Origin of the sequence: Cryobacterium sp. PH31-O1 (assembly GCF_030063455.1) — a bacterium.
Lineage (GTDB): Bacteria > Actinomycetota > Actinomycetes > Actinomycetales > Microbacteriaceae > Cryobacterium.
In genome coordinates this window covers 341,720-397,999 of the sequence record NZ_JASITB010000004.1, presented here as the reverse complement: position 1 = coordinate 397,999, position 56,280 = coordinate 341,720, and the positions used below count along the sequence as shown (strand labels likewise).

Genomic DNA, 56,280 nt, shown 5'->3' with positions numbered 1-56,280 from the left:
TCAGCCTGGTTCTCAGCGGAATTATCAACGACCCGCTCTGGGTCGGTATCGGCCTGCTCGTCATGTTCGTGGCGGCCGTCGGCACCGTCACCCGTCGCGTCGGCTTCAGCCGAGCGCACCTGGTGCGCGTGGCCGCAGCCATGGCGCTCGGCGTGATCGTGACGCTCAGCATCGTTTTTGCCACCGGCGCAATCGAGTTCTCGCCGCGCTACGTGCTCGCGATCGGCGGCATCATCATCGGCAATGCCATGTCGATCGCCACGCTCAGCGGGCGCCGCTTTTCTGAGGCTGTCGGTGACCACTGGCCCGAGGTCGAGGGCTGGCTCGCGCTCGGGGCCACGCCGCGGCAATCCACCAGGGATTTGGCTCGGCAGGCCGTCTACTTTGCCATCATCCCCTCCACCGACCAGACCAAGACCACGGGGCTGGTTACGCTGCCGGGAGCGTTCGTCGGTGCGATTTTCGGCGGGGCCTCGCCGCTGGAGGCCGGCCGGTTTCAGATTGTCGTGCTCGCCGGCATCCTCTGTGCCGGGTCTGTTGCCGCGGTCACCCTGCTGCACCTGATCTCGCCGGTACGCCAGAAACCGGTGCCGGCGAACTAACGGTTATTCAATCGAGCGGTGGATCAGTCGGGACAAGACAATTGCGCTGCGGGTGTGGTCCACGTTGGGAGCCAGGCGCACCTTCTCAAGCGCCGCCTCCAATCCCGGAATATCCCGCGCACGAATATGCACCATGGCGTCGGCGCTGCCGGTGACGGTTCCCGCATCGACGACCTCGGGCACGCCGGAGAGAATGCGCAGCAATTCGTCGGGCGCAACGGTGCCCCGGCAGAACAGCTCGACGTAAGCCTCTGTGCTCATGCCGTCGACGGCAGGGTCAACCTGAATGGTGAAGCTGCGAATGACCTTATCGGCCACCAGCCGGTCAACGCGCCGTTTCACAGCGGATGCCGACAGCCCCACCACCGAGCCGATGTCACCATAGCCGGCGCGCGCGTTCTGGCGCAGCAGATCGAGAATGCTGTGATCGAGGTTGTCCATGGGCCGAGTCTAGGGGGCCGCTCTACGTAAAATTGCGTTCGTACCGCACATCTCGAAGATTTCTTGCGCAGATCAGCGTGAAACGTTGAATCATGCTGTGTGAGACTGAGGGTGGCGTCCCGGAACGATCAAGGTTGGTTGTGCCGGGCTCTCGTGAGCGACCTGGTCCGCCATCCACCCCGCGTTTCGCCGGTCGAAAGGCCCGCGGATCCCCGAAGGAGCCTCATGTCGATCGACTCAGCCACCCCCGTTCTGAAAGAAGAAGGCGCCGTTCCCGTGCGCACCGCCACCAAGCGCACCGTGCTCATGTGCAAGCCGCAGTTTTTCACCGTGGTGTACCGCATTAACCCCTGGATGGACCCGGCGCTGCCCACCGACACCTCGCTCGCTGTCGCTCAATGGCAGACCCTCTACGACACCTACGTCGGCCTCGGCTTCGACGTGCACCTGATCGATCCCATCGATGGTCTGCCCGACATGGTCTACGCGGCTAATGGCGGTTTCGTCATCGACAATCAGGCCTATGGGGCCAAATTCACCCACGTGCAGCGCCAGCCTGAGGGCCCCGCCTACATGGATTGGTTCGGTGCCAACGGCTTCGACGTGCGCGTGCCCGTCGAGACCAATGAGGGCGAGGGCGACTTTCTGCTGGTCGGCGACGTTATCCTGGCCGGCACCGGCTTTCGCAGCGACTCGAACAGCCACGCCGAGCTCTCAGCCATCGCCGGTCGCCCGGTCATTACGCTGCGCCTGGTCAACCCGAGTTTCTACCACCTCGACACCGCCGTCGCCGTGCTCGATGACACGAACATCGCCTACCTGCCGAGCGCCTTCGACGCGCCGAGCCTCGCCATTCTGCAGGAACGTTACCCCGACGCCGTCATCGTCACCGAAGAGAATGCCGCCATTCTCGGCCTCAACTCCTACTCCGACGGCTACAACGTCGTCATCGCGGCCCGCGCCAGGGACTTTGAACGCCAGCTGCGTGCGCGCGGCTACAACCCGATCGGCGTCGACCTGTCCGAGCTGCTCCTCGGCGGTGGTGGAGTGAAGTGCTGCACGCTTGAGCTGCGCCGATGACCGCGCCAACCAGCACCGCGAACACGATTCTGAAGGAGCACGACATGACCACGAACTTGACCGACGCGCAGGCCGTAGCCGCAGCATCCGTTTCGCCGGCTGCCGCGGCCCTGATCTCCCAGGAGAGCGCACACGCGGCACACAATTACCACCCGCTCGAGGTGGTCGTGGCGTCCGGCGACGGTGCGTGGGTGACGGATGTCGCGGGTCACCGCTACCTGGACTGTCTCGCCGCGTACTCCGCCGTCAACTTCGGTCACTCCAACCCGGTGCTGCTGGACGCAGCCCGGGCGCAGCTGGGCCGCATCACCCTGACCAGCCGGGCGTTCTACAACGATCAGCTCGGCCCGTTCGTGACCGCCCTCGCCGAACTCGCCGGAAAAGACATGGTGCTTCCGATGAACACCGGCGCGGAAGCGGTCGAATCCGGCATCAAGGTGGCCCGCGCCTGGGGCTACCGGGTCAAGGGCGTTGCGCCCGACCAGGCCAACATCATCGTCGCCGCTGGCAACTTTCACGGCCGCACGACCACTATCATCAGCTTCTCCGACGACGAATCGGCCCGCGCCGATTTCGGCCCGTTCACCCCTGGTTTTCGCACCGTGCCCTACGGTGATGCTGCGGCGCTCGAAGCCGCGATCGATGAGAACACCGTGGCCGTGCTGCTCGAACCGATCCAGGGCGAGGCCGGAATCGTCGTGCCGCCGGCAGCGTATCTGCCGGCCGTACGCGACATCACCGCGCGTCACAACGTGCTGTTCATCGCCGATGAGATCCAGTCGGGGCTCGGCCGCACCGGCTCGACCTTCGCCTGCGACCTGGTAGACGTCGTGCCCGACCTCTACCTGCTCGGTAAGGCGCTCGGCGGCGGCATCGTTCCCGTCTCGGCGGTGGTCGGCAACGCCGACATCCTCGGGGTGCTGCACCCGGGCGAGCACGGCTCGACCTTCGGTGGTAACCCGCTGGCCGCGGCCGTGGGTCTCGCGGTGGTGAAGATGCTGGCCACCGGCGACTATCAACAGCGCGCGACCGAGCTCGGCGCCCGACTGCACGCCGGGCTCTTGGCACTGGTCGGCCACGGCGTGATCGCCGTGCGCGGTGTGGGGCTCTGGGCCGGAATCGACATCGACCCCGCGCTCGCGCCCGGCCGGGTCGTCTGCGAGGCACTCCTGGCCCGCGGAGTGCTCGCCAAGGACACCCACGGCTCGACCATCCGCCTCGCGCCGCCGATCGTGGTCTCGGCGGAGGACGTGGACTGGGCCGTCGAGCAGCTGCGCCTCGTACTCGCCGACCTCGGCGAAGTAAGCTCCGTCCCGCTGGACCGGTAGCGGTAGCTCATGACCTCCGATCCGTCGATATCGCTGTGATTCTTCGTCGGCACCGGGTCTCAGCCTCGGACTGATCCGGTCGCTACTGGGCCGGCGTCGCCTTCTTCGGTGCGCGCTTCACCGGCGTGCCCGCCACGGCAGCGGATGCGCCGACGCTGGTTTTCGAGGCGATTTTACGCACCGGCGCCCGACGCGCCGGAACCGCCTCGGCCGCGGCGACCAGCGGGGCGGCGACGGGCTGCAGCCGGGAGAGCTGGGTCACGTGGCTGGGGTTCAGTTCCTCGAGCGCGTTGACGCCGAGCAGGCGCATGGTGCGGGCCGCCTGCTCCGACAGAATCGCGATCGTGCGATCGACTCCGGCCTCGCCGCCGGCCATCAGGCCGTAGAGGTAGGCGCGGCCGATCATCGTGAAGCGGGCGCCGAGAGCGATCGAGGCCACCACGTCGGCCCCCGACATAATGCCCGTGTCGAGGTGCACCTCGGTGTGGGCGCCGACCTCGCGGGCCACCTGCGGCAGCAGGTGGAAGGGAATCGGTGCGCGGTCAAGCTGGCGACCGCCGTGATTCGACAGGGTGATGCCGTCCACGCCGAGATCAACGAGACGCTTGGCATCGTCGAGGTTCTGCACGCCCTTGACGACGACCTTGCCCGGCCATTGCGCCTTGATCCAGGCGAGGTCCTCGAAGTCGACCGTCGGGTCGAACATGGTGTCGAGCAGGTCGGCGACGGTTCCGCTCCAGCGGTCGAGGCTCGCGAACGAGAGCGGTTCGGTGGTTAGAAAGTTGATCCACCATTCCGGGCGAGGCAGCGCGTTGACGACGGTGCCAAGGGTGAGCGCCGGCGGAATCGAGAAGCCGTTGCGCTTATCGCGCAGGCGGGCTCCGGCGACGGGTACGTCCACGGTCACGAGCAGGGTGTCGTATCCGGCCTTGGCAGCCCGGTCGACGAGCGCCATCGAGCGGTCGCGATCCTTCCACATGTACAGCTGGAACCAGTTGCGGCCGTTCGGGTTGGCCGCCTTGACGTCTTCGATCGAGGTCGTGCCCATGGTCGACAGCGCGAAGGGAATGCCGGCGCGGGCTGCGGCGTGCGCCCCGGCGATCTCGCCCTCGGTCTGCATCATGCGGGTGAAGCCGGTGGGCGCGATGCCGAAGGGCTGCGCCACCGGCGCACCGAGCACGTCCCAGCCGGTCGACACGGTCGACACGTCGCGCAGAATCGCCGGGTGAAACTCGATGTCTTCGAAGGCCTGGCGGGCCCGGCCCAGCGAGATTTCCGCCTCGGCGGCGCCCTCGGTGTAGTCGAACGCGGCCTTCGGCGTGCGCTTCTTGGCGATGGCGCGCAGGTCGGCGATCGTCAGGGCGCCGTCGAGGCGGCGCTTCTTCGCGTTAAGCTCCGGCGTCTTGAACTTCATCAGCGGGGCGAGGTCTTTGATCCTGGGGATGCGTCGTTGAATCATGATCGTCCTATCGTGTCGTGGGGCTGGCAGTCGTGGTTGAAGCGGAAGCGAGGTGGGTCTCGGCGTAATACCCCGAGATGTGGGCGTGCACGGCGAGGCGGGCGGCATCCGCTTGACCGGCCAGAATGGCCGTGAGAATGCCGCGATGCTCGAGCATGAGACGAGCGGATGTCGCCGGCCAGCTCGCTAGGTGCGCCGCGCCCGCCCGCGCGTACCCCTCGATGGCGCTGCGGAGGCCGGCCATGGTGGCGGTGATGACCTGGTTACCGCTCGCTTGGGCGAGGGAGAGATGGAATTGGGTGTCCAGGGCGAGGAATTCGGCTTCGGTGAGGGGCTGAGACTCCATCGCGGTGAGGATCTGTTCAGACGCCGTCAGATCGATGACGCCGGTACCCGACGCCAGTTCGGCGACGATCGACCCTTCCAGCACGAGGCGGGTCTTGACGACGTCGGCCACGGCGAATCCCTGCGCCGCAACCTGCAGCCGCATGAGCGCCGACATGCCGCCGCCGGGGCGGGCGACAATAATCGCGCCGGCCGATGGCCCGGAGCCGACGGCGGTGCGGATGAGCCCCAAAACCTCCAGCACCCGCAGCGCTTCGCGCACGCTCGATCGACCGACGCCGAGGTCGGCGGCGAGGGTGCGCTCGGGCGGCAGGTGATCGCCCGGGCTGAGTCGCCCGTCGAGGAGGTCGCGTTCGACGGCGTCGAGCACAACCTGCCAGGCGCGCGCGGGGATGGCGGTCATGGGTCCCTTTCTTGTGTGGTCTGACCACAGGTTACACGATCTTTTGGCTGAAGCGAGATACAGTTTCAGCCAACCCGGGAGAGACCATGACCGCGACACCCCAGCTCATCGACCTGAAATTGCCGGACGGACCGGGGGGCAGCGCCGGGTTGAAAGCCGTTCTGGCCATCCCGGCCGGTGACGGTCCCTGGCCCGGCGTCGTGCTCATGCACGAAGCGTTCGGGCTCACCGACGTCATGCGCCGCCAGGCCGTGCGCCTGGCTGAGGCCGGCTATCTGGCGCTCATGCCCGACCTCTTCACCGAGGGCGGAACCCGAAAATGCCTCATAGCCACCTTTCGTGCCCTGTCGGCCGGCGCCGGCCGGGCCTTCGTCGACATCGAATCGGCCCGCACCTTCCTCGCCGAACGCACCGACTGCACCGGTAGCATCGGCGTGCTCGGCTTCTGCATGGGCGGCGGCTTCGCGCTCGCCACGGCCACGCGCGGCTTCGACGCCTCCTCGGTCAACTACGGCCGGCTGCCCAAGAACCTGGACGAGCACCTGCTCGGCGCCTGCCCGATCGTCGGCAGCTTCGGCGGTGCCGACCGCTCCCTCAGCGGGGCCGCGGCCACGCTCGGCGCCTCCCTCGACCGGCTGAAGATCGCGCACGATGTCAAGGAATATCCCGGTGCCGGGCATTCCTTTCTCAACGATGCCGAGACCGGGCCGCGAGTGTTGCGTCCGGTTCTCAAGCGCATTCTCGGTGCCGGCCCCGACCCGGTAGCCGCGGCCGATGCCTGGAGGCGCATCGAGGCATTTTTCGGCGAGCATCTCGGGGCGTCACAGTAGCGTTCGGTGCGATCAGAGGCTGGTAGCCTCCAACAAGAAAAAGGGGACACCATCGCTAAACGCTCAACCATAATTGCCATCGTCACCGTCGCATCCGTTGTCGCTATCGGCGGCGTGGCTGCCGCGCTCGCGCTTACTCCGCCGACCAACTCGGAGACGACCGTCACCGTGCGCGTCTGGGACGAACAGGTGGCGCAGTCATACGAGACATCGTTCGCGGCGTTCGAAAAGGCCAACCCGGGTATTGAGGTGGCGGTCAACGTCGTGCCGTGGGCTGACTACTTCACCAAGTTGCGGGTCGACGTTGCCGGTGAAACCGCCGACGACGTGTTCTGGGTGAATGCGGGCAATTTCGCCGACTATGCCGCCAACGGCAATCTCGTGAATATTACGGATGCGCTCGGTTCCGCCGCGCAGGCCGGCTGGCAACCCAGCGTCGTCGGCCAGTACACCGTCGATGGCGCGCTTTGGGGGGTTCCCCAGCTCGCCGATCCCGGAATCGGGCTGTATTTCAACGAAGAACTTCTCGCGGCCGCTGGCATCGACCCGGCCACCGTCGGCGATCTGCACTGGGATCCGTCCGCCGGCGAAGACACCCTGCTTCCGGTGCTGCAGAAACTCACCATCGACGTCAACGGCAATACCGCCGACAGCGCCGCCTTCGACCCATCGCAGATCGTGCAGTACGGCTACAACGCGGCCAACGATCTCAACGCGATCTACCTCAACTACCTCGGCTCGAACGGCGCAGCCCTGCAGGACGGTGACGAGTTCGTGTTCGACACGGCCGAGGGCGTCGCGGCATTTTCTTACGTGATCGACCTGATGAACAAGTACCACGTGGCCCCGTCGGCAGCCGACACCAACCTCAACGGCGACTTCGCACTCGACCAGTTTCTGCAGGGCAAGATGGCCCTGTTCCAGAGCGGCGTCTACAACCTCAGCAACGTGAACGAGGGAGTCGGCTTCGACTGGGGCGTAGCCGCGATTCCGTCCGGCCCGGTCGGCGCGATCAGCGTGACCAACGGCGTGGTCGCCGCCGGTAACGCCGACTCGAAGCATCCGGAGCAGACGCGGAAACTGCTGGAGTGGCTCGGCAGCAGCGCGGGCAGCGCGGCCATTGGCGCCGACGGGTCGGCTTCACCGGCTGTGATCGGTGCGCAGGCCAGCTATGTCGCGTCGTGGCAGAAGCAGGGCATCGACGTGAACGCCTTCATCGACGTGCTCGCCAACGGCACAGTGCAGGCGCCGCAGGGCGCGAAGTGGGCCGAGGCCTCCGACGCGTTCGAGTCAACCTTCGCCGAGATGTTCCTCGGACGCATCCCGGTCGATGAGGCGCTGCGCACCGCGCAGGATGCCGCGAACGCCGCCATCGCAGGTTGAGTGGTTTCGCGCTCGCGCGGCGGGCGGCCGGCTAACTCGTCAACACGACGTTCAGCGGGGGGTCGCCGCGCAGCATCCGCTCGATTTGTTCGCGCACCAGCCGGGCCATGCGCGGCAGCATGGCGCTCGAGGCACCGCCGACGTGCGGTGAGATGAGCACGTTCGGCAGCGCGAAGAGCGGATGCCCCGCCGGCAGCGGTTCCGGATCGGTCACGTCGAGTGCGAGCCTGATGCGGCCGCTCGCCGCGTGCGCGAGCAGGGCATCCGTGTCGGCCACCGGGCCCCTGGCGATGTTCACGAGCAGGCTTCCGTCACGCATGCGGGCGAGGAACGCATCGTCGACGAGGTGCGTCGTCTCGGCCGTGAGCGGAACGCCGACGACCACGATGTCGGCCCCGGGCAGCAGTTCTGGCAGGGATTCGAAGCCGTGGATCGCGCCGCGCTCATCGCTGCGAGCCGTGCGGGCGACACGGATGACCGTGGTCTCGAACGCGAGCAGCCGAGTCTCGATCGCCTGACCGACGCCACCGTAACCGAGCAACAGCACGGTGCGGTCAGCGAGGCTGGCGTGGTGCGCCGGTGCCCATACGCCGGCTTCAGCGGCACGCACGAAATCGTCAATTCCGCGCTGGGAAGCGAGGATCAGAGCGAGAGTGAGCTCAGCGGTGGAGGTCTCGTGCACGCTCGCCGCGTTGGCGAATACGTGCCCGGCGGGCAATACTTGGTCGACGCCGTCGTAGCCGATGGACTGGCTCTGCACGAGCCCGGTCTCAACGCCGGCGAGGTGGGCGAGGCGATCGGTCTTGCCCATGTATGGGGTGACAACGAGGTCGAAGCGAGGCCGGGGAGCCGGCCCGTCGAGCGCCCACTCGATCACTTCGACTCCGGCGGGTAGGTCGCCGACCGCGTCGCGCAGTACGGAGTCGGGCAGGCTGACCAGCAATTCACTCATCCCCCGAGCCTACTTTGCCTCGTCTCCACCCCGCGTCTCGCGCCGATCTCCGGACGGGGCCCGGGCCCCGTCCCCGGGCCCAGTTTATAAACTGGGCCCACGTTCCGGGCCCGGGCCCCGTCCGGTTAGCGCCCGCGGGTCGCTTTATCGAGCACCGGCTGGGGCGTCAGCGGGCGCGCCGGGCGCAGCGTGCTGAGCGCCACCCCGGCGAACACGATCACGCCGCCGACGAGCTGCGGTGCGGTCAGCTGGGCGCCGAGCACGACGGCGATGATCACCGTGAACACCGTGATCAGGTTCAGGAACAGGCCGGCCCGGCCTGGCGGAATGCTCTTCAGCGCCGCGTTCCACAACACGTACGAGCCGATCGAGGGGAAGATCGCGATGAAGATCACGGCCCAGCCAATGGCTGCATGCGCTGGCCAGCTCACCCCGCTGGCAAGCGCGACGGGCGCCAGCAGTACGGCCACGAACGTGCCCTGCACCGCCGTGGCCGTGATCGGCGGCACCGGCAGCCCGCGACCGACGATCGTGTACAGACTCCAGACCACGATCGCGCCGATCATGAGCACATCGCCCGCGTTGGGCGTGCGCGTCAAAATGGATGCGAGCGCACCATCCGTGACGATCAGCACCACTCCCACAAGCCCCAGCGCCAGGCCCACGATGCCCCGCCATCCGATTCGTTCGCGCAGCAACATCGCCGCGAGCACCACCATCACGGCCGGATTCGCGGCGTTGATGAGCGACGCGGACTGCGGCGTCGTGTACTGCAAGGCGGTGTAGAGCAAGAGGTTGTAGCCACCGACGCCGAGCGCGGCGAGCAGCAGCAACCTGGGCCAGTGACGCAGCACCAGAGCCCAGTTCGGCCGTTCGACCACCTGGGCGAGAATCAGCAGCGGAATGCAGGCGAGCAGCCAGCGCAGCCAGGTGAGCTCGACGGGGGAGAGGGTCTGCACGGCGATGCCGCCGACGATGTAGTTGCCCGCCCACATCAGGGTGGCGAGAACCAGCGCGATCGTCGACTTCATTCCGGCCCCGTCGAGAGGTCGACCACCCCGATGCGGGGAATGGCGATCGGGCCGCGGACGGCTGGCATGGAGTGAATTGGGGTGCCCCTGGCGTTCGGTGAACGGTATCCCTTGACCCTAGACCGCGCGCCGACCGCACATTCATTGCGGGTCGGCCTCAGGCCTTGGTCGTGTGAGCGGATACGAGTTCCTGCGCGAGGGCGGAGGCTTCGCTGATCATGCCGTCGTCGCGGCCCATCTTGGCGGCCGTAATGGCCGCGTCATAGAGCAGGACCAGCCGGGAGGCCAGGGAGGAGGCGGCATCCGCTCCGGAGATCTCGGCCAGATGAGCACGGAGCATCGTGCGATATCGGTCCGCGACCACACGCACGGCGGCGCAGTCCGGCAGCTCGATCACCGCATTGGTGAACGGACACCCGAAAAAGGTATGCGATTCGACCGCGCGCGCGATGTCCTCGAAAACGGTCGCTATCCGGTCGGAGCGCTGCGCGAGCGGGTCGTCCTGGCCGTGAACTTTTCGCACCCAGCCGTCCAGCTCCTGTTCCAGGTACGCGACCACGAGGGCTTCCTTGCTGGCGAAGTTGTTGTACAGGCTGGCCTTCGCGACGCCCGCCTGTCGAACGATGAGGTCGATTCCCGTTGGGTTGATCCCGCGTTCGTGGAACAGAACACGCGCAGAGGCGAGCAATCGCTCCTTGGCGCTCGGTGTCGGAGCGGTCGTTACGGATTCCATATTTGGACTTTACCAGACCGATCGGTATAGTTGCATATGGCCAGATCGGTCTACCTAGGAGGTACGTTTCCATGTCTGAACTTAAAATCGCCGTCGTCATCTACGAGCCCCTCAAATCCGACTCCGCCCGCGTGTATCGCGGCCTCAAAACCGCGCTGGAGTTTAAACAGGCCGGCGATGACGTCGTTGTGGTCTTTGACGGGTCGGGCGTTGAGTCGTTGGCTGCCATTTCTGACGCCGCGCACCAGATGAACCCCCTCACGGTGGCGTTGCAGGAAAATATCCTCGGTGCGTGTGGTTTCTGCGCCAAGTCCCACGGGGTCGCCGAGCCCATTGAGACCGGCGGATGGCCGCTGCTCACAGAAAACAAGGGGGAAGCCAGCATTCGTAACCTGGTTGTTGACGGTTACCAGATCCTCAACTTTTAGCCTCACCACCTCGCACAAATCAATGGAAAGAAGATCGCTCATGAACCTCAATACCCTAGATCTCACTCATCGACGTGGAATCATCACCGGCGCCGGTCAGGGCATCGGCCGGGCGCTCGCCCTCGAATTCGGTCGACGCGGCGGTCACCTGCTCCTGGTCGGCCGTCAACTCGCCACCCTCACCGAAACCGCGCAACTGGTCGCGGCCGAGGGCGGAACAACCGAGATCCTGGTCGAAGATCTGACCACCCCGGGCGCCGTTGACCGAATCCTTGATGCCGTAGCGTCCTGGAGTGTCGTTGATCTCCTCGTCAACAACGCCGGTAACGTGCGCGCGGGGCGGCTTGATCACACCAGCGACGCCGATGTGCACGCGATGATTGACCTCAATCTCACCGCGCCGATCCTCCTCACCAAAAGCCTGCTTCCCGCCCTTCGGCAGAGCGGGCAGGGCCGTGGCAGCATCCTCCTCAACATTTCCAGCGGGATCGCCCTCGTCGGGATGCCGTTCTACTCCGTTTACGCGGCAACAAAGTCCGGCATCGCGCAGTTCGGCGAGTCGCTCCGCCGGGAACTGATTGGAACGGGCGTGCACGTCGCTACCGTGTATCCTGGCGCCACCGATACGGCCATGATGACCTCACAGAACGCCGGCGCCGACCTCGGTTGGGAGCGACGTGCGCTCGCCGACGTCATTACCGACCTGATCGCGGCGTTGGCGGCGGGTGAGCACGACATCAACACGGCACCGGCGGGTCGTCGTTCGATGCAAGAACTCAACGTCACCGACCCCCTGGCCGTGGATGCCGCCATGGCACCGGGCCTTGCGGCCCTCGAACTCGCGGTGAGTGACCACCGCAGCATCTAGAAGATGCGCTCAGGCGTGAGGGTCGTACGGTTTCGGCGCGAACGCGAGAGCTACGAGCGCGCGAAGGCTTTCCAGGCTGCCGGTAACCAGGCCTTGCGCTCGGGCCTGCACCAGCACGTTCCCAATCGCTGTCGCCTCGACCGGCCCGGCCAACACGCGCAATCCGGTATGGTTCGCGGTGAGCTGGCAGAGCAATTCGTTTTGCGAGCCGCCGCCGACGATGTGAACGACACTCACTCGGGTGCCCGACAGCGAGGCAGCGAGCTGCAACGTCTGGGCGTAGGCCGCTGCGAGGCTCTCGATAATGCTGCGAACCAGCTCGACGTTCGTGCGGGGCGGTTGCAGATCATGTTCGGCGCAATACTCGCGAATTCGGCTTGGCATGTCGCCGGGTGGTAGAAATCGTGGGTCATCGACGTCGAAAATTGTGACGGGGTCGGTGACCGCCCCGGCCTGAACGATGAGTGCGGGCAGGTCGTACGACGAGCCGGCCTGTTCCCAAGTGCGGATCGATTCGCTCAGCAGCCAGAGGCCCATAACATTGCGCAGGTAGCGAAAACGCCCGTCGACGCCACCCTCGTTGGTGAAGTTGGCCGCCCGACTCGCGTCGCTCAAAACGGGCGAGGCGAGCTCAACGCCGGCCAGCGACCAGGTTCCCGACGAGATATACGCGGCGGTATCGCTCTGCATGGGAACCGCCACCACAGCGGATGCCGTGTCGTGCGACCCGACCGTCAATACAGTGAGAGGCCGGGTGGTCCCGATTTCGGCCAGAATTCTCGGCGTAACGTTGCCCACCCGGTTGCCAGCATCCACTAGCGGAGAAAACAGGGCGCGTGGCAGGCCAAGGCGGGCGATAAGGTCGTCGTCCCACTGCGAGTCGGCAACGTTCACGAGCCCTGTCGTTGACGCATTGCTGCGTTCGGCGACTTTCTCGCCGGTGAGCCAAAACGTAATCAAGTCGGGAATGAGCAGCATTCCATCGGCGCCGTCGAGGTTGCCGGCGAGGCGGTCGGCGGCCAGTTGGTACAGCGTATTGAACGGCAAAAATTGCAGGCCATTGCGGTCGTAAAGCTCGGCCGGGGAGATTTTTGCGTGCACCGCGTCGACGCCCGCCGCCGTGCGCTCATCGCGATAGTGCACCGGGTTGCCGAGCATTCGCTCGCCGCGCAGCAGGGCATAGTCGACGGCCCAGGAGTCGACGGCCACGCTGCGAAGCGCTGGGTCCTCGCGCACGGCGGCGCGCAGGCCGCCGAGGGCGCCCCGGTATAAATCCAGGATGTTCCAGTGCAGACCATCGATAATGCGCACTGGAGTATTGGCGAAGCGTGCCACCCCGCGGATGCTCAGCTCATTGGGACCAACGTGGCCGAGGATGACCCGGCCGCTGGACGCGCCGAAGTCGACCGCCGCGACTGTTCCGGACGTACTCATGCGCAGTCCGTTCGGCGCGCGGCGGCCGTCGTCATCGCAGGAACGCGGCGGCGACGCCGGCGTCGACGGGAATATGCAGCCCGGTGGTGTGGCTGAGATCGCTCGTGCACAGCACAAATACCGCATTCGCGACGTTCTCGGGCAGTACTTCACGCTTGAGCAGGGTGCGCTGGGCATAGTACTTGCCGAGGTCCTGCTCATCGACGCCGTAGACGGCGGCGCGTTTGGCACCCCAGCCGCCGGCGAAGATGCCGGAGCCGCGCACGACGCCGTCGGGGTTGATGCCATTCACCTTCACGCCGTACTCGCCGAGCTCGGCCGCGAGCAGTCGAACCTGGTGGGCCTGGTCGGCCTTCGTGGCCGAGTAGGCAATGTTGTTCGGGCCGGCGAAGACCGAGTTCTTTGAGGAGATGTAGATGATGTCGCCGCCGAGCTTCTGGTCGATGAGCACCCGCGCGGCGGCACGCGAGACCAGAAAGGAGCCCTTGGCCATCACATTGTGCTGCAGGTCCCAGTCGGCCACCGTGGTTTCCAGCAGCGACTTCGACAGCGACAGACCGGCGTTGTTCACGACCAGGTCGAGCCCGCCGAAGGCGAGCACTGCGGCATCGACGCTGGCCTGCACCTGCGCCTCGTCGGTGACGTTGGCCTGCACTCCGATCGCAACGTCCGTCCCGCCGATCTCGGCGGCCGCGGCCTGCGCCTTGGCCAGTTCGAGGTCGGCGATGACGACGCAGGCGCCCTCAGCGGCGAGCCGGGTGGCGATGGCTTTGCCGATGCCGGAGGCGGCACCGGTCACGAGTGCGACGCGGGTGGCGAGCGGTTTGGCGGCGGGCATCCGCTGCAATTTGGCTTCTTCGAGCGCCCAATACTCGATGCGAAACTTCTCGGCCTCGTTGATCGGCGCGTAGGTCGAAAGTCCCTCGGCGCCGCGCATCACGTTGATGGCGTTGATGTAGAACTCGCTCGCGACGCGGGCGGTCTGCTTGTTCGCGCCGTAGCTGAACATGCCAACGCCGGGAACCAGCACGACGAGGGGATCGGCGCCGCGAATCGCGGGTGATTCCGGGGTCGCATTGCGGTCGTAGTAGGCCTGGTAGTCGGCGCGGTATTCCTCGTGCAGAGTCACGAGGCGGGCGAGCGACTCTTCAACGGATGCCCCGCTCGGCAAATCCAGCAGCATCGGCTTCACCTTGGTGCGCAGAAAGTGGTCGGGGCAGCTGGTACCGAGCGCGGCCAGTCGCGGATGCTCGGCACGGGAGAGAAAATCGAGCACCTCTGGGGCATCGGTGAAATGACCGACCTTGGGTGCGTCGGTCGAGACGAGCCCTCTGATCGTGGGTGCGAGGGCGGCGGCGCGCGAGCGCCGCTCGGCAGCATCCGCCGGGGCATACCCCTCCAGCAGCGGCCCGAACGGCTCCGCTTTCGAGTGCGCCTCGATATAGGTACTCGCCGTGTCAATGATCCAGAGCGAGTTGGCCTCGGTGGTCTCGCTCGTGTCGCCCCAGGCCGTGATGCCGTGCCCGCCGAGAATGCAGCCGATGGACCGCGGGTTGGCTTCCTTGATGGCGGCGATGTCGAGACCGAGCTGAAAACCGGGGCGACGCCAATCCACCCAGGCCACCTTGTCACCGAAGATCGTCTGGGTGAGCGCTGCGCCGTCGGCCGCGGTCGCGATGGCAATGCCGGAGTCGGGGTGCAGGTGGTCGACGTGCGGCGCGTCGACGAGAGCGTGCATGGCCGTGTCGATAGACGGCGCGGCGCCGCCCTTGCCGTGCAGCGTGTAATCGAAGGCGGCGACCATCTCGTCTTCCCGGTCGACCCCCGGGTAGACGTTCTTCAGCGCCAGCAGCCGATCCAGGCGCAGCACCGCGAGTCCCTTTTCGGTGAGCGTGCCAAGGTCTCCGCCTGACCCCTTCACCCACAGCAGAACAACGGCCTCGCCGGTGACCGGATCGGTTTCGCTGCCCTTGGCTGAGGTATTGCCGCCGGCGTAATTCGTGTTCCTGGGGTCGGCGCCGAGCCGATTCGACCGGGCGATCAGTGCTGCTGCTTGAGTCATGAGGTTCCTTGCCGGGTGAGAGCGGATATCTGATGTTGGGTCGAGCGGGACGGCCAGGAATTGCCCACAACTCCTGCAATTTCCCGCCGTCCAGGAACGCACCCGCGTGATTCAGGGCAACTTCTTGCGACCCCGAATGAATTGCAGGAGTTATGCACGTGGAGGGGCTTACGCGCCCCAGCCGGCCTGGCTGCCGCCGACCCGCTCGGCAGCGATGCGCTCCTGGTAGCCAGAGGTGGCGTAGGCCGTCATCGGGTCGCCGGCGAGCCCGCGTGACGTGCGCCACGCGGCGAGGGCGGGGCGCACATCGGTATAGAAGGCATCCATCAGAATGCCGTTGGCGCCGAGCACATCGCCAGCATTCTGCGCGAGGGTCAGGGCGGCGCGGTCGACAAGCAGTGCGCGGGCGGTCATCTCCTGCACGTTAAGCACCGAGCGAATTTGCCCGGGGATCTTGTCCTCCACGTTGTGGCACTGGTCGAGCATGAACGCCACGGTTGAATCGGGCCCGTAACCGCCGCCGCGGATGACCTCGTAGAGGATGCGAAATAGCTGGAAAGGGTCAGCCGCGCCGACGATGAGGTCGTCGTCGGCGTAGAAACGCGAATTAAAGTCGAAGGAGCCGAGCTTGCCGAGGCGCAGCAGCTGAGCCACGATGAATTCAATGTTGGTGCCGGGAGCATGGTGGCCGGTATCGAGGCAGACGCCGGCCTTCTCACCGAGGGCAACCACCTGCGCGTAGCTGGTGCCCCAGTCGGGAACGTCGGTGTGGTAAAAAGCCGGCTCGAAGAATTTGTACTCGAGCACGAGCCGGTGGTCATCGCCCAGGCGGGCGTAGATGACCGCGAGCGACTCTGCGAGGCGGTCCTGACGTCCGCGAATATCACCCTGCCCGGGATAGTTGGTGCCGTCGGCGAGCCAGATCTTGAGGTCATTCGATCCGGTCTGATGCATGATCTCGATGCACTCAAAGTGATGGTCGATGGCCTTCTGCCGCGTTGCCGCGTTGGTGTGGGTCAGGCTGCCGAACTTGTAAGCGTCGTCCTGAAAGGTATTTGAGTTGACGGTGCCCAGCGTGAGGCCCTTGTCGGCCGCAAACCTACGCAGCGCCTGGTAATCGTCGACCTTGTCCCAGGGGATGTGCAGGGCCACTTTCGGAGCCAGGCCGGTGTACCGGTTGACCTGCGCAGCATCGGAGATCTTCTCCTGAATGGTGCGCGGAGTCCCCGGGGTTCCAAAGACCTTGAACCGGGTTCCGGAATTGCCGAACGCCCAAGAGGGCAGCTCGATGGCCTGCGCTTCGAGTTGGGTGAGCACGGCGGCACTGATCGTCACGAGGTACTTCTTTCTGTAGCGGTGGAAATGGCGTCGAGCTGGTCTTCGAGGTGAAAAACTTCGGTCAGTTGTAGAAACCCGGTGTCGGGGGCGCCGTCGAGAGCCACGAAGAATGCGTTCATCTCGGCCTGCCAGCGCGCGTTGACGGCAGTGGCGGCCATTCCGGCCTGGGCCGATGCGAGATCTGCCGTTTCGAAATAGCCGATCAGCAGTCCGTCGGGCCGAAGGAACAGGGAGTAGTTGTTCCAGTCGCTGGCTTTGAGCGCCCGGAGCATTTCAGGCCAGACCGCGGCATGGCGCCGACGATATTCGTCGATGCGCTCCGGCTTGACCTGCAGCTGAAAGCAGACGCGGTGTCTTTCGGTGCCGTGGAACAACCGCGAGTTGTGGCGGATACTCCGTGCCGCCCCGCTAGGCCAGCGCCACATGGCGATGTTCGATTCCAAGCAGGTTGGCAGCGGCCTTGATGTCGGCGGCGCGGTGCCCGAGACTCAGAGCCCAATGGTGGCCGATGCCGGTCTGGCTCCACTCATCCACCCAGACACCGGGATCGCCGCCGAAATCAACGCGGGACGTCGTGTTTCCAATTGCGAGCAGCGGACCGGGCACGACCGTGCCCTCCGAGGTTACGAACACGAAACTGCCATCCGGGTCCTGCCCGACACCGAAGGTGGTCACCGGCCCTGGTCGCACGTCGAACTCCACCGAAACACCCCAGCCGCGTTTTCCGTGATAGACACCAAGGCCGCGCAGCAAGGGTTCTCGTGCACTGACAGCGAGGTGGGCAGGGCCGTCATGGCCCATTTCAACGACACCGTCGAAGAAATTCAGCGCTTGGATTTCGGTGAAGGATCCGCCAGCACCGATTGCCTGGCTGGTCAGCATCGCGATCGAGGTGCGCAACTCGTATTCGCCGGCCATCGGAATACCGCGGGCGGTGAGCAGTGACGAGCCAAGAATCATGCCGGCGCCGAGGCGTTCATGCTGTTCGCCGGCGAGACCGCGATGATAGTAGGCCACGGAATCAAGATCGAAGTCTGCCACCAAGCGGTCTAGCCCGACCGAGACTTTCGCACCCCAAGCGAAGTCCTCCTGATTGACCGAATCGTCAATCTGAAACAGCTGGGACGCGAGGTGCATGCGGTCGCGCACTTCGGCATCCGTTACCGCGTCGACCCGCACGCGCAGGTCATCGAATTCGAGCACCTCCACGTGGGAACCGAACGTCGTTGAGACGCTGGTGAGGTCGGTCGAGACATCGAGCATGCCCGGGTAGACGTGGCCCATGAGTCCGTGACGAGCGGTTCGGAGCGTGGCTCGAGCGCCAGCTGCGTGCACCCACTGAATGATGCGTTTCCAAGCGCTTTCCTGCCGCAGGTAGCCGGATACTGACCGAAACGGGATGCCCGCGCGGCGGAAGACATTGGCGACTTCGGGAACGGGGCACTGGCCGCAGTAGGCGAGCCATTGACCGGTATCAAAATTGGCATGGTCCATTGCCTCAGTCGGCTGGAGGTCAATGACGAGCACGGGGGTTTTGGACTTCTGCGCGATCGGTAGCACCATCGATGAGGTGAGATAGGTGGCTAGAAACACCACGATTAGGTCGCAGTCTGCGACACGCAGTTTTTCGGCAGCCACCTGGGCATCTTGGGCGTCGGAAATAAAGCCGGCATCAACCACGTCAGCGTCCAGAGCGTTAAAGCGTTCGGTGACATACCGCGCTGAATTTTGCACAAGGGGCATCAGATCGGGAAACTGGGGCCAGTAGGCACCGAGTCCGCCGGAAACCAGTCCAATGCGGGTTGGACGGCGAGTCTTTGGTTTGAGAAGTCCGGTGGGCAGGCTGTGGGTGTTGTCGTCTATGTTCGTCATTGCATACTCCTGCACCGGCACGAATCCGGATTTCTGGGAGGTGGATAGATGGCGGGATTGCGGGGGACGGACGCCGTAGCACCCGTCCCACCGCACTGCGACCTAGAAGTCGTAGTCGTCGATATTGTCCGCGTTGAAGGTGGTCGGCGGGCCAACAATGACGAGGCCGTCCGCGCCGACCTCGCGCTCACCCATGTCGCCGGCATCGAACTTGTCGCCTTTGGCTCCGGTGATGGTGCCGTCGGCGAGTGCCTTGCCGGCGAACGCGGCAACGTAACCGAGTTGTGCAGGGTCCCACAAGGCGAAGGCCGTGACTGTGCCGTCCTTGACGAACGGGCGCATTTCGTTCGGCAGTCCCAGACCGGTCAGGGCAACCTTGCCCTTGTAATCCGAGGTCGAAAGATAGCGCGCCGTAGCCGCAATGCCAACCGTCGTGGGCGAGATGATTCCCTTGAGGTTCGGGTAGGCCTGAAGCAAACCCTGAGCTTCCTGGAACGACTTCGTGTCGTCATCATCGCCATACACCTTTGCAACCAGGGTGATGTCTGTGTAGTCGGGGTTGGAGGCGAGTTCCTCCTCGATGAACTTGATCCACTCGTTCTGGTTAGTCGCGTTGGCCGTGGCCGAAAGAATGGCAATTTCTCCCGATCCGCCAATCTGCTCGGCAATCAGTTTTACCTGAATTAGGGCGACGTCCTTGGCCACAACCTGGCTGATGAAAACGTCACGATACTTCGGGTTGGTGTCGGAGTCGAAAGCCACGATCTTTGCACCGGCGGCGCGGGCCTCCTCGAGGGCCGGACCGACCGCGTCGGGATCGTTCGCGGCGATGACGATGACGCTGGTCCCGGCTTGCGTCTCGGCGTTAATGAACGAAACCTGGCTAGAGGCGCTCGCTTCGAGCGGGCCGACAACCTCGATGCCAGTGAAACCAGCCGCCGTTGCACCGTCCTGCCCTCCGCCGAGAACGACGTCGGTGTAAGGGTTGTTAAGCTGCTTCGGGATGAAGGTGACGCTGAGGTCTCCCTCAGCCCCGGCGCCTGTGCCGACATCACTGCCAGAGGCACAACCGCTGGCCACGAGGGCAACGGATGCGGCAACAGCCGCGAAGGCGAATAGACGGCGAGTGCGCCTCCCCGTTGTGGGGCGAATGAACTCCATTGTCATTTCCTTTCCTGAACGCCGGATGCTGTGGCGCGGGTTGCTCCCAAGGCTGATGCCGGGGGAAGAATGCGGCGGTTTCGCCGGGTATGACGCCACTTCGAGATGCCCTCGAAAATGCTGGGGGCGACCACGGAGGCGATGAGCAGGGTGCCAGTCACAATTATGAGAACGACATCAGAAATGCGGTTTAGCCGCAGGGTGAAGTTGATGGTTCCGATCAGCAGAACTCCGGCTACAGCGCCAGGTATTGACCCTTTTCCGCCAAAAATTGAGACGCCACCGAGCAGCACGGCCGCGATAACAGTCAGCTCGAGGCCACTCGCGTTGTCACTTCGAGCACTGGAATATCTCAGTGTCCAGTAGATGCCGGCCAGGGCTGAGACAGAGCCGGATGCGACGTAGAGCCAAAATTTGGACCTCATGACGTGAATGCCAACGAACGTAGCGGCCTCCTTGCTATAGCCGAGGGCGAACAGGCCGCGGCCGAAGGGTGTGAAATGCAGGAGCACTCCAAAGAAAATGGCGACAACGATCACGCCGATCATCACCGTGGGAATGCCGGTCCCCCCGATCTTCGACGTGAAGAAGCTCGTCAGCTCAGGCGGAAAGTTTGCGACTGCGTTGTCGCCGATGACGACAAGGGCCAGACCGCGAAAAAGGGCCAAAGTACCGATGGTTACGGCGAGAGAAGGCAGGCCGAGCACCGCCACCAGCAGCCCATTGAATGCGCCGGCGAGAACGCCAGCCAGCAAGCTGATGAGCAGAACAGCTCCAATATCCAACCCCGCGGCCCAAAGAACGCCCATAAGAGCGCTTGTCAGTCCAGCGATGCTCGCAACGGAGAGGTCGATCTCACCGGTGATGATAACAAGGGTCATGGGCAGCGCGATGAGGAGGGCCGGAATCACGTCCAGAAGCAGAAAGCCGGTAGAAACTGGACTAGCGAAGCGTGGAATAAACAGCGCAGCGTAGATCACGAAAAACACGAGGGTGTAGATCATAACCGTGTCGCGGCTGAGTAATATGCGCGCTATTCCGGTTCGTCCACCGGTCGAAGGGACCTCGGAAGCTCGCACACCAGACTTGTTGGTTGCGGTCCCGAGCAGTTCGGTGGGGGGATTAGACATCGCGTGCCTCACTGAGTCGGAGCTTCTTCTGAGTTCTAATTCGAGCGACCCGATCGATGATGATCGCGGCCAGAATAAGGAGCCCGACAATAGCCTGTTGCCAGAATTTATCGACGCGAATGGCGGTGAGCGCGCTCGTGATCGTGGTCAACAAGAGCGCGCCGATTGCTGCACCGGCAACGGTTCCGCTGCCCCCGAAGATCGCAACGCCCCCGACGACGGCTGCGGCAACGATGTCGAATTCGAGCCCAGTGCCGGTCGTCGCCCCGACCGAATTGAATCTACTGGCGTACAACACGCCGGCCAGGCCAGCCAGAATCCCGTTGCTGAGAAAGGCGAGGAGCACTCGGCGGGTGACCGGAATGCCAAACAATTTGGCCGCTTCCGGGTCTGAACCGATGGCGTACAGGTCACGGCCAGGACGAGTTGAGGCCATAAAGATGGCGACGATGACGACGACGACAATCGCGATCAGTGTGATCAAGGGAAACCCGGCGATGGTATCGACAGATAAAGCTCCGAAATTGTCGGGTCGATCACCGGCGAAGTACTGCGTGCCGCCAGCCCAAGCGTTGTTGAGCCCCCGGTAGATGTAGAGCGTACCCAGGGTGATGACCAGAGACGGTACCTTTGCGATGGTTACGAGTAGCCCATTGACGGCACCGAGCAGCGCGCCGAGGGCCATACCAGTGAGAAAGACGAGAACTATTGGGATTCCTGGGACGGCCACGAAGAGGGTGCCCGTGCTGAAAGCAACGATTCCCAGAATTGAGCCGATGGACAGGTCGACGTTGCGGGTAATAATCACCATCGCTTGACCGACCGCAAGAATAATCACGATGGTGGCGTTCAACAGCAGGTCTTTTACCCCTTGTTGGCTGAGAAAGAGCGGGTTCGCGAGGTAGGTGAGGCCCACGAGAACGATCAATGCGATGGTGACCGGAATCTCGCGCCACCGCAGAACGGATGCGAAATCACGTGTGGCGCGGCGAGCGGTTTTCGGTGGCGTTTCCTGTGATGGGGCAGGCGATGTAAGTGTCATAGTCAATGCTCCAGTTGTGCGGTAGCCGCGTGCATAACCGATTCGGCTGTGGCATCTGCTCGGTCTAGTTGCGCGGTGATGCGGCCTTCGTGCATCACAAGCACTCTGTCTGCCATGCCGAGAACTTCGGGCAGCTCGCTCGAGATCATGAGAATGGCGATTCCACGACCGGCCAGGTCGGACAGGAGACGATGAACTTCGCTTTTCGTACCTACGTCGATACCCCGAGTAGGTTCGTCGACGATAAGAAGTATCGGCTCGGTAGCGAGCCACTTGGCTAGAACGACCTTCTGCTGGTTGCCGCCAGACAGAGTCGACACTTTGTATTCTTGTGAGGCAGTTTTAACTTGCAGCCGCGAGGTCCATTCCTCGGCTGCACGGCGTTCAGTCGTTCCATTGATCAGACCAAAGCGCGATAGGCGATTGCGCAGGGTCAGCGCTGCATTCCGGGCCACGGACAGGTCCATAACGAGTCCCTGCTTGCGACGGTCTTCGGGAACAAACCCGATCCCCGCATCGATTGCGGCCTGTGGGTTGTTTCTCTTTAGGCGGGTACCGTTCAACTCCACGAAACCTTGATCGTAGGTATCGATGCCGAAAACTGCCCGAGCCACCTCGGTGCGGCCAGCGCCAACCAGGCCTGCCAGGGCAACGATCTCGCCGGCCTTGACCTCGAAACTGATATCAGAAAAGACGCCGACCCGGGAGAGCTTTGAAACATTCAGAATGGTGTCGCCAACCTTGGCGGCGACTTTTGGAAATAGCTCTCCGATGTCTCGACCAACCATCTCGTGGACGATTTCCGGAACGGTAACGCTCTCGGTCGAATGGGTAGATATGTATTCGCCATCGCGCATAACCGTGATCCGGTCGCAGAGCGCGAATACCTCGTCGAAGCGATGCGATATGAAAAGGATGCCAGCACCACTGGCTCGCAGAGCGCGGGCGACCTGAAACAGGCGCTCAACTTCAATGCCCGACAGTGCTGCCGTTGGTTCGTCCATGATGAGTACGCTCGCATCGAGCGAGATGGCTTTGGCGATCTCGATGATCTGTTGATCGGCGATTGACAAGCCTTCGGCGATGCGGTCCGGGTCTATCCGCACGCCGAGACGGTCGAACAGTGCTCGGGCCTGAGCCCGCATGGCGGAGCGGTTGATCAGGCCGAGAGCATTCTTCGGCTGTCGTCCGATGAAGATGTTCTCGGCCACCGTGAGATCAGGAAAGAGCGTCGGCTCCTGGTAGATGACTGAAATGCCTTCGGCCTTGCTATCAGCAACCGTGCGAAAAGCCACAGGCTTGCCCTTCACGAGGAACTCGCCGGCATCGAGGTTGTAAAGCCCCGCAAGGATCTTGACCAAGGTGGACTTGCCGGCACCGTTTTCGCCGACCAGCGCATGGATCTCACCGGGAAGAATCTCGACCACGCCGTCCGCGAGGGCGACGACCGGGCCGAAGGCCTTGGCCGCACCTCGGATCGACAGAAGTGGTGTCTTCGACCGTTCGGCGGCCATCTCTGGGCTGTTGATCATAACGAGGTTGTGCCTCCACATTGAGGAATAGCTTAAAATGAATCGTTTCATTTTGACTGCTTAGTGAATACTACGGTTGCTGCCACCCAGTCGTCAACAATCATTTCCAGGATCGTTTCCGAATTGAAACGGAACGCGAAGTCGGCGCTCTGATTCGTTTAATCGTGGTCGGTACTGGCCAATAGGCTGGGGACTCGCGGCTCGTCCAGCAAAGGAGACATCGTGGCATCGATCAGCGTGAACGACGTCGCCGCCGCCGCCGGGGTATCGGTGGGGACGGTGTCGAATGTGTTGAACCGGCCGGACAAGGTGTCGCCGGGTACGGTCGCCCGGGTGCAGGCGGTGATTGCCGAGCTGGGTTTTGTGCGCAACGACGCTGCCCGCCAGCTGCGCGCCGGGCGCAGCCGGAGCCTCGGGCTCATCGTGCTCGACGTGGCCAACCCGTTCTTCACCGACCTGGCCCGTGGTGCCGAAGATCGCGCGGCAGAAGACGGTCTTGCGGTCCTTCTTGGCAATACCGACGACAACGTGGCTCGCGAGGCCGCCTACCTCGATCTGTTCGAAGAGCAGCGGGTGCACGGGGTGCTGATCTCCCCGCTCGGTGACATCGGCGAGCGACTCAACCGATTGCGGGCGCGCGGAACCCCGACCGTGTTGGTCGATCGCCAAACGGAGGACCGCAGTTTTTCGTCCGTGGCCGTCGACGACATTGCCGGTGGGCGCCTCGCCGCGCAACACCTGATCTCACTTGGAAGAACTCGCCTCGCCTTCGTCGGCGGGCCGAACAGCATCCGTCAGGTGGTCGATCGGCTAAGCGGCGCCCGCCTGGCCGTCGCGGAGCATTCGTCTGTCTCTCTCGAGGTCGTCGACACCGACGCGCTGTCGGTGCTGGCTGGACGCGCTGCGGGGCAACAGATGCTGGTGCGTGCGCCCGGCGACCGTCCCGACGCCATTTTCGCCGCTAACGACCTGCTCGCCATCGGCGTTCTGCAGGCGCTCAACATGCGCGGCGACCTGCACGTGCCTCGCGACATCGCCCTGATCGGCTACGACGACATCGCCTTTGCGGCCGCTGCCGTGGTGCCGTTGTCGTCGATCCGCCAGCCGAGCGTGCTGATCGGCTATACCGCCGTCGACCTGCTGCTGCGCGAGGCGCAGGGTGGCGACGAGTTTGAGCACGAGCAGATCGTGTTTCAGCCCGAACTCGTCATTCGCGAGTCCACCGCTTCCTAGCGGCGAGTCCGAGACCCGGGCCCGAAAAGTTCTAGCGTGGCGCGGTGGCCTCGACGATCGCGATCTCACGCGTGGCGGTCTCGCGATTGAGCGCGGCAGCCTCCGCGCGCCCGTCGCCGGCGTGCAGAACACGCACCCGTGGCGCAGAGAACGGATGCAGCTGCACTCGCAAGCGGCGATACCGCACCATCCAAAACAGCACGACGACCGCCGCCAACAGGCCGGAGATCGCGGCGAGGCCGAGGGCCCAACGGGGGCCGAAGGCATCCGCTACCCAGCCCACGAGCGGAGCGCCGAGGGGCGTGCCGCCCACAAAGATGGCCATGTACAGCGCCATCACGCGGCCACGCATCTCGGGCCTGGTCGTGGTCTGCACATAGGCGTTCGCCGTCGTCATGAGCGTGAGCGATGACAACCCGACGAGCGTGAGAGATATGGCGAAACTGGCATACGTCGGCATAATCGCCGACAGCGCGCAGGCCACGCCGAACAGGGCGGCGCCGAGCACCACGAGGCGCAACCGAGCGCGGCTGCGCCTAGCGGCGAGCAGCGCACCGACGACGGCGCCAATGGCCATGATCGAGCTGAGCAGGCCAAACTCTGCGGCTCCTCGGCCGAACTCGATCGTGGCCATGGTCGAGGTGAAAATGGCAAAGTTCAGGCCGAAGGTGCCGATCAGAAAGACCGCGATCATCACGACGACGATGTCGCTGCGCCCGCGCACGTAGCGAAAACCGGCCAGAAGCTGCCCGCGTTCCCGGCCTGCCTTAGGCTGGCGGCGCAGCTGGTGTGTGCGCAGCAGCGTCATCGCGAAGACCGTCGCGGCGAAGGTGACCGCGTTGATCATGAACACCCAGCCGGCACCCACGGCGACCGTGAGCAGGCCGGCCGCCGCCGGCCCAATCAGGCGGGCACCGTGGAACGAGGCCGAGTTGAGCGCGACCGCATTGGACAGCTGGTCTTCGGCGACGAGCTCAGAGACGAAGGTCTGGCGGGCCGGCGCGTCGATCGCCGCGACGACGCCCAAACCCAGCGCGAACAGGTAAACGTGCCACAGCTGGGCCACCTCGAGCACTGTCAGAATGCCCAGGCCGAGCGCCAGCAGCCCCATGAGGGTCTGGGTCAGAATGAGCAGCTTGCGCCGGTTGAACCGGTCAGCAATGAGCCCAGACCACGGCATCAGGACGAGCTGCGGGCCGAGCTGCAGCGCCATGGTGATGCCGACCGCCGTCGCGTCGTAATCGGTGAGCTGGGTTAGCACGATCCAGTCCTGCGCGGTGCGCTGCATCCAGGTGCCGATGTTCGACACCAGGGCCCCGGCGAACCAGATGCGGTAATTGACGACGCTCAGGGAGCGAAACATGGCACTCAACTGTCGGCAAGCTCCTTCATGATCAGGGTCGCGTCGGCGAGAGTCCGGTGTTGTTCGGGGCTCAGCTGGGCGACGCGTTGCACCAGCCAGGCATCCCGGCGCTTGCGGGTTTCGGTCATCATCGCGCGCGCGGCATCCGTCGTGCTGAGCACGATCTTGCGGCCGTCAAGCGCGGAGCCGGTGCGGGTGACGAGGCCGGCATCGACGAGGCACTTCACGGTGCGGGTCATTGACGGCGGGGTGACCCGCTCGAATTCGCTCAGCTCGGTGAGGGTGAGTGGACCGTGCACGTGCAGCACGCCGAGTGCTGAGAATTGGCCGCTGCCCAGTTCGTTCTCGGCCTTCTCCTGACGCAGGCGACGGGCCAGACGGCCATTGGCGAGTCGAAATTCGTGGCTAAGTTCGGCCGTACTGGTCGCTGCGGTGGGCTGGGTCTCTGCGGGGAGCTGAGCTTTGATGACTCCGAGCCCTGACGTGTTGGGAGGTGTTCGCGATTCCATAGATACTTAGCATAGCAAATTAGCTTTGCTAAGTACATTACTGCGGACCGCTCCGCCCAAACACGGCAGACTGGCCTCGTGCCCACATATACGGATGCCTCTGGCCTGGTTGTCACCTACTACGTCTGGCCGGTCGCCGCCCCGCGCGGGGTGATCCAGCTCGCGCACGGCGTCGGCGAACACGCCCAGCGTTATGCGGCACTCGCCGCCGACCTCAACCGGGCCGGCTACGCGGTATACGCCGACGACCACCTGGGTCACGGCCAGACCGGGCTGGCCCAGCATGGCGGCGATCACACCAGGCTCGGCCGGCTCGGCGCGGGCGGGCTGCGCGCGGCAGTGGCCGGCGTGCATCAGCTGAGCGGCATCATCCGCTTAGAAAACCCGAATCTGCCGCTCGTGCTGCTTGGGCACAGCTGGGGATCGTTTATGGTGCAGATGATCGTGAACGAGCATGCTGCCGAGTATGACGCCGTCGTACTCTCTGGCACCGCGTACCGCTGGCCCGGCTCCCTCGACGGCGGCGACCTGAACCGCAAACACAAGACGCTCGGCACGACCGGGGTCGAGTGGCTCAGCCGCGATCCGGCCGTAGCTAAAGCCTTCGTGGCCGACCCGTTGACGACGGCGACGCCGCTCGCGAAGCTGTTCGGCCTGCGCGAAGCCGCCCGCCTGTTCGGCCGGCCGGCCAGAAACCTTCCAACGGACCTGCCGATGCTCGTGCTGGTCGGGGGCGACGATACCGTCGGCGGTGAACGCAGCGCGCTCAAACTGGTGACCGCATATATTCGACGTTCCGGGCTGCGCGACGTGCGTTTGATCGTGTATCCGGGCGCGCGGCACGAAGTCTTCAACGAGACTAACCGCGACGAGGTGATTGGCGACCTCGTGGCCTGGTTAGACGAGCGCTTCACGCCCACGCCGTAGGCTGGTTGCATGCATGGTGAATATAAGGTTCCGGGCGGCAAACTGGTCATCGTTGATCTGGATGTCGTCGATGATGTCATCGCCAACTTTCGCCTGGCCGGCGACTTTTTTCTCGAACCCGACGATGCCCTCGAAGACATCAATGCCGCGGTGATCGGCCTGCCCGCCGGCAGTTCGGCGGCCGCAATTGCCGCTGCCGTGCGAGAAGCCTTGCCCACCGGCGCGATTTTGCTCGGCTTCTCGCCGGAGGCTGTGGCCGTGGCGATCCGCCGGTCGCTCGCGCAGGCGAGCACCTGGCGGGACTACGACTGGCAGATAATCCACTCGCAGAAGCCCGTCGCGCCCGTGTTGCAGATGGCCCTCGACGAGGTGCTCGCCACCGAGGTCGGCGAGGGACGCCGGCAGCCCACCCTGCGCATCTGGGAGTGGAACGAGCCGGCCGTTGTCATCGGCAGCTTTCAGTCGCTCAAGAACGAGGTCGATCCGGAGAATGCCGCGAAATACGGCTTCACCGTTGTGCGGCGCATCAGCGGTGGCGGCGCCATGTTCATGGAGGCCGGCTCGGTCATCACCTATTCCATTTATGCGCCGACCGACCTCGTGCAAGGTATGAGTTTCGCCGACTCCTACGCGTTCCTCGATGAGTGGGTCATCACCGCGCTCAAGTCCCTCGGCATCGATGCGCGCTATCAGCCGCTGAACGACATCACGAGCCCGAGCGGCAAGATCGGCGGTGCAGCGCAGAAGCGACTCGGCAGCGGAGCCGTGCTGCACCACGTCACCATGAGCTACGACATGGACGGCGAAAAAATGGTGCAGGTGCTGCGCATCGGCCGGGAGAAGCTCAGCGATAAGGGCATCACGAGCGCCGCTAAACGAGTTGACCCGCTACGCAGCCAGACCGGCCTGAGCCGCGCCGCCATCATCGACCGCATGAAGGAGACCTTCACCGGCCTCTACGGCGCCACCGCGAGTGACGTCACCGCCGAGGAATACGCGAAGGCCACCGAACTCGTCGCGAACAAGTTCAGTACAGAGGCCTGGTTAACCCGGGTTCCCTAACGCTGCGCGCCTCCAACAATCCGGCGAGCGGATACCGCGGGCTGGGCCAACGGCATCCGCTCACGCCAGCATCCGGTCGGGCTACCTGCCCCGAGTCAGCAGGTCCTGGTATTCGGCGTGCCGGTCGATCCAGCGTGCCACGTAGGAGCACTCGGGCACCACGGCGAGGTCGGTGCGCACCCGCACATCATCGAGCGCCTGCTCGACCAGGATGCTCGCCAAACCGTGGGCGCGCTGCGCCGGGTCGACCTCGGTGTGGGTGAAATGCACGGCCGTCGACGTCGTGATGTAATCGGCCAGGCCGACCGGTTGCTCGCCGAGCAGCACCGTGTAGCGGCTCTGCTCGGGGTCGTGGCGCACCTCGAGAGTTCCGACATCAGCCAGATCCTGCGAGTGGATGGTCGTCGATTCAGCAGTCATCCCGACAGACTAAGCCGATTGATGGCGCGCGGGCTGAAAGAATGGACAAATGCCAAAAGAGTGGACACCGACCAGCCCCAGCCGTGTCATCCACGCCGACAACCTCGGAGTGCTGCCGAGCCTGCCCGATGGTGCCTTCACCCTGATCTACCTCGACCCGCCGTTCAATACCGGCCGGTCGCAGAAACGACAGAGCACCACTTCGGTGCGCTCGGTCGCCGTCGACGGCTCGCACGCGGTCGGCACGATCACCGGTTTCAAGGGGCAGCGCTACGAACGCATCAAGGGTGACCTGCTCGGCTACGACGACCAGTTCGAAGACTACTGGGCCTTTCTCGAACCGCGCCTGATCGAAGCCTGGCGCCTGCTCGCCGACGACGGCACCCTCTACCTACACCTGGACTACCGCGAAGCGCATTACGCCAAGGTGCTGCTCGACGCCCTGTTTGGCCGGGAATGCTTTCTCAACGAACTCATCTGGGCTTACGACTACGGCGCCAAATCCAAGAACAAATGGCCGACCAAGCACGATACGATCCTGGTCTACGTCAAGAATCCCGCCCGATATTACTTCGACTCGACCACTGTTGACCGCGAGCCGTACATGGCTCCCGGCCTCGTCACGCCCGAAAAGGTGGCCAAGGGCAAACTGCCCACGGACGTTTGGTGGCACACCATCGTCTCGCCCACCGGCAAGGAGAAAACCGGCTACCCCACCCAGAAACCGATCGGAATCCTGCGCCGCATCATCCAGGCGTCGAGCCGCGAGGGCGACTGGGTACTCGATTTCTTCGCCGGCAGCGGAACGACAGGGGCGGTTGCCGCCGCGCTCGGCCGCCGTTTCGTGCTCATCGACCAGAACCCCGAGGCGCTCGCCGTGATGCGCGCCCGGTTCAAGCCGCTTGCCGACATCGATTTTCCTGATCCTGCCCTACCCCTGTGACCCAACTCGGCATGGTGGCACGTCTTCGAGAAGTCGGCACGTGTTCAAACCGGTGCCAACCTCTCAAACTCGGGCCGGGAGGCCGGGTGCGGCCAGTCAGGCCGCGTGCGCCGCCCGAATGTGGTCCGCGTACATGCGCCCGCTGTCCTTGACCGTGCGCTCGAGGGTGTCGTAGTCGACCCGCACGATGCCGAAGCGTTTCTCGTAGCCGTACGACCACTCAAAATTGTCGAGCAGCGACCAGACGAAGTACCCGCGCACGTCGGCGCCGGCCGCGATTGCCTCACCCACCTTGTCGATGTGCGAGGCGACGTAGTCGGTGCGCAGGACGTCGTGCACGTCGCCGTCGGCGCTCACCCTGTCGTCGTAGGCCGCGCCGTTCTCGGTGACATAGAGCGGCGGGAGCCCGTCGTACTCCTCGCCGAGCCGCACGAGCAGCAGGCGCAGCCCGTCGGGGTTGACCTCCCAGTCCATCGCGGTGCGTGGCAGCCCGCGGCTGGGAAAGGTTAGGTACTCCGAGCCGACCCACGGCGATCCAACCGAACGCGCAGCGCCGCCGGCGTGAGAGTCGCTCGCCGAGGCATCAGCATGCCCGCTCACGAGGTCGTCGTGATAGTGGTTGACGCCGAGAAAATCGAGCGGAGCTGCGATGATTGCCAGGTCGTCTGAGTGGATGACCTCGGCCAGGCCGAGCGGCTCGAGGTCGCGCAGGGTGTCCTCCGGGTAGGCGCCGCGCAGCAGCGGGTCGAGAAAGATGCGGTTGGCTAGCGAATCGAGCCGTCGAGCCGCTTCGATATCGACCGGGTCGGCGGCATCGCGCGGCACGGCATTGGTGAGGTTGAGTGTGATCCCGAGCTGCTGGGCTCCCGCCGAGCGCAGCGCGTTCACCGCGAGCCCGTGCGCGAGGTGCTGGTGATGCACGGCGGCGACCGCGGCCCGGCCGTCCTGCCGGCCCGGCGCGTGCACGCCAGATCCGTAGCCGAGCAGCGAGGAACAGAAAGGCTCGTTGAAGGTGGTCCAGTGGGTGACCCGATCGCCGAGCGCGGCGTAGACATCCGCTGCGTAGTCGACGAAACGGTACGCGGTGTCGCGATTGGCCCAGCCGCCCTTCTCTTCGAGCGCCTGCGGCAGGTCCCAGTGGTAGAGGGTGAGCCAGGGCAGAATTCCCGCGGCGAGAAGTTCGTCGACCAGCCGGGAGTAGAAATCGAGCCCCTCCGGGTTCACAGCGCGGTCGCCGGGGCGCACCCGCGCCCAACTGGTGGAAAAGCGGTAAGCGTCAAGGCCCAGCGAAGCCATGAGTCGCACATCGGCGGGCATGCGGTGGTAGTGGTCCACGGCCGTTTCGAGGTCGTCACCGCCCGCGATGGCGCCAGGAATCCGCGCGAAAGCGTCCCAGATCGAGTCTTCCTTGCCGCCGGCATGGCCGGCGCCCTCGATCTGCGCGGCGGCCGTCGCCGACCCCCAGAGAAATCCGTGCGGCCAGGTGAACGGTGTGGGTTCGGTCTGTGACATGACACGACGGTACCCGGTGACGCCCGCTTCGACCAGTATTCCTGCCGGATCGGATTCGCCAGTTCACCGCCGGCCTGTCAGGACTCTGATATTGGTCGCGGCTAAGCTCGAATCATGCTGCAGAACAACGAACCCACGGAGGCCGACCAGCGGCGCCTCCGGCGCCGGTTTCTCATCGGCGTACTCATCGTGGGAGCGCTCGTCGCTCTCGCTGCGGTCGCGCTCTACCTGAGCGCCGCCATGAGTGCCTGAGCAGTTCCTCCAAACGAAGTGAGTACATTGTGCAGTTAACCCGGTGGCAGCGACTCGGCCTGACCGCGGCCGTCGGAGCCGTGCTCGCCGTCGGCGCGACCGCGCTGGTCGTGCAGGCCATTGAGAGTTCCGGTGACCCGGCGAAGACCGCTCAGTCAACGGATGCCGCCACCCCGGCCGCAACGGATGACCCGGCGCGGGTCACTCCCGCCGACCCGGTCGCTGCTGTCGAGGTGGAGGCGGCGCCGGTGCAAAGCGCCGCCGTCACCGCCCAACTGGACTACGCGCTTGCACACTGGAAGCTGGAAAACTACAACGCCGCAGAGTGGGGCATCCTCGGAGAGAACGACTGCGTCAATTTCGCCAGTCAGGTCATGATCGCGCGCGGCTGGACCATGGACGGCGTCTGGTCGAGCCCGAAGAACGGCAACGCCTACGGTGCCTCGGCGGCCTGGCGCAGTTCCACCGCTTTCATGAAATACATCGCCTCGACGGGTAAGGCCACGGCCCTGACCGATCAGCAGCGCGACCAGGTAAAGGTCGGCGATATCGCGCAATTCGACTGGGACAACACCGGCGACCGCGACCACACCGGCATTGTCACCAGGGTAGAGCGGGTCGGCGACACCACTGAGATCTTCTTCGCCGGGCACACCCTGGATTCTGACTACCGGTCCGTGGATACGGCGATCACGGTGGATCACCCGGGCGCAACGGCTTACTACTGGAGTGTTCCGTAGATTTACGGTTGTTGTCTGGCCGTGGGCCGCGCTCGCATCGGGTCATCCACTCCTTAGCTCAAGCACCACGCCCCGCGGATAACCCCAGCGCTCCTCAGCGGTGCGCGGCTTAGGCGATTGCGGCGTCCACGATCGCCTTCGCCTCGGCCTGAACCTTGGCCAGGTGCTCGTCACCTAAGAACGACTCGGCGTAGATCTTGTAGACGTCTTCGGTGCCGCTCGGCCGGGCTGCGAACCAGGCGTTCTCGGTCGTCACCTTCACGCCGCCGATGGCAGCGCCGTTGCCCGGCGCCACGCTGAACTTGCCGGTGATCTTCTCGCCGGCGAGCTCGGTGGCCGTTATCATCGAGCCGTCGAGTTTGGCCAGCGCCGCCTTCTGCGCGGGCGTGGCCGCAGCATCCACTCGGGCATAAGAGGGCGCACCGAAATGCTCGGCGAGCTCGGCGTAACGCTGCGATGGCGTTTTGCCGGTGACGGCAAGAATCTCGGACGCGAGCAGGGCTAGCAGAATGCCGTCCTTGTCGGTGGTCCAGACCGTGCCGTCGAAGCGCACGAAGCTTGCGCCGGCGCTCTCCTCGCCGCCGAACGCGACCGAACCGTCGATCAGGCCGGGCACGAACCATTTGAAGCCCACCGGAACCTCCCACAGGTCGCGGCCGAGAAATCCGGTCACCCGGTCGATCATCGTCGACGAGACGAGGGTCTTACCGACCGCAGCGTCTGGCTTCCAGCCTTCGCGGTGGCTGTAGAGGTAGTCGATGGCGACGGCCAGAAAATGGTTCGGGTTCATCAAGCCGCCGTCGGGCGTGACGATTCCGTGCCGGTCGGCATCCGCATCGTTGCCGGTGAGGATGTCGTACTCGTCCTTGTGCGCGACAACGGATGCCATCACCGACGCACTCGACGGATCCATGCGGATCTTCTCGTCCCAGTCCAGGGTCATGAATCGCCAGGTCGGGTCGACCTTCGGGTTGACCACGACGAGGTCGATTTCGTAGCGGTCGCGGATGGCGCCCCAGTAGCCCACGCTCGCGCCGCCGAGCGGGTCGGCTCCGATGCGGATTCCGCTGGTGCGGATGGCCCGCATATCGATGATGTTCTCGAGGTCGTTGACGTAGTTGCCGCGAAAATCGTAGGTCTCCACGGCGCTCGGTTCGCTCATGATTACACCCACCATGCCGCCAGCGATGAGGTCATTTGCCCGGTTCGCTATCCACGACGTCGCGTCGCTGTCGGCCGGTCCGCCGTGCGGCGGGTTGTACTTGAAGCCGCCGTCCATCGGCGGATTGTGGCTCGGCGTGACGACGATGCCGTCGGCGAGGTCACCGTGCTCGGCCCGGTTGTAGGCCAGGATCGCGTGCGACAGGGAGGGGGTCGGCACGTAGTCGTCGAATTCGTCCACGAGTACGCGCACACCGTTGGCGACGAGTACTTCGAGGGCCGTCGTATAGGCCGGGCCGCTCAGCGCGTGCGGGTCGGTGCCGATGAAAAGCGGGCCGGTGATGCCCTGGCCGGCGCGGTATTCCACGATTGCCTGCGTCGTCGCACTGATGTGATCCTCGTTGAACGCGGTGTTCAGCGAGCTGCCGCGATGCCCGGAGGTTCCAAAGACGACCCGCTGGGCCGGCACCGTCACATCCGGTTTCAAATCGTAATAGGCCTTGACCAGCCCATCAACGTCGATCAGGTCAGATTCCAGGGCTCGGGTGCCCGCACGTTCGCTCATGAGCACAGTCTGGCACCCCCAGTAGGCTGGGAGCCATGCCCGACTCGCCGAATCCGCCCGAAAGCCAGACCTACAGCTATCTCGGCCCGGCCGGAACGTTTACCGAAATGGCGCTCGCGCAGGTGCCCGCGGCGCGCGGCCAAAACTGGCGCCCGGTCAACAACGTAGGCGAGGCTTTCGCCGACGTGATCTCCGGTCGCAGCCTCGCGGCGATGATCGCCATCGAGAACTCGGTCGACGGCGGTGTCACCGCCACGCAGGACGCCCTCGCGAGCGTGCCGAACCTGCGCATCATCGGCGAATACCTGGTTCCGGTCAACTTCGTACTCGTCGCCCGCCCCGGCACCACGCTGGCCGACGTGCGGGTCGTCAACGCGCATCCGGTCGCCTACGGCCAGTGTCGCAACTGGCTCGAAAAGACGCTGCCGAGCCACGGACACCTTCCGGCTTCGAGCAACGTCGCCGCAGCATCCGCCCTTCTCGACAACACGCAAGCGGATGCCGCGATCGCCCCGCCCGGCATCGACAATTATCATGACCTCGTGGTTCTCGCCTCGAATATCGGTGACAACCCGAACGCCGTCACCCGGTTCGTGCTCGTGGGTCGCACGGCTGAGCTCGCTCCTCCGACCGGCGCCGACAAGACCAGCCTCATCATCGAGCTGCCGAGTGATCGTTCCGGTGCCCTGCTCGACATGCTCGAGCAATTCGCCACCCGTGGCGTGAACCTCAGCCTCATTCAGTCCCGACCGATCGGTGATTCCCTCGGACGCTACCGCTTCGTCGTTGATACGGAGGGACACATCCTCGACGAGCGCGTGGCCGACGCGCTGCTCGGCCTGCGCCGGTTCAGCCCGAAGGTCATCTTTCTTGGGTCGTATCCGCGGGCCGACAAACGCCCAAGCGAGTTCACCTCCCGCTACGACGACGGCATCTTCATCGAGGCCCGCGATTGGTTGCGCGGCCTCATTGCGGGGGAACCTGCCGAATAGGCACGGTGGCGCCGAACCCGCCGAATAGGACTATCCGGCGGCAACGCGCACGATCAGCGCGCCCGGATCGGCGTGCAGCCGCACCTTGCGCACCAGGCCATACTCGTCACCGTCAAGCTCAAAGTCTTGAGCGTGTTCGAGCGCAATTCGAATATCGGGTCCGCGCAGGGTCGTCATCACCCGCTCATTGGTAGATTCCGTGGACTGAATCATGCGCCGGCCCACTGCCGAACGACGAAGTACCCCGTTCTCCCAGGTCACCCGACGCCAGATGGTCAGCCAGCCCAGCACGCCCTTGGGCTGCAATACGGCGATGTCGAGAATGCCATCGTCGAGGCGCGCATCGGGCAGAAACTGCAGGTTACCCGGCAACAGCCCACAGTTGGCGACGAGAATGGCGCTCACCTGCGCCGGCCGGTCTACGCGCCCCGCCACGCTGTAGCGGATGCGAAATGGTCGCGCTTTCGGCAGCGCCCGCGCTACTCCGTCCACATAGGCGAGCCAACCCACCTGCTTCTTCAGGTCGTCCCGGGTGTGGGCGATCATCTGCGCGTCCAGTCCGAGTCCGGCCAACACCAGAAAGACGTGTTCCTCGACCTTGCCGGCGTCGGTCGTGATGGTCGCCACGCCGAGGTCGATCGAGCGGTCGGTGCCGCTGAATGCGATCGCGGTGGCGGCGTCGATGCTGCCGAGCGGCAGCATCAGGTTGCGGGCGAGCAGGTTGCCGGTGCCCGAAGGCACGATGGCCATGCGCACGCCGGAGTCGCGCAAGGCCTCGGCCACGGCGCGAACGGTTCCGTCGCCGCCGGCCGAGAGCACCATCGAGGCCCCAGCCTCGAGCGCCCGTTTCGTAGCGGCCTGGCCGACATCGTCGAGGCTCGTTTCGAACCAGTGTGTTGCGGCCCAGCCGGCGGACTGCTCGGCCGCAGCCACGCTCGCTCGCAGCTTGGCCAGATCCACTTTCACCGGGTTGTAGACGACGGCGGCGTGCTGGTCGAGGCTTTCGGAGGCGGTCACGAGGCCTACGCTACTGGGTTGACTCCGCGTTTGCCCGTCAGCGTGCGCTTGTAGACTGGCCGGGTGATTGATCCGGTGCTGTTACGCGAAAACCCTGACCTCTTCAAGCGTTCGCAGGAGGCCCGTGGCGACTCCGTTGAAGCGGTGGATGCCGCCCTCGCCGCCGATGCGGAGCGGCGATCGACGATCACGACATTCGAAGACTTGCGCGCAGCGCAGAACCTGTTCGGCAAGCGCGTGGCGGCCGCCCCTGGCGCCGAAAAGAAAGCCCTCGTTGGTGAAGCGCAAAGCCTCGCCGCCGCGGTCAAGGCTGCCGGAGTCATCGCCGCCGACGCCGACGCCAGCTTCACCACGATCGTGAAGACCATCGCGAACCCCATCATCGACGGCGTCCCGGCCGGCGCCGAAGACAATTTCGCGACCCTGCGCACGCACGGTGAAGCCCCGGTGTTCGACTTCGAGCCGCGCGACCACCTCGAGCTCGGCGAACTACTCGGCGCCATCGACATGGCCCGCGGCGCCAAGGTCTCTGGTACCCGCTTCTACTTTTTGAAGGGCATCGGAGCCCGCCTCGAGATCGCCCTCATGAACATGGCGCTGGACCGGGCGCTCGACGCCGGCTTCGTACCGCTCATTACTCCTACGCTGGTGCGCCCCGAGATCATGGACGGAACGGGTTTTCTCGGCGAACACAACGACGAGGTGTACTACCTGCCGACCGACGACCTGTACCTCACCGGCACGAGCGAGGTCGCGCTCGCCGGGTACCACAAAGACGAGATCCTCGATCTGTCCGAAGAGCCGCTGCGCTACGCCGGCTGGAGCACCTGCTACCGCCGCGAGGCCGGCTCGGGCGGGAAAGACACCCGCGGCATCATTCGCGTGCACCAGTTCAACAAGCTCGAGATGTTCACCTACGTGCTGCCCGAGAACGCCGAGGCCGAGCACGACCGCCTCGTCGCGCTGCAGGAGGGCATGCTGCAGTCCCTCGGGCTCAGCTACCGCGTGATCGACGTCGCCGCCGGAGACCTCGGCTCAAGCGCCGCCCGCAAGTTCGACATCGAAGCCTGGGTGCCCACCCAGAACGCCTTCCGCGAGCTCACCAGCACGAGCAACTGCACCACCTACCAGGCGCGCCGGCTGAATATCCGCTACCGCACCGAATCGGGCAAGACGACGCCGGTCGCCACCCTGAACGGCACGCTGGCGACCACTCGCTGGCTCGTCGCCATGCTCGAAATGCACCAGCAAGCGGATGGTTCGGTGCGCGTCCCCGAGGCGCTGCGGCCCTACCTCGGTGGCCTCGAGGTGTTGACGCCGCTCCCGGCGAAGGGAATGAAGTGACCTCTGTCACCGCACTGTCGAAGGGCACGTTCACCGAGCCATGGCTCGTCGCCCTCGATATCGACGGCACGACCATGCACGAAGACGGGTCGATCAGCCAGGCCGTGATCGATGAGGTCGTTCGGCTCGCCGCCGCCGGCCACGAGGTGATGCTCGCCACCGGGCGTTCCGCTGCTGCTGCCCTGCCGGTGCTCGACCGACTCGGCATCACACCGCGCTACGTGGTCTGCTCCAACGGTGCCATCACCATGCACCGCGACGCCTCAGCTCCCATGGGCTACCGCCGCGAATGGGTCGAAACCTTCAACCCGAGCGACGTGCTCACCTCTATTCGGGCGCACCTCGGCTCAGCTCGGTTCGCGGTCGAAGACGAGCACGGCTTCTACCGTTACACCGAACCGATCCCCGATGCCACGATCGGCATGGACAGCGAACGGGTCGACTTCGACGAGCTGCTCAAGCACCAGGCCACGCGCGTGGTCGTCATCTCACCCGACCACGACATGGAGGATTTCCTCCACGTTGTCGAGCGCATGGGCCTGAACCGGGTGAGCTACGCGATCGGATGGACCGCCTGGCTCGACATAGCTCCAGACGGCGTCAACAAGTCAACCGCGATGGAACGCGTGCGCGTGTCGATCGGCGTTCCTCGCGAGCGAGTGATGGCCGTCGGTGATGGTCGTAACGACATCGACATGCTGCAATGGGCCGCCGAATTCGGTCGTGGAGTGGCCATGGGGGAGTCGCCCGACGACGTTCTCGCGGCCGGGTCAGAGATCACCGGCAACGTGGCCGTCGACGGCCTCGCCACGGTGTTGCGCACTCTCTAACCGGCATCCAGCCGTCTATCAGGCGCCTCTGTCAGCCTGAGCAGTCTGCCATCGGCTAGAATCGGGCCAGTTCGCCCAATTCTTCTGCACAGCACTTCGTGTGGAAAATAGGCAACCGGGAGGGCTGTCCGAGCGGCCGATGGAGCCAGTCTTGAAAACTGGTGGGCAGAAATGTCTCGTGGGTTCGAATCCCACGCCCTCCGCAGCACCAGTGCAACGTAAAAATCACCGGCGCACAATGATTGTCGCCTCGGGCCGATCAGGCCACCAACCGATGAGAGGACATGAGTGAGCGACCAACTTCGCCCTCGCAGTGCCGGTTCGAAGAACCTCAAAACCATTGCCCGGCACGGCCGACTGAAGAAGTCGAACGCTGCCGTCACCGTGGCGAAGTTCCTTGCGGGCAGCGTGGCCGTTGTTCTGGTCAGCGGGTTTTCCGTCGCTGCCATCGCCACCTACGACGTCGCCAAGAGCGTGCAGCCCAGTGTGCACCTAGCCGACAAGGCCAACGGCCCGGTTCCCTCGATCGGCGCCATCGATGGCGGCGTGAACATGCTCGTCGTCGGCAGCGACAGCAGAGTCGGCCAGGACGCCGCCTTCGGCCCGGAAGATGCCACCGGCGACCTCAACGACGTGACGATGCTGCTCCACATCTCGGAAGACCACAGCAACGCCTCGGTCATCAGCTTTCCCCGAGACATGTTCGTCTCCATCCCCTCCTGCCCCGACCCCGACGGTGGCTCGTTCAGCGCCATGAGCAACCAGAAGATCAACACCACGCTCACCTACGGCGGGCTCGCCTGCACCGTACTGACCGTTGAGAAGCTGACCGGCCTGTCCATTCCGTTCGCGGCCGAGGTGCAGTTCAGCGGCGTCATGTCCATGTCCTCAGCCGTCGGCGGTGTGCCGGTCTGCGTCGCAGAGCGCATTGAAGACGAATACACCGGAACGTTCCTCGACGCGGGCGAGCACGTGCTCTCCGGGTATGACGCACTGCAGTTTCTGCGCACTCGGCATGGAGTCGGCGACGGCAGCGACCTGACCCGCATTAACAACCAGCAGCTGTTCATGTCCTCGCTCGTGCGCACGATCAAGAGCGCTGACACCCTCTCGGACCCGACCAAGGTGTACGCCCTGGCCAAGGCCGTCACGGCCAACATGCGCCTGTCGGACAGCCTCAACAGCGTGACCACGCTCGCGTCGATCGCCATCGCGCTGAAGGACATCGACCTCGACCAGGTCGTCTTCGCCCAGGTGCCCACCGGTACCACGACCGGTGGGGTCAAGGCCGTTCAGCCGGCCTTCGACAACCTGTTCGAGGCCGTTGCTGCCGATCAGCCGCTCTCGCTGAGCGGAACAACCGGCAGCGGCACGGTGGCTGACCCCAATGCTCCCGTTGAGGCCGCTCCCGCGCCGGCCGCGACCACGGATCCCACCGCGACCGAAGCTCCGGCCGCGACCGAGGCACCGGTGGCCCCCGGAGTCGTTCTGTCGGATTCGGTGACCGGCCAGACCGCCGGTGACTACACCTGCACGGCCGGCCGAACGCTGAAAGACCAGTAGCCGGGCGCGGGCATCCGCTTTTGTAGCCGTGCTTTTCATGGTCAGAGCGGATGCCCGCAGTACGGCTAAGATGGACGAGTGTGTTTGCGCAAGCAAATGCCAAGGAGACGTCGCATAGTTCGGCTTAGTGCACCACCCTGCTAAGGTGGAGTACCCTTTACGGGGTACCGTGGGTTCAAATCCCACCGTCTCCGCAGTCAATCGAACCCCTGAATCCCTTATAAACACTGGGACTCAGGGGTTTTCCTTTGCCTGAAATAATGCCGGCGAGCTTCTGGAAGCGATCGACAGCCAGGACGAGACGATCAGCATGGGCCTTCCGTTCGAAGAGCGGGTTCGGCTGGTCGTTGATGATGCCTGTTTTGCCTTCACGCATTCCAAAGTGGCGGGTTTGATCCGGCGGGCGGGGCTGCGTTACCCGAACGCTGACCTGCGCAGCCTCAACCGGCAGCTGCTAACCCAGCTCGGCACCTGCTCATTCGTGAACCGGCAGCAGAAGGTCGTCTTCAAGGGCTCACCGGGTCGGGGACGTCGTATCTGAGCTGCGCGATCGCTAAACGGGCCTGCCAGCATCGCATCGCGCCCAGCCCCCGACGGTTGTCGTCGACATCTGCGGGCGGGTGCCGTTCCGCTGATTCGTGCGGTCCTCGGAGCCTTCGAAACGGACGGCACGGGTGAGTTCGTGGCGACTTCGAACCGGAGGGCTTTTGAGCTGACCGTGGCGGAGCGCTCGTCCTTCTTATTGAGAACCATTATGATTAAAGGATGATGCCATCGAATGAATCGACCGAATGACCCGCCCGCCACTAGCACCGCAGCCGGTAACCGTGACTGCTGCACATCGGAAGGGCATCCTGTGGTCGCACAGCCTGTGTGTGATGCTCGGCCTGTTGATCATGCTGACCGTTCTCGTTTCGAGCAGTGTCGGTCCAGTGGAGGTATCGGCGGCCGACTCGCTGCGCATCATTGTCGGGCACGTGTTACCCGGCATGCCGTGGATGGTCGATGGATCCATCACAGTGTTACAGGACCAGGCGGTATGGCAGTTCCGGTTGTCCCGGGTTCTGATGGCTCTGCTCGCCGGAGGAGGTCTAGCTCTCGCCGGCACACTAATGCAGGCGGTGGTCCGCAACCCGCTCGCCGAGCCCTACATCTTGGGCGTCTCGGCCGGCGCCGGTATGGGTGCCGTGCTGGTGATCGTGTTGGGGTCTGCCGTCGTCGGCGGCCTCACCCTGCAGGCTGCGGCTTTCGCCGGGGCGCTTGTCGCTACGACCGCCGTGTATCTGTTCGCACGTCAGCGGGGCGTTATCTCTCCGACCCGGCTCATTCTCTCTGGAGTTGCCCTCGGCTCGCTGTTCAGCGCGGTCACAAGCTATCTCACCATCACAACCGATGCTCAGAACGTGTTCAGCATTCTGTTCTTTCTGCTGGGGAGCGTCTCAGCGGTCACCATGAGCCAGCTTGCCGCCCCAGCCGTGGTGCTGACGATCGTGCTGCTGCTTGCGCTACTTCAGGGACGTTCGCTCAATGCCCTCCTAATGGGTGATGAGGCCGCTACGTCTCTCGGTGTTTCCGTGCAACGTCTGCGTGGAGGACTGCTAGTGGCCACTGCCCTACTGACCGGAACAATCGTCTCTGTCGCCGGTGGAATCGGCTTCGTGGGTCTCGTTATTCCTCACGTGTGCCGAATCTTGGTCGGCAGCGACCACCGGCGGATGCTTCCTGCCGCCGTACTTGCGGGTGGCTTGTTCCTGGCGCTGGCGGATCTTCTCGCGCGGACGGTGGCAGCGCCCACCGAGATTCCGCTCGGCATTCTGACGGCCATGGTCGGGGCACCGTTCTTCCTGTGGCTGATGCGCCGAAAGCGTGCCGGGCACGCCGGACTGAACCGATGACGGACGACAGGAAATGAGAGTCACGTTCGACCGGGTGAGCATCTCCCTCGGCGGCGCGCCAGTCATCCAGGATGCCAGTCTGACGATCGAGCCCGGCCACACGGTGGGCATTCTTGGTGCCAACGGCAGCGGGAAATCAACGCTTCTGCGAAGCCTCTACCGCGTCGTCAAGCCGACGAGTGGCACGGTCCTCCTCGACGGAGCTGATGTCTGGACTATGCCGCTGCGCAAGGTTGCCCGAAATGTGGCCGTGATGGCTCAGGAATCCGAATCGGAGTTTGACCTCGACGTGCTTGATGTTGTTCTGTTGGGCCGGGTTCCGCACCGCAAGGGATTCGGTGCCGATACTCAGAAGGATCTGCACTTGGCCGAACAGGCACTGACGGATGTCGGCTCGCTCGATTTCGCTTCCCGCGCTTTCTCCGGGTTGTCTGGCGGTGAGAAGCAACGGGTGCTCCTGGCCAGGGCTCTCGTGCAGCAGAGCAGGGTGCTCGTACTCGACGAACCCACCAACCACCTCGACATCGCCTTCCAACTTGAATTGATGCACATCATCTCGAACCTGGGCCTGACCACGATCGCGGCCCTGCACGACCTTAATCTCGCAATCGCACACTGTGATGAAGTCGCCGTCATGCAGTCTGGCCGTCTGGCAGCTTTCGGGCGCCCCGAAGACGTTCTCACACCCGAACTTATCGGCGATGTCTTCGGCGTGCATTCGCACCGTCTGCGCCATCCCGAATCCGGGCAACTCCTGATCGCTTACAGCTCACGGCAATCCCGACAAACCACCTCACTACAAGAGAAAGTTCAGCAATGACACCTCGTACCCTCACCCGAAATCTGATGGCCACCACGACCGCGACAGGAATGATCGTCATACTCAGTGCCTGTGGATCTGCCGTCGGCACCACCACCGAACCTGTTGCGTCCACCGAGCTAGTGACGGTCGAAAATTGCGGCCGTGTGCTCGAGTTCGCGGGAGTTCCTACTTCTGCAGTGGGACTGAGCCCGTCTCAGACAGAGCTAATGCTGCGTCTCGGCCTTGGAGACAGCGTCGTCGGGCAGGCGCAGGTTGGCACCGCAGAGCTGCCGGCCGATGTAGCCGCTGAAGCAGCCAACATTCCGGTGTTGAGCAGTGATGCACCGCCGACCCGAGAGATCCTGCTCAGCGCCGAACCGGACTTCGTCTATTCTCCTACCGGTTACGAGTTCACCGCTGAGCAGGGGTTTGCGAGCATAGCCCAGCTCGAACAGGCCGGAGCCAACGCATACATCGCAACCGGCGGATGCCTGGAGCGCCGCAATGCGGGAACAGTCGACGATATCTTCACCGACATCGAAAACCTTGGTGTTATCTTCGACGTTCCCGAGGCAGCGACCGCCCTGATCGACCGGGGACGTGCCGACCTCGATGCCGTCAGAATTGCCGTTGAGGCGCAGACCCGCTTGAGCGTGGCCCAACTATTCGTGGACGGCACGTCGCTTTCCGCGATCGGCGCGGGCGTCGAATACGACATGATCGCCCTCGCCGGGGGCGATAACGTGTATTCGCCAGACGATGCGGCTTTCTCCGACTTCTTCGCGGCGAGCATCTCACCCGAGTCCCTCGCCGCGGCGAACCCCGAGGCCGTCATCTTCGCCGTCAGCACGGAGCAGCAGGCTACTGAGACCGCAGAGTACCTGCGGACGACATTCCCGGATCTCGCCGCCGTGAAAAACGACCGGTTGATCGCGATCAGTGCCGCGGACACGTTCCCAGGTACCCTCGGCAATATTCGTGTCGTAGAGCAGATCGCGGCAGAGCTGTACCCGACCGCTTTCTAAAACAGAGATCGGGGTCCGTCGCCCGAGCTTAGCTCGGGCGACGGATGTCGATGATGCGCCCAGAAGCTGCAAGCGTCGATGCGCGATGCGCGATCGTGATCACGGTCACGTCTCGGGGCAGGCCCTGAACGAGGCGGGTGACAGCGTCCTCGGCCGTCGGATCGAGGCTCGCTGTCGTCTCGTCCAGAATGAGGATCCGCGGTCGTACGAGCAGCGCACGAGCCAGGCAGAGCCGGGCTTGTTGCCCTCCCGACAGAGCGGCGCCTCGTTCGCCGATGACGGTATCCCGACCATCCGGCCAGGCCTCGATGAAATCGTCAGCGCCCACCTGCTGGAGTGCCGAAACGATCTGATCCTCGGTCGCGTGGGGTGCGCCCAGACGGAGGTTGTCGATTACGGTGCCGTGGAAAAGTAGGGCGTCCTGGCCTACGACCGCTACGACCGTCCGAAAGTCCGCGTCAGAGAGCTCGCCCATCCCCACTCTGTGCCCCTTCGCTGTGACGAGATCGATCCGTCCCTGGTCGGGAGCCCACAGCCGAGATAGCAGGTGCGCCAGGGTGGTCTTTCCCGCACCGGATGCTCCTCGAAGTGCCACCCGGTCCCCGGGTGCGATCGTCAGGTTGTAGTCCTTGAAGACGGGACTGCCGCCGGCGTACCGGAAGGCGAGGCCGACGATGTCCAGGCCGAGTGCGCCGGCCGGTACTGGGCGCCGAGCGGCAGTATCTGACATCTCGCTCTTGCCGCCGATTCCTTCAAGTACCCGCCGGGCGCTTGCCCGGTGGGAATGTAGCTGGCTGAGTATCGATCCGGCATCGGCCACGGGCCCGAGCATGGCAAAGCAGCCCGCCATGAGCGGCGGCAGAACTGCGAGGCTCAGGTCTGGAGTGGCCATCGCGATGAGGAAGAGGGCTACCGCAGTGCTGACGATGGTGACGTCGCGCAGGCCGGCGGTCAGCACGCTCGTCGTATCGAGCTGTCTCTGCAGGCTGGCGCTGCGACGGGTGAACCGGTCGAGGTCGTCGACCACACGGCTCTGGAGCCCGAACCCGATGATTTCGCGACGTCCGGTGAGGCTTTCGACGACTCGAGCCGATAGCGCCGAACTGCACTCCTGGATGCTCTCGCCCAACCGGCGGGACCGGGCCACGAAAATACGGCTGCACGCCAGAAGCAACAGCACCGACACCAGGACGGTTGCTGCCATGACCGGGTGCACGATGACGAGGAGCCCGATGCCGCCGAGAGCGACAACTCCGGTCGCGGTGAGCTGCGCAATAGTATGCGCATAGAAGAACTCCAACTTCTCGATATCGCCCATGGCGGCCGCCGCCTGGTCCCCACTGTGTGCGCTGCCACCGAGTGTGCTGCGTGACGGGGTGCTGCGGGCAAAACCGTCGAACAGGCTCATACGCAGGGCCGCGAGCACGCGGTAGGCGAGGCTGTGCGACAGATCCATCTCCTGCCAGGTCAGTGCCGCCCGCATCAGGACCCCGATACCCAGCAGAACCCAGAAGCTTGGCGGCGGAGTTCGGTGCTCCACGACGGCGAGGCCCACCGCCCAGGCGGCACCCACCATCAGCGCCGCCAGCGTGAGCGAGCTCAGCAGGCTCACCGCGAAGGCCCACGCGAGCCCACGGGTCTCTCCGCGCAGGTACGGAACCAACCCAAGAATCGGATGCCGGATCATTCTCGCCCCACGAGTTCGTGTTCTACGAGTAAGCCGTCCTCGAGATGCAGGATCCGACCGGCAAAATCGAGGGTTTCGGTGCGGTGGGCGATCATGAAGACAACTTTCGTGAGGGCGACAGACTGTAGCGTGCGCATCAAATGATGTGCCAGGGAGTCATTGAGGGCGCTTGTAGGCTCATCCAGAAGAAGCACCGGACGGTCGGCGAGCAGTGCCCGCGCGACCGAGAGGCGCTGTTTTTGACCGCCGGAGAGCGAATCGCCGCCCTCGGCCAGGATGGCGTCGTACCCGCCCGGCAGCGCGAGGACCTCGTCGTGAATGCCAGCAGCGCACGCGGCGGCGTGCAGGTCGGCGTCCGTTGCGTCGGGCCGGGCAACCGTGAGGTTGTCGCGCACCGAACCGGAGAAGAGGTAGCTGTGCTGGGACACCACGCTCACGTGCGAGGAGCCGGGGGCGGCCCCGGCTGCCAGGACAGAGCCCGTTTCGGGCTGCAGATAGCCGAGAATCAGATCGAAGAGGGTGCTCTTCCCGGCACCTGACGGGCCGGTCAGCGCGGTGATCGTGCCGGGACGCAGGGTGCACGAGACACCGCGCAGCACCGGGATCCCACCGGCATAGCCGAACCCCACATCCGTCAGGGTGAGTGTCGCCGTGCTGGAATCACCGTCGGTCGCTGCTGGCGGGTTGGTTACTGTGCTGGCACGCAGAGCGTCGATGCCGGGGACGGCAGAGAGGCCGAGATAACCGGCGTGCCAGTGCCGTGACAGCTCACGGATGGGCCGGAACAGCTCGGACGCCAGAAGCAGGAGAAGGTATACCTCGACGGTCGGCTGCCCGGTTCCGGTGGCTGCCCACACCGCGGTCGCGGCGGCGTAAACGATCCCGGCCTGGATAGCAAAGTCGACCAGCGCCGTGTCGAACAGCGAGGTGCGCATGGTGGCAACCGTGGCCCGGTGCAGTTCGTCGGACCGCCCGTCCAGCCGTGCACGGGTTCGCCCGACCGCACCGATCAGCCGGAGCGTCTTCATGCCCTGAAGTGATTCGAGAAAATCGGCGGCGAGGCGTTCGTAGCTGTCCCACTGAGCGCCGCCGCGGCTACGCAGCAGCCGATGCCACAGCCGAGGGGCCAGCACAGCGAGAGCGAGACACCCCCCGAGCACGAGGGCAAGCGACGGGTTCAGTAGGAAAATAGCGATTAGTATCACCGGGCACAGGATGAACACCTGCAGCAGATGCCCCACGTATTTGCTCACATACACGTCCACGCCGTCGATACCGTCCGTGATCGTGAGGCGTGCAATGCCGGAACGTTCGGCAGTGTCGTGCAGCCGTGCGGGTGAGAGCGCGGCTTCGGTCAGCTCACGGCGCAACCGCAGCCGAACAGCGGTACCCAAGCCATTGGCGACACGCGTTTGGACAATGTTCACCGCTACGCGCAGGACCGCGACCGCCACAACACCGGCCAGCCATCCCAGGGCCGCTTCGCCGCGACCCGCCACGAGCGCGGCCAGGGTATGGGCTGTGAACCAGGCCTGCGCAAGATAGGTTCCCGTGCCAAGGATCAACAGGGCAGTCGTCCCGGTGAGGCGGACCGGATGCTGCCGAGTGATCGACCACAAGCTTCGATTGAGCATCATTCGGCCATGCCCCGTTCTTCCCAGAAAGCAACTCCATGCAGAACACGATCGCCTGCCAGTACACCGCCGGGCACCACGTCGGGGTTGTGGTGCCCGTCGGTCCACCCTGCGACCGGTCGGGTGCGTGCCCGCAGCGACCCTCCCGCAGCACGAAAGAGCAGATTCGCGGCCGTCAGGCTTGCCCACCAGAGACTGTTCACGAGGTCGGCGCTTGATGAGCGCCGGGATGCGGTGAACAAAACGAGCACGTCGCTGTGCCGTAGCCACTCTTGAGCGCTGGAACGATCAACCGCTTCAGTGAGTAATTCGTGGTCGCCTGCCGTGACGACACGCACACGGCAGCCGGCGGGACGCTCGTGTTCGGAGATGTCCGAAGTGATCCGGAGGAGCACGGCCAGCCATCCCGGCGTCGGCGGTCCTGCGGCAGAGGCGGCGACCATGTCGATGAAGGGAATGCTTCGTCGCCGCGCGAGCCCGGCCGCGCTGATCGCGGGCACTCTGAGGGCAGCGGACGTTGCGAAGTGCGCTGTGCCCGTGGACGCTGGCCTTGGCGCGGATGCCGCGGACACGGTGAGGGCTCGTGCGAGAGACGTGACGTCGGGCGGCACCCCGGGCTGTCGCGATTCATCGGGCGCGCGCACGCGCGACGTGACATTTTCGAGAGCCGGGAGCGGCCCGTTCCCGAGGTGCAGAGCCGTCACAGCCAATTCCGGCGCCCTGCCGCACCAGGTGCCCGGCCAATCCTGGTGTGTGGCGTCCGCAGGAGGAAGGCCGGCGAGTGCGGCCAGGGACTCCGGGCCGAGTCTGTGCAGCCGCGTGGCTGCCAGGCCCGTCCGGGCGGCGACGGCCGCCATGGCCGTGAGCGCGTAGGCGGCATCGGCGATGAGTCCCGGCCAGGCGCGGTGGTGGTATTTCGCCACGGTCCGTTGCGGGAGCACGGTCAAAATGATGACGGTGCCGTGGCTGAGCGTGCAGTCGCCGACGTTCAGGAGGCGGTTCGTGTCATGGTCGTAGAAGCCGCGGGCGCCTCCCTGTTCCCCGTCCCGCCCGAACAGAACGTGGGTCTGGACGGGGTAGCAGCCTCCTGCTGAGGGGGTCGGGCGTTGACGGATGCCGGTGGGCTGACCGGTTTCGGGTGACGGATGGAAGAACTCGCTCCACCACACCTCCTCGAGAAGCGCGCCGATTCCTGTGGTGGGCAGGGCAGAGCCGACCCAAGCGTTCACCGCCGGCCCGGGCGGAGTGGGGGGACCAGGCGTGAGCCGTGACCAGGCGTGGTCTGCGAAGTCGAGCAAGAGGGGCATCCGTTTCACATGTGGGGAGGGGGAATGAGAGTGAAGTCGTCGGGCGCGACGGGGTCGTGCTGCCGCCATCCGCGGGTTCGGGCAGCGCTGCGAAACCGGGCGGAGCCGAGGTAGGCGAAAGCGGCCGGCGCGTTCGGGACAAGCCCGGTGACAAACACTCGCTCCACGCGGAGGGCGGTGCGGGCGACATCCGACGTGGTGAGATCACGGCTGTAGACCCGATGGCCGCCGGCCGTCAGGCGTGCGGCGACCGTCTCCTGTTCGACCGAGGCGATCTCGTCAATATCGACGAGGCCGAGCGCCGGCGCGGTGAATCGCGAGGCGAGCCCGTGCACGCGCGGATCAAGCCACACCTGCACGTGCGCGCCGAGGTCACGGACCCTGCCGAAGTTCTCGCCCACGTCGTCAAGGTAGCGGCGGTCTTCACGATGCTCCAGGTACAGTCCGCGCGCCATCAGCCCGGCGTCCACGGCCTGGAACACCCAGCCCGTTGATTGCTGCAAACCGGAGGAGTAGATCCAGGTGTGTACGGCTTCCAGCACCGCCTTGCGGGCGGCTTCGGCAGGGTCGAGTTTGCAGGCGAATCCGGCCGCGTAGAGACCCGTGTCCGGATCGAAGATGAGGGCGGCCATCGCCGGCGCGAATTCGGAAGGCATCTCCACGATCCAGTACCGCAGATTGCACCCCGCCATCTGCTCGGCAAGGCCGTGCACGCTGGCAGGGTCGATACCCCGCGTGGGCCCGTCCAGATGCCACCAAAGTTCGAGGGCGTCGCGTTCGATGCATTCCAGGACCGCTCGGTCCCGGGCATCCTGGTGACCCTGCCCGGTGGCAATCCCGGCGTAGTTGAGGTGGTGCACGCGGTCGAGGTGCCGAAATCTGCGCTGCCGCCAGTTCAAGTACACCAGTGAGGCCGGGAGCCAGGCGTCTGTGGGGCACGCGTCGGTGGTGCGTTCCTGGCAGCGGGTCCAGAGCGTCTGCACCTGGTCAGTGAGCTTCCGGTAGGGAAATCCTGGGGAATCGAGCTGCCACGGCGTGAACTGGGGCAGGGCCTCCACGTCGATCACCGTCAGCCCCTGCGCCCGCAGTTCGTCGGCCGTGCCCTCGATCTGCTCGGTGCTGTGCAGCTGCTCAGGCAGGAAGTTACCGCAGTAGCGCTCCATCCCTTCCGCGACGGCCGCGATCCAGGCCTGCTGTTCGTCTCCGAAGGTGGTGCCGAGGGAGACCCGGTCGGCCGGCCAATCACCGAGCTGGCGCGCGTTCGACACCTCGGCCGTCATCGACGTGTACGCCGGAGGTGCGGCATCGGGCCGCAGGACCGGTCGCACCGAACGGATGATGCCCATTTGTGGGTCGACGAGGGATTCGAGGCCGAGCTCGGGCGAGGGTGTGGTGTTCATGGTTTCCTTGCAGAGATAGGGGTGGAAATGTGGGAGGCATCGTCAAAGCGCTGCATCCACGCGACGACCCGGTCACCGATGCTGCCCGCCGGGTCGGCCGGGTCGACCGCGAGCCGGTGACCCCACGGGCCTGTGATCAGGCTCGCCTGGCCCGGCCAGGAATCGTGCAGGTCGAGGGCCTCCCGCACGAAGAAGTCCCGGGTTCCGGTGACTACGAGCAGGGGTGTGGTGATCCGCGCGTATCTTTTCTGCACGTCGGTGGGCGTCGCAACCCAAAGTTCGCTCCAGAGCGCGGTTTCCTCGGGTGTGGGTTCAGGCAGCGGATGCGCCGCCTCGGGTCCGGCGTGGCGGGCGTGCGCGAGCAGAGCGGCCGCGCGGACCTTGTCGAGTGGTGGCCCGCTCCGACGAGCGAATCCATGCTCGAACCACCAGCCCAGGCGGTCGGCGAGTCGCGGGCATCCGTTCGGATCTCGCGCGGTCTCGTATCGCCCGAGGGCAGGAACGAGTGCCACCACGCCGCTCACTTGGGCGGCCAGATGAGGTTCGCTGGTGAGAGCCCGGGCTGTTTCCACCGCGCAGTGCGCCGTGTAGGACGCGCCGAGGAGCGTGATGCCACCCCGATGCCAGGGCGCAGCCAGCACTTCTCGAACCGTCGCGGCGCCGTCTGCTCCTTCATCGCTGTACGGGTGCCAGCGGCCGCCTGAGGTGTAACGGCCTCGAACATCCGCGATGACGCAGCTGTAGCCCCGGGCCTGCCACGAGAGTGCCTGTGCGGCATGGATCTCGCAGTTATAGGGCGTTCGGATGATCACGGTGCCCCGCGAGTTCACCGCCGTCGCGAGGATCCCTTCCAGTTCAACGCCATCGGTGACGGGCACGGTGAACCTGCCCCACGAACCAGTGCTCACTGAATCGGTGCCGGCTGCGGATAGGCCACAACGGGATGCTCACTCGATTGCAGAGATCGGGTATTGAACTGCCAGGCGTGCGTGCGATAGGAGCGCAGACGTTCAGCATCGAACGCCCAGGCCTGCACCATGTCGAGTACCCGCAGCCCGACCATTCGACTCGCGAGCGAACTCAAAGCCGGCGGAGAATTCGTAGGCCCCCGCAGCCAAGACGCAAGTTCCTTTGCGGTTCCGGACGCCGCGAGGCGCCGCTGGAGAACTTGGGCACTCGATGCGTCCGTGGCATCGAGCGAGATCGGGTCGACCCAGAGCTGGCAGCCCTCGCGATGCATTCGCAGCCAGGCCACGCCTCGACCGGCCAGAGCATCAAGGTGTTCCCACAGCTGCCAGGGCGGCAGGCTTTGGGCAAGCCAGAGCACAAGGGCCGGCTCGGCTGCTGTCAGAGCCTGGTTGATCTGGCGCGTACTGTCGCCGTCCACGCGGTCGTGGCCCGTGGTTGTGTCGACCGTGCAGACCTCGGCACCCAGCTCGGTGAGGTCTGACGCCAGATACCCGAGCGCCGGTTCGGTGCAGATAACCAGAATGCGTCTCTTGAGCGCGGGCCAGACAGGGGCCGCCTCACGTTCGTGTCGGTCAGTGATCTCGGCCTGCACACGCGTCCAGGAAACTGTCTCGGCCGCATCGAGCGCGATGTGATGGCCGCCGGCCAGCGCTTGCAGCGTGAGAAGGGGGATGGGAGAGCCCGTGAGGCGAAGGAAGACACCGCCGCTGGTGCGTACCGCAGTGCCGGCGGGGGTGTCGATAATGTCGAACGGGATCGGGGGGACCATCAAAGAGCTCGATTCGATTGCAGGCCATTAACGGGTGGTGCGCCCCGCAGAATTGGCCATTTGCGGGGCGCACCGAAACCCATGGGAGGGAAGTCAGCTCTTAGTCGAAGGGGTTCTCAACGAGCGCGTTCGAGTGCGTGGCGGAGAGGTGTGCCAACTGCTCGGTTCCAGCGATTTCTGCGACGACGGTGTTTTCGGATTCCATGACGGAGTCCTTCCTGTTGTTGTTCGTTGCGTTGCCTCCCTTGTGGGGGCTACTAGACTCTAACCCTAAATGATAATTGTTATCAACAAGGAGTGTATATCAACGAGCCACATGCATCACGGTTAGTCGTCGCCGACCAGAAAGCCGGCGTCCTGTACGCCGTCGATCCGAGCTCGGGTGTCGTCGTGCGCGAGGACACGGATACCGTTCTTGCCGAGCACGCGGGCTTCCTCACCCTTCCCGGTGGCCGCCTCGCCTATGTTGATGACGCGGCCGGCGAACTCGTGGTGCTCGATGTCTTCACGTCTGCGTCCAATTGGCGTGAGGGTGTGGTGTCGGTCGCCATTCCGGGCGAGCACCTGGCGGCGAGTAGCGATGGCCGGTTCGTCGCCGTGACGACCGGTCTCGGCCTCGCTTTCGAGCCCTGGAGCGATCTCATCACGGTCGTCGATCGGCAGGCGACCCGGCGGCGCAGCAGACGAGTCCGAACCCGTCGCGGCGAGCCCGGAGTGATCATCGCCCGAGATCTGCGCGATCCGCACACCTCGTCGGCTCTGGTCATCCGCCACCGTGAGCCCGGCGCGCTCGAAATTATCACCGTTGAGGCAATGCACGCCGCGGACGCCCACGGGCCGGTACTGCGAGGAGAGCTGACGGAGCTGCCCGACGACGGCCACGGCGACGCCTACGATCCGGCAACGGGCATGATTTTCACGGCCACTCACGTCGGCGTGCACCGGCACACCCTTGAGGACGGCGTGCTCGCCGCGCACGAGATCCTGTCGTGGAACGCCCCGGGGCGAGCGTATTTCCTGCGTTTCTGCCCCCGGGACCGAACCGTATTCGCCGTCGTGCGCGGCGGCGACCCAGACCCGAAGAACTGGCACACCTGGACCAATTTCCTCTGGCGGTACGCCCTCGATACTCACGAGATCAGCACCATTCCCATCGGTGTGGGTTTGGTTTTTCGCCTGGCCCTCACCCAGCATCACGCCGTTGTGACGCGCATCGCACCCAACGGTGATGAGGCGATCAGCTTTCGTCGGAATCCTGCGTCGACCCTCCAGGAAGAGGGCCGCAGCATGCTCCCCTCCATGCGGAATGCGCCCGCACCAGGACGAGAGCCCTGGGACCGCGTGGAACGCCGGGCCATCGCCGCATCGCCCGCGGGTTCCCTCTTCGCGGTGACACGCGGCGGCCACGGCGAGGTGCACATTCTGAATGCCGCCCAACCCTGCGCACCGGGCCGAACGATCCAGCTACCCTCGCCCCTGCACGACGGCGGCCACCTGGCATGGCTCGTCCGCGGCGATGGCGACACTTTCGGGCACGACCTTGTGGGCCGCTGAATGCGCGACACACAACACCGGCTCTTCCAGTCCGCTGCCGCGTCCTGGCCAGCGAGGGAGCGGATCAGCGACGCTCTCCGGCGAGCCGAGGACTACGAGTCACCGGGCCTCCCGGTCCTTCGCGGTGACACAGCGCTCTACCGAAGTCGCCTGCCTGGGGAATCGAATTTCTGCCTGCGCCGAGCAGTCATCGACCGCGTATCAGGCTGGTTCGTTTCACCACGTGTCCTATTGGATCCCGGGCAGTTTCACCCCGGTGGCACCGCGGTCCTCAACGCGTTCTGGGTGAGTCCCGACGGAGCCCGAGTCGTCACCGAAGTTGCTCTGGACGGGAAGGAGGTCGGTGAGCTCCTCGTGATCGACACGACAACGGCGAACCAGCAGCCCGTGCCACGGCTTCGGGTGCGATACAGCTCTGTGGCCTGGCTGCCCGATAGCTCGGGATTCTGGTGCACGGCTCGGCTGGATTCCGATGACGACGACCGATACTTCTGCCAGCCGTTCGTCGACGGTGTGATCGTGCACGACACACCGGCTGGCCCGGCGGCGGCGCAGAGCCAGAGCGTGGCATCCGTTTCGATGGGCCGCCATGTTCTCTCCCTGCGCACAGAGCGTGGGGCGAGCGTGCTCACGCTCAGCGGCAGTTCCCCGACGGAAATCACCCTCGGGCTCGACTCGCTCATGCATGTGGAACGGTTTAGTGCGAACACCGCCGACACGCTCCAAGAGGCCTGGGTCGTTGCCTCCGACCCGAGCACGCCGCCCCGGCTTTACCGTCACGACCTGGAGACGCGGCAGACACAGGTGTATTCCGGGCGCATTCGAGATGACGGTCCGGACCTCGTCCACCAGCGGGTGGTCGCGACCATGAGCGATGGAGTCGAGGTCGACCTGCTCGTGAGTGCCCGCCGCGTAGACCTCGACAGGCACGGTCTTCCCCTCGAGCCACGTGCCCTGATACTCACCTGCTACGGCGGTTTCGGTGTCTCCTGCATGCCCGCCTACGAAGCGAGCCTGCCCGCGTGGGCCGACCTTGGTGGTGTCTACGTGACCGCCCAGATCCGGGGCGGCGGCGAGAAGGGACCGGCGTGGCATGCGGCCGGCCGGGGGGGCAACAAACTCCGCGCGGTCGCTGACCTCGTCGAGTGTGCCGAATTCCTGCAGGCCACGGGATGGTGCACCGCGGCGTCGCTGTGCCTGATGGGGGCCTCCCACGGCGGACTGATTGTCCTTGCGGCGGCACTGCGGCGGCCGGACTTGTGCGCGGCCGTGGGTGCTACCGCGCCGCTCCTGGACATGACGCAGTTCCATCAGGAGGGCTTCGGAGCTCAATGGCTTGGGGAGTTCGGTGACCCCAATGACCCCGCCGACCGCTCACTCCTCGTGAACTATTCCCCGCAGCACCTACTCGACGCCCTCCCGCACTACTGCCCGCTTCCCGCTGTGCTCTGCGCCGTTTTCGAAACGGACGAGCGCGTGCCCCCGATGCGGGCCATCAAGTTCGTGGACACCCTGCAACAACGAAGCGGACGCGCCTGGTTGCGCAGCGAACCCAAGGCCGGCCACGGACCCAAACCCCTCGACCAGGTGCGGCGGTTCTCAGCCGACCTACTCAGCTTCGCCGCCGCCCACACGCACGAGACAACGCCGTAGGGACACATTCAGTCGACCTACCGCCAGCTCAAAGGGCCTTGGGTCTATTCAGTTGGAATGTAACGAGCAGGCTCATCACTCTGGAATCTTGGGCTGTTTTCACTGGTGCGATCCCTGTTGCGGTGCGGGCTGACGTCTAATCGAGAGGCCTCCAACAAAGACCTTCGAGGTTCTCCGGAAGAGGCTGCACCCCGCCACGCCGCAAAACCCTGCCGCCGGTCAGGCCGAAACCATCGTCGGGATGCTCGTCGAGTTTCCAAATCTGGATTTTTGCGTTTATGCAATCGGTAGTGGTTCCTGATGTCAGAAGCTGTCAGCGGGAGTCCTCGAGAACGTGGCTGATAGCGTCCTCGACGACGTGGGTGACATGGGAGTCGGCGGCGTCTACGGAGTCGATGGCCGCTCGATTGCATACCGGATTAGCCCTGGCGGGCTTTCAGACGCGGGTTCTTCTTATTGATCACGAACACCCGGCCGCGCCGGTGCACGATTTGGGCGCCGGGGAGCTTCTTGAGCGCCTTGAGCGAATTGCGTACCTTCATGACCACTTCTTCCGTATTGAGAATGAATATCAATTAGGATAGCAGGCATGACATCGCCTGTATTCCTCACCGTGAACCTCGTGAGCGGCCTCGCCGGCTCCGGCAAGTCCTCCATCGCCCGCGCGAGCGGCCGAACGAGCATCAGCCTGGACGGCGCCGATCGGGGAGCCGTGAGCGGCGCCATCGCAGGCACCGGCACTCGGAGCGAGATCATGCTGGAGATCCACCCGTCCGCCGTGCCGCTCGAGGTTGCCGTCTCGGTCATGGCCGCCGGCGGCGACCTGGTGCCACACTCCGGCACCATCCGTCTGGGAAATTTCGTCAGCGTGCTCGATGCGTCCAGCTTCTGGCGGGATATACGCAGCGAAAAACTTGCGCCAGAACCCCCGGTTCCCTGCGCGGCCCACGGTGAGCACGACCGCACGGTGGCCGACGCCCTCGTGCAACAGATCGAGTGGGCCAGCGTGGTGATGATCAACAAGACTGACCTCTCCACCGCCGCCGACTGCGCGGATCTGCGCGACTTCGTGAGACTACTCAACCCGTCCTGCCAAGTCGTCTTCGCCCGTCACGGGCACAGCTCGGTCAGTGCGTGGTTGCCACCCCGGGAGGACATGCTGACCTGGCTGCAGCAGAGCCCCGGCTGGATCCGGCAGCTGAACGGCGAGGGGCTGTTGGCTTCAGGCCGCACCGGTCTCGGCTGCGTCGTTTACCGGGATCCCCGTCCGTTTCACCCGGGCCGCCTCGCCAGCTTCCTCAGCGACACGTCCACCGAGTCCGGTGAGATTCTCCGCTCCCGCGGACTGTTCAGACTGGCGTCGCGCCCGCACGTCGTCGGGTCGTGGAACAGCGCCGGTCCCACGATCGCGTTCGAGCCCACCAGCATGGGCAGCCATGACCCCGAATCACCCTGGGGCCAGGAGATCGCTTTCTTTGGCCGAAACCTCGACGGCGTCAGACTCACGGCGAACCTCGACGCGTGCTTACTCGACGATCGCGAATTCATCGGCGGTCCCTTCGAGTGGCGGAGCCTGACCGACCCGTTCCCGGCCTGGGACCTCGAGCGGGATGAAGACTGAACCGGCACCGCCCAGCGTCCGCAACGCACTTCAAGAGAGGCAACTATGACCAGCCCCCGCACTCACACCTCGACCGT

53 protein-coding genes, 2 tRNA genes and 1 pseudogene (2 of these 56 only partly in view) are annotated in these 56,280 nt (G+C 64.9%); 27 read left to right on the top strand and 29 right to left on the bottom strand.

Annotated features, from left to right (window positions below):
• On the top strand, positions 1 to 602 hold the 3' portion of the coding sequence (locus tag QMK31_RS11145; RefSeq protein WP_283501005.1) for an ABC transporter permease. 157 nt of this gene lie to the left of the window's left edge; the window shows 602 of its 759 coding nt (coding positions 158-759); the start codon falls outside the window, past its left edge; its stop codon occupies positions 600 to 602.
• 3 nt (positions 603 to 605) lie between these two features.
• On the opposite strand, the gene QMK31_RS11140 is transcribed toward QMK31_RS11145, so the two are convergent.
• Positions 606 to 1,043 (bottom strand): Lrp/AsnC family transcriptional regulator, encoded by a 438-nt coding sequence (locus QMK31_RS11140; RefSeq protein WP_092106650.1) that lies wholly within the window; start codon positions 1,041 to 1,043, stop codon positions 606 to 608.
• Positions 1,044 to 1,268: 225 nt separating this feature from the next.
• On the opposite strand from QMK31_RS11140, the gene ddaH reads away from it, so the two are divergent.
• Positions 1,269 to 2,123: a dimethylargininase gene (ddaH, locus tag QMK31_RS11135; protein WP_502852984.1), complete on the top strand. Its 855-nt coding sequence runs from the start codon at positions 1,269 to 1,271 to the stop codon at positions 2,121 to 2,123.
• A 44-nt stretch (positions 2,124 to 2,167) separates the two neighbouring features.
• Entirely contained in the window at positions 2,168 to 3,451 is a 1,284-nt protein-coding gene (gene rocD, locus QMK31_RS11130) for an ornithine--oxo-acid transaminase (RefSeq protein WP_283501004.1), read from the top strand.
• 82 nt (positions 3,452 to 3,533) lie between these two features.
• On the opposite strand, the gene QMK31_RS11125 is transcribed toward rocD, so the two are convergent.
• Positions 3,534 to 4,910: an alpha-hydroxy acid oxidase gene (locus tag QMK31_RS11125; RefSeq protein ID WP_283501002.1), complete on the bottom strand. Its 1,377-nt coding sequence runs from the start codon at positions 4,908 to 4,910 to the stop codon at positions 3,534 to 3,536.
• A 7-nt stretch (positions 4,911 to 4,917) separates the two neighbouring features.
• The gene (locus QMK31_RS11120; RefSeq protein ID WP_283501001.1) at positions 4,918 to 5,658 is read right to left on the bottom strand and encodes a FadR/GntR family transcriptional regulator; all 741 of its coding nucleotides are present in this window, start codon (positions 5,656 to 5,658) and stop codon (positions 4,918 to 4,920) included.
• Between the two features lie 86 nt (positions 5,659 to 5,744).
• Here QMK31_RS11120 and QMK31_RS11115 point away from each other — a divergent pair, with 86 nt between their 5' ends.
• Together QMK31_RS11115 and QMK31_RS11110 are read left to right on the top strand one after the other, a co-directional pair.
• Positions 5,745 to 6,488, top strand: coding sequence for a dienelactone hydrolase family protein (locus QMK31_RS11115; protein ID WP_283501000.1), 744 nt, complete (start codon positions 5,745 to 5,747; stop codon positions 6,486 to 6,488).
• Positions 6,489 to 6,494: 6 nt separating this feature from the next.
• Positions 6,495 to 7,871: an ABC transporter substrate-binding protein gene (locus QMK31_RS11110; protein WP_283500999.1), complete on the top strand. Its 1,377-nt coding sequence runs from the start codon at positions 6,495 to 6,497 to the stop codon at positions 7,869 to 7,871.
• A gap of 31 nt (positions 7,872 to 7,902) precedes the next feature.
• Here QMK31_RS11110 and QMK31_RS11105 read toward each other — a convergent pair whose 3' ends face one another.
• The 3 genes from QMK31_RS11105 to QMK31_RS11095 form a co-directional block, all read right to left on the bottom strand.
• Positions 7,903 to 8,823, bottom strand: a complete 921-nt coding sequence (locus QMK31_RS11105) for a 2-hydroxyacid dehydrogenase (protein WP_283500998.1) — start codon at positions 8,821 to 8,823, stop codon at positions 7,903 to 7,905.
• Between the two features lie 125 nt (positions 8,824 to 8,948).
• The gene (locus QMK31_RS11100) at positions 8,949 to 9,854 is read right to left on the bottom strand and encodes a DMT family transporter (RefSeq protein ID WP_283500997.1); all 906 of its coding nucleotides are present in this window, start codon (positions 9,852 to 9,854) and stop codon (positions 8,949 to 8,951) included.
• Positions 9,855 to 10,011: 157 nt separating this feature from the next.
• Entirely contained in the window at positions 10,012 to 10,587 is a 576-nt protein-coding gene (locus tag QMK31_RS11095; RefSeq protein WP_283500996.1) for a TetR/AcrR family transcriptional regulator, read from the bottom strand.
• A 71-nt stretch (positions 10,588 to 10,658) separates the two neighbouring features.
• On the opposite strand from QMK31_RS11095, the gene QMK31_RS11090 reads away from it, so the two are divergent.
• Positions 10,659 to 11,015, top strand: coding sequence for a sulfur reduction protein DsrE (locus tag QMK31_RS11090; RefSeq protein ID WP_283500995.1), 357 nt, complete (start codon positions 10,659 to 10,661; stop codon positions 11,013 to 11,015).
• A gap of 40 nt (positions 11,016 to 11,055) precedes the next feature.
• Positions 11,056 to 11,883 carry an SDR family NAD(P)-dependent oxidoreductase gene (locus tag QMK31_RS11085; RefSeq protein WP_283500994.1) on the top strand — a complete coding sequence of 276 codons (828 nt, stop codon included), beginning with the start codon at positions 11,056 to 11,058 and terminating at the stop codon, positions 11,881 to 11,883.
• 9 nt (positions 11,884 to 11,892) lie between these two features.
• Here the strand turns inward: QMK31_RS11085 and QMK31_RS11080 are convergent, their stop codons facing one another.
• The 9 genes from QMK31_RS11080 to QMK31_RS11040 all read right to left on the bottom strand — a co-directional run bounded on the left by QMK31_RS11080 (position 11,893) and on the right by QMK31_RS11040 (position 23,436).
• A complete protein-coding gene (locus tag QMK31_RS11080) occupies positions 11,893 to 13,317 on the bottom strand; it encodes a rhamnulokinase (protein ID WP_283500993.1) in 1,425 nt (474 codons plus the stop codon).
• 31 nt (positions 13,318 to 13,348) lie between these two features.
• Positions 13,349 to 15,379 carry a bifunctional aldolase/short-chain dehydrogenase gene (locus tag QMK31_RS11075; protein WP_283500992.1) on the bottom strand — a complete coding sequence of 677 codons (2,031 nt, stop codon included), beginning with the start codon at positions 15,377 to 15,379 and terminating at the stop codon, positions 13,349 to 13,351.
• A 168-nt stretch (positions 15,380 to 15,547) separates the two neighbouring features.
• A complete protein-coding gene (gene rhaI, locus QMK31_RS11070) occupies positions 15,548 to 16,714 on the bottom strand; it encodes an L-rhamnose isomerase (RefSeq protein WP_283500991.1) in 1,167 nt (388 codons plus the stop codon).
• Positions 16,711 to 17,091 (bottom strand): L-rhamnose mutarotase, encoded by a 381-nt coding sequence (locus tag QMK31_RS11065; protein ID WP_283500990.1) that lies wholly within the window; start codon positions 17,089 to 17,091, stop codon positions 16,711 to 16,713. Before QMK31_RS11065 ends, rhaI begins: the two co-directional genes overlap by 4 nt.
• Positions 17,092 to 17,125: 34 nt before the next feature.
• Positions 17,126 to 18,589, bottom strand: coding sequence for an L-fucose/L-arabinose isomerase family protein (locus tag QMK31_RS11060; protein WP_283500989.1), 1,464 nt, complete (start codon positions 18,587 to 18,589; stop codon positions 17,126 to 17,128).
• A gap of 102 nt (positions 18,590 to 18,691) precedes the next feature.
• Positions 18,692 to 19,756 carry a rhamnose ABC transporter substrate-binding protein gene (gene rhaS, locus QMK31_RS11055; RefSeq protein ID WP_502852977.1) on the bottom strand — a complete coding sequence of 355 codons (1,065 nt, stop codon included), beginning with the start codon at positions 19,754 to 19,756 and terminating at the stop codon, positions 18,692 to 18,694.
• Entirely contained in the window at positions 19,753 to 20,880 is a 1,128-nt protein-coding gene (locus QMK31_RS11050; protein ID WP_283500988.1) for an ABC transporter permease, read from the bottom strand. Before QMK31_RS11050 ends, rhaS begins: the two co-directional genes overlap by 4 nt.
• A complete protein-coding gene (locus tag QMK31_RS11045; protein WP_283500987.1) occupies positions 20,873 to 21,922 on the bottom strand; it encodes an ABC transporter permease in 1,050 nt (349 codons plus the stop codon). Before QMK31_RS11045 ends, QMK31_RS11050 begins: the two co-directional genes overlap by 8 nt.
• A 2-nt stretch (positions 21,923 to 21,924) precedes the next feature.
• The gene (locus QMK31_RS11040) at positions 21,925 to 23,436 is read right to left on the bottom strand and encodes a sugar ABC transporter ATP-binding protein (protein ID WP_283501025.1); all 1,512 of its coding nucleotides are present in this window, start codon (positions 23,434 to 23,436) and stop codon (positions 21,925 to 21,927) included.
• A 240-nt stretch (positions 23,437 to 23,676) separates the two neighbouring features.
• On the opposite strand from QMK31_RS11040, the gene QMK31_RS11035 reads away from it, so the two are divergent.
• Positions 23,677 to 24,687 carry a LacI family DNA-binding transcriptional regulator gene (locus QMK31_RS11035; RefSeq protein ID WP_283500986.1) on the top strand — a complete coding sequence of 337 codons (1,011 nt, stop codon included), beginning with the start codon at positions 23,677 to 23,679 and terminating at the stop codon, positions 24,685 to 24,687.
• A 31-nt stretch (positions 24,688 to 24,718) separates the two neighbouring features.
• On the opposite strand, the gene QMK31_RS11030 is transcribed toward QMK31_RS11035, so the two are convergent.
• Together QMK31_RS11030 and QMK31_RS11025 are read right to left on the bottom strand one after the other, a co-directional pair.
• Positions 24,719 to 26,050 carry an MFS transporter gene (locus tag QMK31_RS11030; protein WP_283500985.1) on the bottom strand — a complete coding sequence of 444 codons (1,332 nt, stop codon included), beginning with the start codon at positions 26,048 to 26,050 and terminating at the stop codon, positions 24,719 to 24,721.
• 5 nt (positions 26,051 to 26,055) lie between these two features.
• Complete coding sequence (locus QMK31_RS11025) at positions 26,056 to 26,559, bottom strand: MarR family winged helix-turn-helix transcriptional regulator (RefSeq protein WP_283500984.1); 504 nt, start codon at positions 26,557 to 26,559, stop codon at positions 26,056 to 26,058.
• Positions 26,560 to 26,637: 78 nt separating this feature from the next.
• Between QMK31_RS11025 and QMK31_RS11020 the strand changes: the two genes are divergently transcribed.
• Both QMK31_RS11020 and lplAB read left to right on the top strand, forming a co-directional pair.
• Positions 26,638 to 27,486, top strand: a complete 849-nt coding sequence (locus tag QMK31_RS11020; RefSeq protein ID WP_283500983.1) for an alpha/beta fold hydrolase — start codon at positions 26,638 to 26,640, stop codon at positions 27,484 to 27,486.
• Positions 27,487 to 27,495: 9 nt separating this feature from the next.
• A complete protein-coding gene (gene lplAB, locus QMK31_RS11015; protein ID WP_283500982.1) occupies positions 27,496 to 28,548 on the top strand; it encodes a lipoate-protein ligase LplAB in 1,053 nt (350 codons plus the stop codon).
• An 81-nt stretch (positions 28,549 to 28,629) separates the two neighbouring features.
• On the opposite strand, the gene QMK31_RS11010 is transcribed toward lplAB, so the two are convergent.
• Positions 28,630 to 28,968, bottom strand: coding sequence for a GNAT family N-acetyltransferase (locus tag QMK31_RS11010; protein ID WP_283500981.1), 339 nt, complete (start codon positions 28,966 to 28,968; stop codon positions 28,630 to 28,632).
• Between the two features lie 49 nt (positions 28,969 to 29,017).
• Between QMK31_RS11010 and QMK31_RS11005 the strand changes: the two genes are divergently transcribed.
• A complete protein-coding gene (locus QMK31_RS11005; RefSeq protein ID WP_283500980.1) occupies positions 29,018 to 29,911 on the top strand; it encodes a DNA-methyltransferase in 894 nt (297 codons plus the stop codon).
• 96 nt (positions 29,912 to 30,007) lie between these two features.
• On the opposite strand, the gene QMK31_RS11000 is transcribed toward QMK31_RS11005, so the two are convergent.
• Positions 30,008 to 31,423 carry a GH1 family beta-glucosidase gene (locus QMK31_RS11000; RefSeq protein ID WP_283500979.1) on the bottom strand — a complete coding sequence of 472 codons (1,416 nt, stop codon included), beginning with the start codon at positions 31,421 to 31,423 and terminating at the stop codon, positions 30,008 to 30,010.
• A gap of 114 nt (positions 31,424 to 31,537) precedes the next feature.
• Here QMK31_RS11000 and QMK31_RS10995 point away from each other — a divergent pair, with 114 nt between their 5' ends.
• Both QMK31_RS10995 and QMK31_RS10990 read left to right on the top strand, forming a co-directional pair.
• Positions 31,538 to 31,675 (top strand): hypothetical protein, encoded by a 138-nt coding sequence (locus QMK31_RS10995; RefSeq protein WP_283500978.1) that lies wholly within the window; start codon positions 31,538 to 31,540, stop codon positions 31,673 to 31,675.
• Between the two features lie 29 nt (positions 31,676 to 31,704).
• Positions 31,705 to 32,415 (top strand): amidase domain-containing protein, encoded by a 711-nt coding sequence (locus QMK31_RS10990; protein WP_283500977.1) that lies wholly within the window; start codon positions 31,705 to 31,707, stop codon positions 32,413 to 32,415.
• Positions 32,416 to 32,524: 109 nt separating this feature from the next.
• On the opposite strand, the gene pgm is transcribed toward QMK31_RS10990, so the two are convergent.
• A complete protein-coding gene (gene pgm, locus QMK31_RS10985; RefSeq protein ID WP_283500976.1) occupies positions 32,525 to 34,141 on the bottom strand; it encodes a phosphoglucomutase (alpha-D-glucose-1,6-bisphosphate-dependent) in 1,617 nt (538 codons plus the stop codon).
• 35 nt (positions 34,142 to 34,176) lie between these two features.
• Between pgm and pheA the strand changes: the two genes are divergently transcribed.
• Positions 34,177 to 35,133 (top strand): prephenate dehydratase, encoded by a 957-nt coding sequence (gene pheA / locus QMK31_RS10980; RefSeq protein ID WP_283500975.1) that lies wholly within the window; start codon positions 34,177 to 34,179, stop codon positions 35,131 to 35,133.
• Between the two features lie 30 nt (positions 35,134 to 35,163).
• Here pheA and QMK31_RS10975 read toward each other — a convergent pair whose 3' ends face one another.
• On the bottom strand, positions 35,164 to 36,150 hold the full coding sequence (locus QMK31_RS10975) for a diacylglycerol/lipid kinase family protein (RefSeq protein ID WP_283500974.1): 987 nt from the start codon (positions 36,148 to 36,150) through the stop codon (positions 35,164 to 35,166).
• Positions 36,151 to 36,213: 63 nt separating this feature from the next.
• Here QMK31_RS10975 and serS point away from each other — a divergent pair, with 63 nt between their 5' ends.
• From serS to QMK31_RS10930, 9 genes and pseudogenes are all read left to right on the top strand, one after another.
• Positions 36,214 to 37,494 (top strand): serine--tRNA ligase, encoded by a 1,281-nt coding sequence (gene serS, locus QMK31_RS10970; RefSeq protein ID WP_283500973.1) that lies wholly within the window; start codon positions 36,214 to 36,216, stop codon positions 37,492 to 37,494.
• On the top strand, positions 37,491 to 38,324 hold the full coding sequence (locus QMK31_RS10965) for an HAD family hydrolase (RefSeq protein ID WP_283500972.1): 834 nt from the start codon (positions 37,491 to 37,493) through the stop codon (positions 38,322 to 38,324). The genes serS and QMK31_RS10965 overlap by 4 nt, the downstream gene beginning before the upstream one ends.
• A 118-nt stretch (positions 38,325 to 38,442) precedes the next feature.
• Positions 38,443 to 38,527 (top strand) — tRNA-Ser (locus QMK31_RS10960).
• A gap of 85 nt (positions 38,528 to 38,612) precedes the next feature.
• The gene (locus tag QMK31_RS10955) at positions 38,613 to 39,887 is read left to right on the top strand and encodes an LCP family protein (protein ID WP_283500971.1); all 1,275 of its coding nucleotides are present in this window, start codon (positions 38,613 to 38,615) and stop codon (positions 39,885 to 39,887) included.
• Between the two features lie 103 nt (positions 39,888 to 39,990).
• A tRNA-Ser gene (locus QMK31_RS10950) sits at positions 39,991 to 40,081 on the top strand.
• Positions 40,082 to 40,161: 80 nt separating this feature from the next.
• Positions 40,162 to 40,466: pseudogene (locus QMK31_RS10945) on the top strand (ATP-binding protein); the annotation flags it as partial.
• 248 nt (positions 40,467 to 40,714) lie between these two features.
• Entirely contained in the window at positions 40,715 to 41,782 is a 1,068-nt protein-coding gene (locus QMK31_RS10940) for a FecCD family ABC transporter permease (protein ID WP_283500969.1), read from the top strand.
• Positions 41,783 to 41,795: 13 nt separating this feature from the next.
• Positions 41,796 to 42,602: an ABC transporter ATP-binding protein gene (locus QMK31_RS10935; protein ID WP_283500968.1), complete on the top strand. Its 807-nt coding sequence runs from the start codon at positions 41,796 to 41,798 to the stop codon at positions 42,600 to 42,602.
• Entirely contained in the window at positions 42,599 to 43,609 is a 1,011-nt protein-coding gene (locus QMK31_RS10930) for an ABC transporter substrate-binding protein (RefSeq protein ID WP_283500967.1), read from the top strand. The genes QMK31_RS10935 and QMK31_RS10930 overlap by 4 nt, the downstream gene beginning before the upstream one ends.
• A 28-nt stretch (positions 43,610 to 43,637) precedes the next feature.
• Here QMK31_RS10930 and QMK31_RS10925 read toward each other — a convergent pair whose 3' ends face one another.
• From QMK31_RS10925 to amiA, 7 genes are all read right to left on the bottom strand, one after another.
• Entirely contained in the window at positions 43,638 to 45,296 is a 1,659-nt protein-coding gene (locus QMK31_RS10925; protein ID WP_283500966.1) for an ABC transporter ATP-binding protein, read from the bottom strand.
• Positions 45,293 to 46,933 (bottom strand): ABC transporter ATP-binding protein/permease, encoded by a 1,641-nt coding sequence (locus QMK31_RS10920; protein ID WP_283500965.1) that lies wholly within the window; start codon positions 46,931 to 46,933, stop codon positions 45,293 to 45,295. Before QMK31_RS10920 ends, QMK31_RS10925 begins: the two co-directional genes overlap by 4 nt.
• Positions 46,930 to 48,237, bottom strand: coding sequence for a hypothetical protein (locus tag QMK31_RS10915; RefSeq protein ID WP_283500964.1), 1,308 nt, complete (start codon positions 48,235 to 48,237; stop codon positions 46,930 to 46,932). The genes QMK31_RS10920 and QMK31_RS10915 overlap by 4 nt, the downstream gene beginning before the upstream one ends.
• A gap of 5 nt (positions 48,238 to 48,242) precedes the next feature.
• Positions 48,243 to 49,637, bottom strand: a complete 1,395-nt coding sequence (locus tag QMK31_RS10910) for a YcaO-like family protein (protein WP_283500963.1) — start codon at positions 49,635 to 49,637, stop codon at positions 48,243 to 48,245.
• Entirely contained in the window at positions 49,634 to 50,515 is an 882-nt protein-coding gene (locus QMK31_RS10905; RefSeq protein WP_283500962.1) for a CocE/NonD family hydrolase, read from the bottom strand. The genes QMK31_RS10910 and QMK31_RS10905 overlap by 4 nt, the downstream gene beginning before the upstream one ends.
• 26 nt (positions 50,516 to 50,541) lie before the next feature.
• The gene (locus QMK31_RS10900; RefSeq protein WP_283500961.1) at positions 50,542 to 51,375 is read right to left on the bottom strand and encodes a hypothetical protein; all 834 of its coding nucleotides are present in this window, start codon (positions 51,373 to 51,375) and stop codon (positions 50,542 to 50,544) included.
• 100 nt (positions 51,376 to 51,475) lie between these two features.
• On the bottom strand, positions 51,476 to 51,580 hold the full coding sequence (amiA, locus tag QMK31_RS10895) for a streptamidine family RiPP (protein ID WP_244962576.1): 105 nt from the start codon (positions 51,578 to 51,580) through the stop codon (positions 51,476 to 51,478).
• Positions 51,581 to 51,672: 92 nt separating this feature from the next.
• Between amiA and QMK31_RS10890 the strand changes: the two genes are divergently transcribed.
• A complete protein-coding gene (locus QMK31_RS10890; RefSeq protein WP_283500960.1) occupies positions 51,673 to 52,929 on the top strand; it encodes a YncE family protein in 1,257 nt (418 codons plus the stop codon).
• On the top strand, positions 52,930 to 54,582 hold the full coding sequence (locus tag QMK31_RS10885) for a prolyl oligopeptidase family serine peptidase (protein WP_283500959.1): 1,653 nt from the start codon (positions 52,930 to 52,932) through the stop codon (positions 54,580 to 54,582).
• Between the two features lie 419 nt (positions 54,583 to 55,001).
• On the opposite strand, the gene ykgO is transcribed toward QMK31_RS10885, so the two are convergent.
• The gene (gene ykgO, locus QMK31_RS10880; protein WP_088455075.1) at positions 55,002 to 55,124 is read right to left on the bottom strand and encodes a type B 50S ribosomal protein L36; all 123 of its coding nucleotides are present in this window, start codon (positions 55,122 to 55,124) and stop codon (positions 55,002 to 55,004) included.
• 47 nt (positions 55,125 to 55,171) lie between these two features.
• On the opposite strand from ykgO, the gene QMK31_RS10875 reads away from it, so the two are divergent.
• Together QMK31_RS10875 and QMK31_RS10870 are read left to right on the top strand one after the other, a co-directional pair.
• Positions 55,172 to 56,203 (top strand): GTP-binding protein, encoded by a 1,032-nt coding sequence (locus QMK31_RS10875; RefSeq protein WP_283500958.1) that lies wholly within the window; start codon positions 55,172 to 55,174, stop codon positions 56,201 to 56,203.
• A 45-nt stretch (positions 56,204 to 56,248) separates the two neighbouring features.
• Positions 56,249 to 56,280 carry the 5' portion of a (2Fe-2S) ferredoxin domain-containing protein gene (locus QMK31_RS10870; protein WP_283500956.1) on the top strand. Its footprint extends 394 nt past the window's final position, so the window shows 32 of its 426 coding nt (coding positions 1-32); its start codon is at positions 56,249 to 56,251; its stop codon lies off the right edge, out of view.

Bases quoted from the DNA above. Each gene is read 5' to 3' on its own strand.
- QMK31_RS10925 (WP_283500966.1), bottom strand. From the start codon at position 45,296: ATGATCCGGCATCCGATTCTTGGGTTGGTTCCGTACCTGCGCGGAGAG.
- pgm (WP_283500976.1), bottom strand. From the start codon at position 34,141: ATGAGCGAACGTGCGGGCACCCGAGCCCTGGAATCTGACCTGATCGAC.
- QMK31_RS11095 (WP_283500996.1), bottom strand. From the start codon at position 10,587: ATGGAATCCGTAACGACCGCTCCGACACCGAGCGCCAAGGAGCGATTG.
- QMK31_RS11105 (WP_283500998.1), bottom strand. From the start codon at position 8,823: ATGAGTGAATTGCTGGTCAGCCTGCCCGACTCCGTACTGCGCGACGCG.
- QMK31_RS10920 (WP_283500965.1), bottom strand. From the start codon at position 46,933: ATGATGCTCAATCGAAGCTTGTGGTCGATCACTCGGCAGCATCCGGTC.
- ddaH (WP_502852984.1), top strand. From the start codon at position 1,269: ATGTCGATCGACTCAGCCACCCCCGTTCTGAAAGAAGAAGGCGCCGTT.
- QMK31_RS11085 (WP_283500994.1), top strand. From the start codon at position 11,056: ATGAACCTCAATACCCTAGATCTCACTCATCGACGTGGAATCATCACC.
- QMK31_RS10910 (WP_283500963.1), bottom strand. From the start codon at position 49,637: ATGAACACCACACCCTCGCCCGAGCTCGGCCTCGAATCCCTCGTCGAC.
- QMK31_RS11075 (WP_283500992.1), bottom strand. From the start codon at position 15,379: ATGACTCAAGCAGCAGCACTGATCGCCCGGTCGAATCGGCTCGGCGCC.
- QMK31_RS11140 (WP_092106650.1), bottom strand. From the start codon at position 1,043: ATGGACAACCTCGATCACAGCATTCTCGATCTGCTGCGCCAGAACGCG.
- rhaS (WP_502852977.1), bottom strand. From the start codon at position 19,756: ATGACAATGGAGTTCATTCGCCCCACAACGGGGAGGCGCACTCGCCGT.
- QMK31_RS10995 (WP_283500978.1), top strand. From the start codon at position 31,538: ATGCTGCAGAACAACGAACCCACGGAGGCCGACCAGCGGCGCCTCCGG.
- QMK31_RS10915 (WP_283500964.1), bottom strand. From the start codon at position 48,237: ATGCCCCTCTTGCTCGACTTCGCAGACCACGCCTGGTCACGGCTCACG.
- QMK31_RS10930 (WP_283500967.1), top strand. From the start codon at position 42,599: ATGACACCTCGTACCCTCACCCGAAATCTGATGGCCACCACGACCGCG.
- QMK31_RS11125 (WP_283501002.1), bottom strand. From the start codon at position 4,910: ATGATTCAACGACGCATCCCCAGGATCAAAGACCTCGCCCCGCTGATG.
- QMK31_RS10935 (WP_283500968.1), top strand. From the start codon at position 41,796: ATGAGAGTCACGTTCGACCGGGTGAGCATCTCCCTCGGCGGCGCGCCA.
- QMK31_RS11030 (WP_283500985.1), bottom strand. From the start codon at position 26,050: ATGTTTCGCTCCCTGAGCGTCGTCAATTACCGCATCTGGTTCGCCGGG.
- QMK31_RS11025 (WP_283500984.1), bottom strand. From the start codon at position 26,559: ATGGAATCGCGAACACCTCCCAACACGTCAGGGCTCGGAGTCATCAAA.
- lplAB (WP_283500982.1), top strand. From the start codon at position 27,496: ATGCATGGTGAATATAAGGTTCCGGGCGGCAAACTGGTCATCGTTGAT.
- QMK31_RS11050 (WP_283500988.1), bottom strand. From the start codon at position 20,880: ATGTCTAATCCCCCCACCGAACTGCTCGGGACCGCAACCAACAAGTCT.
- QMK31_RS10875 (WP_283500958.1), top strand. From the start codon at position 55,172: ATGACATCGCCTGTATTCCTCACCGTGAACCTCGTGAGCGGCCTCGCC.
- QMK31_RS11045 (WP_283500987.1), bottom strand. From the start codon at position 21,922: ATGACACTTACATCGCCTGCCCCATCACAGGAAACGCCACCGAAAACC.
- QMK31_RS11090 (WP_283500995.1), top strand. From the start codon at position 10,659: ATGTCTGAACTTAAAATCGCCGTCGTCATCTACGAGCCCCTCAAATCC.
- QMK31_RS11010 (WP_283500981.1), bottom strand. From the start codon at position 28,968: ATGACTGCTGAATCGACGACCATCCACTCGCAGGATCTGGCTGATGTC.
- amiA (WP_244962576.1), bottom strand. From the start codon at position 51,580: ATGGAATCCGAAAACACCGTCGTCGCAGAAATCGCTGGAACCGAGCAG.
- QMK31_RS11040 (WP_283501025.1), bottom strand. From the start codon at position 23,436: ATGGCCGCCGAACGGTCGAAGACACCACTTCTGTCGATCCGAGGTGCG.
- QMK31_RS11120 (WP_283501001.1), bottom strand. From the start codon at position 5,658: ATGACCGCCATCCCCGCGCGCGCCTGGCAGGTTGTGCTCGACGCCGTC.
- pheA (WP_283500975.1), top strand. From the start codon at position 34,177: ATGCCCGACTCGCCGAATCCGCCCGAAAGCCAGACCTACAGCTATCTC.
- QMK31_RS11115 (WP_283501000.1), top strand. From the start codon at position 5,745: ATGACCGCGACACCCCAGCTCATCGACCTGAAATTGCCGGACGGACCG.
- QMK31_RS10885 (WP_283500959.1), top strand. From the start codon at position 52,930: ATGCGCGACACACAACACCGGCTCTTCCAGTCCGCTGCCGCGTCCTGG.
- QMK31_RS11005 (WP_283500980.1), top strand. From the start codon at position 29,018: ATGCCAAAAGAGTGGACACCGACCAGCCCCAGCCGTGTCATCCACGCC.
- QMK31_RS10900 (WP_283500961.1), bottom strand. From the start codon at position 51,375: ATGGTCCCCCCGATCCCGTTCGACATTATCGACACCCCCGCCGGCACT.
- QMK31_RS11100 (WP_283500997.1), bottom strand. From the start codon at position 9,854: ATGAAGTCGACGATCGCGCTGGTTCTCGCCACCCTGATGTGGGCGGGC.
- QMK31_RS11000 (WP_283500979.1), bottom strand. From the start codon at position 31,423: ATGTCACAGACCGAACCCACACCGTTCACCTGGCCGCACGGATTTCTC.
- QMK31_RS11080 (WP_283500993.1), bottom strand. From the start codon at position 13,317: ATGAGTACGTCCGGAACAGTCGCGGCGGTCGACTTCGGCGCGTCCAGC.
- ykgO (WP_088455075.1), bottom strand. From the start codon at position 55,124: ATGAAGGTACGCAATTCGCTCAAGGCGCTCAAGAAGCTCCCCGGCGCC.
- QMK31_RS11060 (WP_283500989.1), bottom strand. From the start codon at position 18,589: ATGACGAACATAGACGACAACACCCACAGCCTGCCCACCGGACTTCTC.
- rocD (WP_283501004.1), top strand. From the start codon at position 2,168: ATGACCACGAACTTGACCGACGCGCAGGCCGTAGCCGCAGCATCCGTT.